The organism is Paracoccaceae bacterium (assembly GCA_012103375.1).
In the GTDB taxonomy this organism is placed as follows: domain Bacteria; phylum Pseudomonadota; class Alphaproteobacteria; order Rhodobacterales; family Rhodobacteraceae; genus WLWX01.
The window spans coordinates 3,929,753-3,986,871 of record WLWX01000001.1 but is presented as its reverse complement, the minus strand read 5'-3'; the positions used below and the strand labels follow the sequence as shown (position 1 = coordinate 3,986,871).

The window sequence follows — 57,119 nt, the reverse complement described above, 5'->3', positions numbered from 1 at the left end:
GGGCGGAAATGACCCGCTGATTATTCTGAATGACCTGAGCGATGCCGATCTGGAAAAGGCGGCGACGATTGCGGTGGCCGGGGCGACAGGGAATTCAGGGCAGCGTTGCACGGCGATCAAACGGATTCTGGTGCAGGAAAGTGTGGCGGACCGGCTGGTTCCGCTGATCGTTGAGAAGGCGAAGAAGATCAAATTCGGCGATCCGCAGGATCCCGACACGCAATTGGGGTGTGTGGTCCACGCGCAGGCAGCCGAGGTGTTTGAAAACCGGGTGCTTGCGGCGGCAAAGGCCGGGGCAAAAGTCCTGTATCACCCGGAACGGCGCGGCGCGCTGCTGCCGCCCATCGTGGTCGACCACGTGCCCCATGATAGTGAGCTGGTGTGGGAAGAAACCTTCGGCCCGATCATCCCGATTGTGCGGGTGCCTGATGACGATGCCGAGGTGATGCGGATCTCCAACGCAACAGATTTCGGCCTGTCTTCAGGGGTTTGCACCAACGACCTGCACCGCGCGACGGCCTATATTCAGGGTCTGGACGTGGGCACGGTCAACATCTGGGAACAGCCCGGTTACCGGATCGAGATGTCGCCCTTCGGCGGCATCAAAGACAGCGGCAACGGCGTGAAAGAAGGCGTGCTGGAGGCGATGAAGTTCTTCACGAATGTGAAGACCTACTCGATGCCCTGGCCGGGGTGAGGGGGGCGCTGGTGGTGCGCTTGCCAGCCCGGGGGTGGCGATCTGACGGTAGTGCGGTGCACTTGGACGGTTGCGTGTTTCAGTCAAATCTGAAGAAGGCGGGACCTTCGCCAATCGCCAACCCGCTCGGACGGGCTGGCGAGCGCACCGTTTTTTTTGTTGCATAGGATTGGTGGGCGCGAACATCCACTTTTACGCAGTCTGCGAATTTTGCGACGACCCTTTCACAGGAAGGGTTTTCCACCGGTTTTCCTCAACCAAGTGCATCAAGCCCAGCAGGGAAGGTTCAACACCTTCGGTCCATTTAACCGAAATATTGAGCGGGATTTTCGGAGTAATGCTGTTCATTGACCCAAGCACAAACGCGTTCACTTCAAGGCCACTGTCCAGCTTCACTCCTTCCGAGAATCCAGTATTGCAAATGCCCGCACCAACTTCAGAGCATTTTATCTCGCTTCTCGAATTGTTTGTTAGTATTAAAAATTTCGCGACTGGTTCAAAATAGTGAGATGCTTCAACACGCAATCGAATCTCTTGATTTGAAATATTCTCAACCGAATAACTAAAGCGTTTCGACATTAACCTGAGACATATCCGGCGGCCTTAAAGTAGTTCCAGCATTCTACTGGGTCGTAGAGATCGCAGATTGCTCCGATTGCTTCGAAGACCTGGGTAAAGGACCTGGCCCCGATCCGTCGCAAATGGGCTTTCAGTTTAGAGAAGGCCTGCTCGATGGGATTCAGGTCGGGCGAGTACGGTGGCAGGTAAAGGAACCAGCAGCCGTGATTGCGTAAAGCCTGCGTCGCCTCCTTATTCCGGTGGGTTGCCAGGTTGTCGAGAATGACGACAGTGCCGGGGTTGATCTCGGGGACCAGCACTTCGCGGATGTAGGCCGCGAAGGCGGGGCCATCTATCGCTCCCTTGATGACCCAAGGTGCGATCAGCGCGCCTTGGGTCAGGCCCGCGATCAAGGTTTGGGTTCCCCAGCTTCCGAAGGGCGCATCCATCGTCAGGCGCTTACCGCGCTTGGCTCTGCCGCGTAGGCGCGTGAGGTTTGTCTTCACTGCGGTTTCGTCAATAAAGACAACGCGCTCAGGAAAGGTCGCAATGGCTGGCGAGCGGTATCTGAACCAGTCGGCCCGTTGCTGCCTTACCTTGGCGCGGCGGCGCTCGGTTGCGACCAGCGACTTTTTTTGTACGTGAAGCCGAGCCGGGACAGAAGGTTGGCGATGGAGGAGTGATGCACCCGCACACCCTCTGCATCGGCCAGCGCATTACGCAACTCAAAGAGCGTGATGTCAGGGTCTTGTGCGATCAACTCCTCAAAGAATTCCCGATGCGGAGCCAGCTTTCCCTTGCCGCGCGGCGGTCCCTGCCGGGCAGGTTCCGCATGACCCTTCATCCTCACCTGACGCGCCCACCGCGCGCCTGTGGCAGGCGACAGCTTCAACCGCAACGCCGCCGCGCGCCCGCTCAACCCTTCTTCAATGTATCTCTGAAACCGTATCCGAAGCGCAGATGGCAAAGGTGCTGACATGATCCATCCTCCCAAACAGGATGAATCACAGATCAGGTCTCAAGGGAATCCCTCGCGATTCAGGTTCAAGCCGAAACGCTTTAAGGTTTGAAAACCCAAGATGCTGTGGAGTGAAGGTGCTATTGCCCTGCGCAACGTTGACAACTTGAGAGATTGCCACTTCTAGCCCATGACTAAACAAATCGACATAAAGGTTCTGACTCATGATCGGCGGAATTGCAGAATCGTCAACACGTATCGGGATTATTTTGCATTGTCCATTTGTAGCTTTGAACAGCGCGTTCTGCCACTCAAGCTTAACCATATTGCTGTCTAAACTCCTATTTGAGACAAAAAAGAAAACGAAATCGGGAACCGTCAACCCGTCATTCATCTTGGCGATTATTCCATCACCAGGTTGAATTGACCAAGAATCGTAGAAGACATTTTCTCGCCCGAATATTTCGGCGAGTCTGAGCGCGATTGGCTCTACGATCGGTTTATCAGCAGAGGTGTGACTGAGAAAAACGGTAGTAGCCGATTGTGTTGAAAAACTCCGTTTTAGGGCCTGAACGATGATTTTTCTTTCCATGCAGCCCGATCCTAAATTTTTGGCGCGGGGGTCGGCCCAAATCGCCTACATGCGCTCACGCGCAGCCATGCGCTGTCTCGTGGTCAAAGCTTTCCGACTATTTCGCTTCATAGGTTTTCGCAAGAAATCCGCGACGCTCTGATTTCGGAGTTTTTCAACACAATCAGCCATTACCGTCCCCTCCGCCTAACATTCCCATCCCTTTGACCCGGCCTCCCCGCCGTGCTCCGCCCCTTGCCCTTCGTCGCAGCCTCACTCGCCGCTTCCACCGCTGCCTGTCTCGCCAGCGGATCATCTGCTACGGCCAGTTCCACCGCCTCCAACCGTTTCACCTCATCGCGCAGGCGCGCGGCTTCCTCAAATTCAAGGTTCTCGGCGGCTTTGCGCATGTCTGTCCTCAAACCCTCCAGCACGGTCGCCAGGTTCCCGCCCGCCATCGCCTTGTCGACCTTCACCGTCACGCGGCTTTGATCCGTGTCGCCTTTGTAAAGGCCCGCCAAAACATCCTCGACGTTCTTCTTCACGGTCATCGGCGTGATGCCGTGCGCCTCGTTATAGGCGATCTGTTTTTCGCGCCGTCGGTCGGTTTCGCGCAGGGCGCGCTCCATGGATCCGGTGATCCGGTCGGCGTACATGATGACCCGCCCGTCGACGTTGCGCGCCGCCCGTCCGATGGTCTGCACCAGCGAGGTTTCGGAGCGCAAAAACCCCTCCTTATCCGCATCAAGAATGGCGACCAGCCCGCATTCGGGGATGTCGAGGCCTTCGCGCAGCAGGTTGATCCCGATAAGAACATCGAACGCGCCAAGGCGTAAATCACGCAGGATTTCAATGCGTTTCAGCGTATCGATGTCGCTGTGCATGTAACGGACTTTGATGCCCTGTTCGTGCATGTATTCGGTCAGGTCTTCGGCCATGCGTTTGGTCAGCGTGGTGACAAGCGTGCGCATGCCGGCCTCGGTCACGCGGCGCACTTCGTCCAGCAGGTCGTCAACCTGCATGCCGACGGGGCGGATTTCGACCATCGGGTCCAGCAGGCCGGTGGGGCGGATGACCTGTTCGGTGAAGACGCCGCCGGATTGTTCCAGCTCCCACGCTTGCGGGGTGGCCGAAACGAAGACCGATTGCGGGCGCATGGCGTCCCATTCCTCGAACTTCAGGGGGCGGTTGTCCATGCAGGAGGGCAGGCGGAAGCCATGTTCGGCCAGCGTGAATTTGCGCCGATAGTCGCCTTTGTACATGCCGCCGATCTGGGGCACCGAGACGTGGGATTCATCGGCAAAGACAATCGCATTGTCGGGGATGAATTCAAACAGGGTAGGGGGCGGTTCGCCCGGCGCGCGGCCAGTCAGATAGCGCGAGTAATTCTCGATCCCGTTGCAGACGCCGGTCGCCTCCAGCATTTCCAGATCGAAATTTGTGCGCTGTTCCAGGCGCTGCGCTTCCAGCAGTTTGCCTTCGTCAACCAATTGCGCCAGACGGGTTTTCAATTCCGCTTTAATTGATTTGATCGCCTGTTGCATTGTCGATTTTGGCGTCACGTAATGCGAATTGGCATAGACGCGGATTTTTTCGAAGGTATCGGTTTTTTCGCCCGTCAGCGGATCGAATTCGGTGATGGATTCCAACTCCTCGCCAAAGAATGACAACTTCCATGCCCGGTCTTCCAGGTGTGCGGGGAAGATCTCCAGCGAGTCTCCACGCACCCGGAATGACCCACGTTGAAACGCCTGATCGTTGCGCTTGTATTGCTGGGCGACCAGATCGGCCATCACGGTCCGTTGGTCATAGGAATTGCCTACAACCAGATCCTGGGTCATCGCGCCATATGTCTCGACCGAGCCAATGCCGTAAATACAACTGACTGAGGCGACGATCACCACGTCATCGCGTTCCAGCAACGCCCGCGTTGCCGAATGGCGCATGCGGTCGATCTGATCGTTAATCTGGCTTTCTTTTTCGATGTAGGTGTCGGATCGGGCGACGTAGGCCTCGGGCTGGTAGTAATCATAGAAACTGACGAAATATTCGACGGCGTTGTCGGGGAAGAGGCCCTTCATCTCTCCGTACAGCTGGGCGGCCAGTGTCTTGTTCGGGGCCAGAATGATGGCGGGGCGCTGGGTCTGCTCGATCACCTTGGCCATGGTATAGGTCTTGCCGGTGCCGGTTGCGCCCAGCAGTACCTGGTTCTGTTCACCCTCTTTCACGCCCGCTGCCAGTTCGGCAATTGCCGTCGGCTGGTCACCCGCGGGTTCGAATTCTGAATGCATGACCAGCGGGATGCCACCCATCAGCTTGCCGCGTTCGTGCACGTCCGCGGACGGCGCGTTGGCAAGGACCGGCATGTTTTCGGGCGATGTGTTCGACATGGTTTCCCCCCTGACAGACCCCTACAGGTGTTCCCTTTTCGCCCTCAGATCAAGGGTGCCGGGGTTTTCAACTGACATGGCGGCGTTAGGGTCGGAGGGATGAGGGTGCTTTGGATCATTCTGGCCGCGATTTTTGCGGCAAATGTGGCGCATGCAGATGTCAGCCCGCCGCGGCCCGTCGCGCCGGACCATGGCGGTACGGCGGTTGTCGTAACCGGCCCGGTCGAGGTTGTGTTCGATTGGTCCGAAGACAATTGCTATGTCGCGCAGATCCCGGATCTGCCCGTGCGCGCCTTCCGGGATGGTGACGATCAAGTGAACCTGATCCTGTCGCACACGGCGGCCCACCGGATGCGGGGGCCGGATTTCGGGTCGCTGGTGCTGGACTGCGCGCCGGTGTCCGGGTCGCGCAAATTGCCGGACCCGGAAAGCTATGCGGATCAGGAATGGATCGCCGCGGTTTATTCCGAAGATGGTCAGACCGTGCACGCACTGATCCACAATGAATTTCAGGGGAACTGGAAAAGTCATGAGGTTTGCGCGACGCGCGACTATTTCAAATGCTGGATGAACAGTATCACCTATGCGCGGTCTGACGACGGCGGCGCGACCTATGTCGCCCTGGATCCGCCGGATCACCTGGTGGCCAGCCTGCCGGACCGGTATCACCCGGATGAAGGCATCTATGGCCTGTTTTCCCCGTCGAATATCATCAAGCGCGACGGGTATTATTATGCCTATCTCAAGGCGCAGACCTATCCGCTGGAATTGCAGCACGTTTGCCTGATGCGCACGCAGGCGCTGGACGACCCGAAAAGTTGGCGTTTCTGGGATGGGCGCGCCTTTGAGGGCGTGTTTGTCGACCCCTATCGCGACGACCCGAACGTGGTCGAGCGGACCCCGAATTGTGCGCCAATCGCGCTGCCCCAGATCGCCGAGATGTACGAAGGTATCACGTGGAATACCCATCTTGGGAAATTCGTGCTGGTCGGGACCAGCAGCGATCCGACGCAAGAGCCGAACCTGTTCGGGTTCTATTATGCGTTTTCTGACGACCTGATCACCTGGAGCCATCGCCAGCCGCTGCTGCATGCGCGCCTTCCGTGGCGGTCGGATGGAAGCCAGACCAACTATGCCTATCCCACACTCATCGATCACCAAAGCCCTAGCCGGAACTTCGAAACGACCGGCGCGACTGGTTATCTTTATCTAACGCGCAACAACGCAGGGCATGGATCGCTGGACCGCGACCTGCTACGATTTCCCGTGGAATTTCGCCAACCCAACAGAGGTGAGGCTTGCGAAGCCCCCCCGAATTGCCGATATATCGCGCATTCCATCGGAGGTCGCCATGCGCGCACGCATCTACCAACCCGCCCGCACCGCCATGTCGTCGGGCACGGCCCGGACCCGCCACTGGGTCCTTGAATTCTCGGCCGATCAGGCGCGCCGGGTTGATCCGCTGATGGGGTGGACGTCGTCCGACGACACACAGACGCAGGTGAAGCTTACGTTCGAAACCAAGGCCATGGCCGTCGATTATGCTGAAGCCCACGGGATCGACGCTGTGGTCAGCGAACCCAAAATGCGCAAACCCAATATTCGCCCGGGCGGTTATGGCGACAATTTCGCCACCAACCGGCGCGGGGCGTGGACGCATTGACGCCCTGCCAGCTTCCCCTGCCGCACGACACCGAAGATTTCCAATTTTTCATTGAATGGAGGACGCCATGCGTCTGCTGACCGGAACGATTATTGCCCTTACACTCACCGCCCAGTCGGGCCTGGCCGCGCCTGCAACGCAGGCCGAGGCCGATCGCCTGACCGATCTGTTTCAGACCTATCTTGGGGAGTTGCCCGGGGCCGTCACTGTGACGCCGCAGGGTAAATCCTATGCGCTGTCCGTCGACCCAAACGCCTATGTATCGCTGATCCCGGATGACGATATTGCCGATTTCCTGAATTCGATCGAGGTGGATGCGTTCGACATGCATTTGACCGATCTGGGCGATGGCAAATGGCGCGTCACGGAAGATGAATCCTGGCGACTGGCCTTTGAGATTGCCGATATGATGGACTTCAGTGTCACCATGGACCGTGTGGTGTTCGATGGTATCTGGGATCAGGACCTGCTGGCGTTTCAAAGCTTCACCAGTTCGATTGACGGGCTAACGACCGCAAATCGGATGGTGGGCCCCGATGGCGAAGTGATGCAGGATGATGTGCAATCCTATGCCTCCATTCGCTATGCAGGTACGTCGCAGCGTGGCGCAAACGGCGGCGTCGATGCCAACTACTCCAGCGAGGTTTCCGGAATGCGGCAAACCACGTTGGTCCAAGAGTTCGGGGAACCGATCTCGATCGTCATCTCGGCCGAGAAATACGCCACCGACTCGACCACAACCGGCTTTCAGATAGCGCCGCTATTGGCGATGGTCGCGCAAGGGGTCGAGGTGATTGAATCTGGCGATCCCACCGCGCTGGACCTGGTTGGCCTGCAAGAGGACGCGCGCGGACACCTTCGGGACTTCCTGCCAATATTCGAGAACGTCGAGGCGACGTTCGACCTGGACAACCTGGCTGTAGAGTCGCCCTTCGGCGGTGGTTCGATTGATGGGATGTCGGGGACGATTGATGTCAACGGATTGGTGGATGAAGGCAAATACAACATTGCTTTGGCGCTGTCGGGGCTGGCTGTCAGCAGCGATGCGATTCCGCCGTTCTTTGAACCGCTTATCCCCAGTGACCTGTCGCTGGACCTGCGCGCAAATCGGTTCAATCTGAACGCGCCGGCCCGGACGCTGATCGACAATTTCGACTTTTTGACGGCGGATGTGATCGACCAGATGGTGCTGTTCCAGACCATCCCGCAGCTGTTGCCAACCGGATTGGTCGGTATTGATGTCGGACCCAGCAATGTCACCGCGCCGGCCTATACGCTCGACATGGAGGGGGGCGGCACTGTGGGCCTGACCGGCATGTCGCAGGGCACGGCCCGCTTTAGTCTGGAAGGGATCGACCGGCTGATTCAGGCGATCAACGCGATGCCGCCTGAAATGTCCGGTCAGGCGCTTGGCCCATTGGGTCTGGCGCAGGGGCTGGCCCGGCAGGGTGACGCCGGTGCCCTGTTCTGGGATATCGAATTCAACATGCCTAGATCGCTGAAGGTCAACGGAAACGAGATGATGCCGCAATAGGCGACGGGTCTTGCGCGCCAGACATCTTGGCTATTTGCTCGGATCACCAGATGCCCACGCGACCCCGTCTCCACGATCCATGGTTGCCATTTGAGCCATATCCGCATCGTCGATGGCGAAGGAAAACAAATCGATGTTCTGGCGCATTCGGTCAGGGTTCAGGCTTTTGGGGAGTACCGCGTATCCATTTTGCACACCCCAGCGGAGCAATAGTTGAGCCTCTGACACGTTGTATTTTGCGGCCATATCCTGAAACGCTGCACCATCAGCCTTCATTTCATCGGTCTTTGCGCTGTCCTGACCTTCCTCAACTCGCCACGTCGAAAGCGGTACAAGGCTGCTGTAGGCAATCGGTGCGATGCCGTTTTTGAACATGTAAGCAATCAGGTCCGGCTTTTGTGACCATGGGTGCAGTTCGATCTGGTTTGCGTCGGGCATCGGCAGCCCGGCTGCCTTGATCTCGTCCAGATGCTGTTGGTTGAAGTTGCTGACCCCAACGGATCGGGCTTTGCCGCTTTTCTGGATTTCCAGCAAGGCACGCCACTGTTCAACCCTCATGTCGCCGCCGTATGGGGCGTGGATCAAATAGAGATCAACGTAGTCCAATCCCAACCGAGCAAGACTTGCGTCGCATTCTGCGATTGTTTGCGCGCCTGTCTTGGGCGCATCACCCCAAGCCGGATTGCCCGGCCAAAGTTTGGCGGTCACAAACAGGTCTTCCCGACCAATGCCCGCGCTTTGCAGTCCCTTGTTGATGCCTGAACCGACTGCCACCTCATTTTGATACCCTGAGGCCGTATCGATATGCCGATACCCGGCTTCGATGGCGGCGCTGATCGCCGTTTCGGCCTCTTCGTTGGAAATAAGGTATGTGCGGATTGTGTTGAAAAACTCCGAAATCAGAGCGTCGCGGATTTCTTGCGAAAACCTATGAAGCGAAATAGTCGGAAAGCTTTGACCACGAGACAGCGCATGGCTGCGCGTGAGCGCATGTAGGCGATTTGGGCCGACCCCCGCGCCAAAAATTTAGGATCGGGCTGCATGGAAAGAAAAATCATCGTTCAGGCCCTAAAACGGAGTTTTTCAACACAATCGGCCGAACCCAACTGCCGGGATTACGGTGGTGGCATTCAGGGCGAAGGTGGGTTGCGTGGCTGACATAAGGGCACTCCGATCGGTGACTTGGCTGGGAGGAACCTAGGCATTTGGGTATGCAAGGTCCTGCCAATTTCTCCGACAGATTTGTCAATTCCTCCGAATGGCGCGTTTTTTGCGTGATTACTGGTTCTGGCTTCGTTAGGCATGAAACCCAAGGAGGGCATCATGTCATTCGAGCGATTGCAAAGCCTGGCGGAACGCTACATCGAGCAAATTGCTGATGTTACGGCAAAACCTCTGCCTTCCTTGCATGTGCTTCGCCAGGAGGATGTCAGTGCGTTCGAGGCCGTGATCTATAATCCTGTGATTTGTCTGATCCTACGGGGACGCAAAGAAACACGCATTGGCACACAATCCGTGTCGCTTGGTCAGGGCGACGCCCTATTGGTCAGCCATGATCTGCCTGTGGTCGCCAAAATCACCGAGGCCAGCCCGCAAGCGCCCTATCTCGCGCTTATCCTCGCCTTGGATATTGGCATCATTCGCAGCCTCTATGAACAAGTCGGCGAGGCCGTTTCAGAAGTCGCGAGCGCGAAGTCGCTTGCGGCCAGTGTGGCCGACCCAACTTGGCTGGCGCCCTTGGAACGATACCTCAAGTTGATGGATAATCCGCTGGAAGCGCAAGTCCTCGGGCCGCTGATCTTGAAGGAAATCCACTTTCAGCTGCTGATGTCCCCAATCGGCGGCATGCTCAGAAATCTCCTCTCGGTTGACAGCCATGCCAGCCGGATTGCCAAGGCTATCTTGCGGATCAGGGCAAGTTTCCGCGAACCGTTGATCGTGGCGGACCTGGCTGAGCTTGCGGGCATGAGCCAATCTTCGTTTCACGAGCATTTCAAATCGGTCACCGGCACCACGCCGCTTCAATACCAAAAGGACTTGCGGATGATCGAAGCGCGAAATCTTCTGGCGAGTGGTGCGCGCTCGGTTTCTGTCGCGGGTTTTGAAGTCGGATACGAAAGCCCCACGCATTTCAGTCGCGACTATTCCCGCAAATTTGGTTGCTCGCCAAAGCATCACCTCGCGCGGGCCCAATAGGCCACCGCCCCCCCGAAAAAAGGATCACCCTATGACCGCGGAATTTCTGTTTATCACGTTCACTCTGTTTCTGGCGGGCATGATCGCCGTTCCGCTGGCCTCACGCTTTGGGCTTGGGTCGGTGCTTGGATATCTGATCGCCGGCATCGCGATCGGGCCAGTGCTGCACTGGGCCGGGGTCGATGTTGTGGCGTTGCAGCATTTCACCGAATTTGGCGTGGTGATGATGCTGTTCCTAATCGGGCTGGAGATGCAGCCCAAGGTGCTGTGGGCCATGCGCGCGCGGATCTTTGTCATGGGTGGATTGCAGGTCGGGCTGACGACTGTTGGCGTGATGGCGGTGGCGATGTTGTTTGGGCAAGTCTGGACGGTTGCCCTTGCGATTGGTCTCATTTTTGCGCTGTCTTCAACAGCAATCGTGACGCAGACGCTGAACGAAAAAGGGTTGATGCGCAGCGATGGCGGGCAAGCCAGCTTTTCGGTCCTGCTGTTTCAGGATATTGCGGTGATCCCCATGCTGGCGCTTATCCCGCTGTTGGCGTTGCCTGAGCTGACCGAGGTGCTGCATCACGGCGATGATCACGGAGGCGGACACGGTGACACCGGCTTGAACCTGAGCCTTGTTGAAGGGCTGTCGGGCTGGCAAACCGCCTTGGTGACGCTGGCAGCCGTGGGGCTGGTCATTGTGGTCGGGCGCTATCTGACCGGTCCGGTGTTCCGCTATGTCGCCGCCGCGCGCCTGCGTGAACTGTTTGTCAGCACTGCCTTGATGATGGTGGTCGGCATTGCGCTTTTGATGACTATCGTGGGGCTGTCTCCTGCGCTTGGGACGTTTCTGGCCGGTGTGGTGATGGCCAACAGCGAATACCGGCATGAGCTTGAGAGCGATATTGCTCCGTTCAAGGGGATTTTCCTGGGCGTATTTTTTATCACCGTTGGCGCCAGCATCGATTTCGCCCTGCTTGGCGAAAATCTTGCGTTGATTGTCGCGCTGACCCTTGGGCTGATCGCGCTCAAAGCTGCCGTGATGTTTGGGCTTGGCCATGTCTTCAAGCTGAGTGGGGGGGATAAGTGGCTATTTGCCCTTGGCCTGGCCCAAGCGGGTGAGTTTGGCTTTGTTTTGGTGTCCTTCACCGTTGCCAACGCAGTCGTTCCCGGGCCGATTGCGGACCTCTTGCTGCTGGTTGTCGCGCTTTCCATGTTGCTCACACCTGCGCTTTTCATTTGCTACGACAAGCTTATCGCGCCGCGATATTCACGTCAGCAGGCGCAGGATGCCGATGAAATCACGTCTGACGCAAAGATCATTATTGCGGGGCACGGTCGTTTTGGCGGCATTGTGAACCGTGCGCTTCAAGCGGCTGACTATGAAACCACGGTGATCGACTACAGCAACGAACAGCTTGCCATGCTTCGTCGGTTCGGTCTCAGCGCCTATTACGGCGATGCAACCCGTCCTGATCTGCTGCACGCCGCGGGGATCGACGACGCCAAGGTTCTGGTCATCGCCATCGACAACAAGGAGGCCGCAACCGAACTCGCCCGCTACATGCATGAACATCACCCAAAGGTGCATGTCGTTGCCCGCGCTATTGACCGCTGGCATGTTTATGATCTTTGGGCTGCGGGATGTCGTGATATCATTCGGGAAACCTACGACAGTTCGATCCGCGCGGCGCGCTCGGTTTTCGAAGCTATTGGCCATCCGCGCAGTCAGGCCGAGAAACTGATCGGCGTCTTCGAAGAATATGATCGCAAGACGATGGTGGAAACGGCACAGGCGTTCATCCAAAGTGACGATCCCCACAGCGAAAATAGCGCATACTCCCAATTGGTCCGTGACAACCTGGAATTATGGGAGGCTGATCTGAAAGTAAAAATGCAGGATGCACGCGGAGGAGAGTGAATGTCAGGAATGTTGCGAAGTGGGGTGACTTGTCTTGCGGACACGAACGTCTGAACTGAACAGCGTTTGAGACCCTGGATGGTTCGAGATTCTGCAGGACTGTTCAATGCCCGCTTCGACCGGCGTTTCGCACACTTACACCTTGATCGCTATGCAACCGAAGATCGCAGCTGCCATACCAAAACCGATCCGAAAGTAATGGATTGTTAGCCATTGGTTCAGCTTGGCCGCGCCCGCCGCTTCATCCATGGTCCCACTTGCAAAAGCAGTGTTCGTCGGAACGAAGAATGCGAACGTCAGGATTGCGACAACCACGATGCAAGCTGTGCTCAGCAGCCAATAAATCAAACTCGGGCTGCCCCACGATAACCAGACTGAGCCAATCACGCCAATCAAGGTCGGCATAAAAATCAGGGGGATTGATCTGGATACGAACTGGTTGTTTGCAGCGAACCAATCGAGGAACTCTTTGGTTGGAAGGCTGCGCCAGTATCCTCCGAGCGTTACGCCAATGCTCAGCATGACGCCCGCAAAGCCTGCGGCGCCACAGATGGCGAGAATTTTGAACGCTGCCTTGATCATGATCCGGCCCCCTTGTCTTTCGTGCTGAACCACATCCGCCAGATCAGCCCGTCTTTCTTGATGAAGTGGTGATAAAGCGCGGCCCCCGCGTGAAGCGCGAACAGCGCCAACATCAGTCTTGCCCCCAGGCCGTGTGGCCCGCGCGGAAGAAACGCGGAAAAATCAGGCAAAGGCCCTGCCTCTGCACCAAACAGAATGCCGATCGCACCCGAAATCGCGAGGGTTCCGATCCCGCTCGCCACCATTCCAAGGATGACAACATAGAACAGCACGTGGATCGCCTTGGCAGTAAAGGTCTGCCAGGCTGGATCACCGGCCACAGGTTTCGGTTTCTGATCGACCTGCCACCACCAAAACAGCCGCAACAGCGTCAACAGCAGGATCACGACACCAAGCGGGACGTGAAACATCAAGATGGCTTCCTTGGCGGCGCTGTCGGTCATCGATGCTGCCCTGAAACCGGACCCCAGCATGGCAAGGATGAAGATGGCGCTGAGCCAATGAATGGTGACCGCAACGGACCCATATTTGGTTTGCGTGCTTTTCATGTGAAATTTCTCCGCTTATAACGTGCCTACTTGCCCGTAAGTGCCGCGCGATAAGCAACGTTGATGAGGTAGCCGCCGAGAAATTCGTCGCGCGTCAGAAACGCATCGTCATCCGTGTCGGCGCGGCGGAAATCCGAAACCATCGATTTGTGATATTCACGCCGCGTGATGTCGCCGTCGCCGTCATGATCCCACACCGCAAAGACGATCTTCTGCGCAGTTTCATAGGCGCGCTGCTGGCCCACATCTTCCGCGATGAAGTTGAATCCAAAGTCCCAATCAGTGAATTCTTTCAGGTCAACTGAGCCGTTGTTGTCCTCGTCCATGGACACGAAGATTTCATTTCCGAAACTGACAAATTCGCCCATATCGGCGCCGCCGGTCGGGCTGATTTCCATTGATCCGAATATGATTTCTGCAAGTTCGCGCCCCGGTGTCATCTCGTCCGATCTGGCCATGGTCGTGGCTGAGCACGCAAGAATTAGCGCGCAGGTTGTTGCTAGCTTTTTCATTTCTACGCTCCATCCGGTTCTTTTTGCATAGCATGCTATGTACTATTACATAGTAAGCTATGCAATGCTAGAATTCACCATGGATTTTGATCGCAAGACCTCGGCGGGATACCTCGTGAACTATATGGCCCGGCTCTTTGCCGAAGGGTTGCGTAAGCGTATCGCGCCGCTTGGCATCGTTCCCGGCCAGTTCCCCGCGCTTTTGGCGCTGTGGGAGCGTGATGGGCTGACCCAGAAAGAACTCCTCGAACAAGTGGCTATCGAGCAGGCGACGCTTGCGAATACGCTTGCACGGATGGAGCGTGACGATCTGATTGTCCGCAAGGAACATCCCGCTGACGCAAGGGCGCGCACAATCCACCTGACTGAAAAGGCGCGGTCAATTCGTGATGCGGCATATGAGGCGGCTGAGAAGACAAATGCGGAAGCGCTGGACGGGCTTACTGCTGCCGAGCGTCAAGAATTTCTGAATCTCATGCAAAGGACCATCAGATCCCTGCAAGCGGATGATAGTTCCTGAATTCTGCTGGCTAAAGCGTTTCGGCTTGAACCTGAATCGCGAGGGATTCCCTTGAGACCTGATCTGTGATTCATCCTGTTTGGGAGGATGGATCATGTCAGCACCTTTGCCATCTGCGCTTCGGATACGGTTTCAGAGATACATTGAAGAAGGGTTGAGCGGGCGCGCGGCGGCGTTGCGGTTGAAGCTGTCGCCTGCCACAGGCGCGCGGTGGGCGCGTCAGGTGAGGATGAAGGGTCATGCGGAACCTGCCCGGCAGGGACCGCCGCGCGGCAAGGGAAAGCTGGCTCCGCATCGGGAATTCTTTGAGGAGTTGATCGCACAAGACCCTGACATCACGCTCTTTGAGTTGCGTAATGCGCTGGCCGATGCAGAGGGTGTGCGGGTGCATCACTCCTCCATCGCCAACCTTCTGTCCCGGCTCGGCTTCACGTACAAAAAAAGTCGCTGGTCGCAACCGAGCGCCGCCGCGCCAAGGTAAGGCAGCAACGGGCCGACTGGTTCAGATACCGCTCGCCAGCCATTGCGACCTTTCCTGAGCGCGTTGTCTTTATTGACGAAACCGCAGTGAAGACAAACCTCACGCGCCTACGCGGCAGAGCCAAGCGCGGTAAGCGCCTGACGATGGATGCGCCCTTCGGAAGCTGGGGAACCCAAACCTTGATCGCGGGCCTGACCCAAGGCGCGCTGATCGCACCTTGGGTCATCAAGGGAGCGATAGATGGCCCCGCCTTCGCGGCCTACATCCGCGAAGTGCTGGTCCCCGAGATCAACCCCGGCACTGTCGTCATTCTCGACAACCTGGCAACCCACCGGAATAAGGAGGCGACGCAGGCTTTACGCAATCACGGCTGCTGGTTCCTTTACCTGCCACCGTACTCGCCCGACCTGAATCCCATCGAGCAGGCCTTCTCTAAACTGAAAGCCCATTTGCGACGGATCGGGGCCAGGTCCTTTACCCAGGTCTTCGAAGCAATCGGAGCAATCTGCGATCTCTACGACCCAGTAGAATGCTGGAACTACTTTAAGGCCGCCGGATATGTCTCAGGTTAATGTCGAAACGCTTTAGGACGAGCGACCAGCGCCTAGGCGGCCACAGACTCGCCCGGTGGTTCCTTGGCCCCTGTCATAAATGCGACGGCGTCTGACATTGAGTATTCCTTGGGATCAATAATGCAGAGCCTTTTGCCGAGACGGTGAATGTGTATCCTGTCGGCAACCTCAAAGACGTGCGGCATGTTGTGACTGATCAGAATGATCGGAATACCGCGCGATCTGACATCCTGGATCAACTCCAGAACCCGCCGGCTTTCTTTCACGCCAAGGGCAGCAGTTGGTTCGTCGAGGATGATCACGCGTGAGCCGAACGCGGCGGCGCGGGCCACTGCCACACCCTGACGCTGACCGCCCGATAAGGTTTCGACGGTCTGATTAATGTTCTGGATTGTCATCAGGCCGAGTTCGGAGAGTTTTTCGCGGGCAAATTTCTCCATCGCCGAGCGGTCAAGCTGACGAAGCACCTTGCCCATGAAACCGGATTTGCGGATCTCGCGCCCCATGAACATATTGTCGGCAATGCTGAGGGCCGGGCTGACCGCCAAGGTCTGATAAACAGTCTCGATACCGACTTCGCGCGCGTCGATCGGCGATGAAAAATTTACCTGCTCACCGTTCAGATAAACCTGCCCTTCGTCGGGTGTCACGGCCCCGCAGAGCGCCTTGATCAGGGTAGACTTGCCGGCCCCGTTGTCCCCAATGACGGCGAGGATTTCATCAGGTCGAAGTTCAAAGTCACAATGATCAAGCGCGACCACACGGCCATAGCGTTTGACAAGATTGCGCGCCGATAGAATGGGCTCTGTGCTCATGCCGAAACCTTTCTGATCCACTGATCGACTGTTACCGCGCCAATGATCAGCACCCCGATAAGCAGGAACGTCCACTGCGCATCAGCGCCAGCCATGCGTAGCCCCATCTCGAACACACCAACGATCAGCGCCCCAAGGAACATGCCGATAATCGATCCGCGGCCACCGAAGAGAGAGATTCCGCCAATCACAACGGCGGTAATGGATTGGATATTGCCTTGCACCCCGGTTGACGCCCCCGGAGAAATCGCACCGAACCGACCGATCGCAACCCAGGCAGCAACGCCGCAGAGCAATCCGGCGATGGTGTAAACCTGTAGAATTGTATTCTTGGTGTTCACACCTGCGAGTTCTGCGGCCTCTGGATCGTCACCCACCGCGTAAACATGGCGCCCCCAGGCCGTATTGCTCAGGATGTAGGAAAAGACCAAAACGAGCGCCAGAAAAGCAATCACGCCATAGGTTACTCGGGCGTCGCCAATCCTGAAAATCTGTCCCCAGAAATGGAGTGCAGGCGCCTGTTCGGCGATGTCCTGACTGCGGATCGTTTCATTTCGTGAATAGATGAAGTTTGCCGCCAGAATGATCTGCCAGGTTCCCAGCGTCACAATGAAGGGCGGCAGTCGCAGGCGCGATACCATCCAGCCATTGCAAAACCCCATGAACGCGCCAGCAGCCAGGCCGATGACGATGGTGAATTCTGCCGGAATTCCATAACGGAAACTGAACTGCCCCATGATGACAGACGTGAAAACCAGCATCGCGCCAACAGACAGGTCGATGCCGGCTGTCAGGATTATCAGCCCCTGCGCAATCCCCAATATCCCCACAATACCAACCTGTTGGAGGATCACCGACAGTGTATTGACCCGGTAGAAATTCGGGTTGATCAGGCCGAAAACGATGATTGCGACAATCATGACGACAAGCGGGACCAGGAAGGGGTACTTGTGCAGGCTGTCGTGCAGGAACTTGACCGGACCTTTTTCATGATCGTCAAAATCGGCGACCTGCTCTGGCGTTTCAGATTTCACGGCCTGTTCGAAATCGTCTTTGTCGGCTACCACTGTCATCCCCCCGGAGTCTCCCGCGCGAAATTGCGGGTGAAAAAAAGGGGGCGGGCCCAATGCTCGCCCCCTTCAATGTCAGTGTTGTTTTAGACGTGTCCGCAGGTCAACCCCAGCAGAGCTCAAGTCCCTCAGCGACACTAATCGACGGCACGCCATCTACGGGCTTGTCCGTAATCAGCGCCACGCCGGTGTCAAAGAAGTTCTTGCCCGGCGTTGCTTCTGGCAGGGTGCCGTCTTCGGCGAACTTGGCAATCGCCTCGACGCCGAGTGCGGCCATCAACAGCGGATACTGCTGCGAAGTCGCATCAATGATGCCAGCAGCAACATCCTGAACACCCGGGCAACCACCATCGACACCTGTGATGATGACATCATCGGGATCGGTGCCCATCGCCTTCATTGCTTCCCAGGCGCCCGAAGCGGCAGGTTCATTGATTGCGTAGACCACGTTGATATCGGGGTCGATCGCAAGAAGGTTTTCCATGGCTTTGCGGCCACCTTCAGGGTTGCCCTCGCTGACGTCGTTGCCAACGATCCGAGGATCGTCTTCGTCGCCCCAGCGGTTTGGATCGTTCAGCTCAATACCAAAGCCATCCATGAAGCCCTGGTTGCGCAGCACGCCGACCGTTGGTTGTGCCGGGTTGATGTTCAGCCCGGCAATTTTGGCGTTCGCTGCGGCTTCTTCGCCCATCGTCGCACGCGCCCAGGCACCTGCCAGTCGACCGGCCTCAAAATTGTCGGTGGCAAAGGTCATGTCTGCGGTGTCAATCGGATCGAATGGCGTGTCGAGTGCGATGACCAGCAATCCTGCTTCGCGCGCACTCTCTACGGCCGAGATGAGTGAGTCCGGGATGGACGGTGTGATCAGAATTCCGCCCGCACCGTTGGCCACGCAGGTTTCGATCGCCGCAATCTGAGCTTCGAAATCGGTGTCGAATGCACCCGAAAACGTTGACAGTTCAACGCCAAGTTCTTCGGCCTTGGCCTGAGCACCTTCGCGCATCTTCACGAAGAATGGATTGGTCTCCGTCTTTGTGATCAGGCAAGCGCCCGTTGAATGGCTTGCCGCAAATGCGGCACTGGACGCCGAGATCGCCATGGCTGCAAGTGACGCTCCTACAAGTAACTTCTTCATGAAGTCTCCTCCCATTAACTTCGTTTCCAATCGTTTCCGGACATCATTTCCGATCCAGAACTTTCCCACGGTAGGGTGCAGCAGATTGGGATGTCAATAAGTAAACAAAGTTGACTAATAAATTGACAAGTGCCGAGGGCCTAGTCATTTTTGGTGAGATGACCTTGCAGGAACATTCAGATCGTCGTTCAGACATCGCCGTTCGCGACCCCGAGGGCGGCGCAAACCAGACCGGTCTGCGTGATCAGAATGCGCGGCTGATCCTGTCCTACATCCGCCGCCATGGGGAAATGGCCAGCGCTGAGATTGCGCGCCGGTCTGGTCTTTCGGCGCAGACCGTTTCGAATATTGTCAGATCGCTGGAGGCCGATGACCTTGTCCTGCGCGGTAAATCTGTGAAGGGCGGGGTTGGCAAACCTTCGACGCCGGTCGCGCTGAACCCTTCCGGCGTCTATGCACTGGGTCTGAGTATTGGGCGACGCTCAATGGAAGCGGTTTTGATTGATTTTCGTGGCGAAGTTGTCGAGCGCCGCCGCCAGGCATACTCTTTCCCGACACCGAAAAATGTTCGCAAATTCCTGAGGCGCTCGATGACGTACTTTCAGGAAACGCATCCAGATGCCTGGAAAAAGGTGACCGACATTGGTGTCGCCTCTCCCTATTGGCTGTGGGATTGGTCCGACGTTTCCAATGCGCCGACCGAACGAATGCTTCAGTGGAAAGATGTCAGTGTCGCCGACATTGTGGCCGAGGAGTCAAAGCGCCGTGTCGTCTTCGAAAACGATGCGACGTCTGCGTGTGTCGCCGAGCATATGATCGGAAAGGGCGGCCAGTTCTCCGAATTCCTGTACATTTTTGTGGGTTCGTTTGTCGGGGGCGGCGTGGTGCTTGGCGGAAAAGTCTTCACCGGCAGATCGGGGAATTCCGGTGCGCTGGGACCATTGCCCGTTCCAGACGGCCAAGGTGGCGTGACGCAGCTGTTGAATGTTGCATCACTGAACGTTCTGGAAGGGCAATTGACGGCAGCGGGCTGGCCGGCCGATGTACTTCGTTCAGATCCAAAAGATTGGTCGGGGTTCGAGCCGCACCTGACAACCTGGATCGACAAGGCCGCCGACGCATTGGCCACCGCCATAACCGCTGCGGCGTCGGTCATCGACATCGAAGCGGCAATCATGGATGGCGCGTTTCCACAGGGCGTTCGGCAGCGGCTTGTCGAACGAACGTCCGCACGGCTTGAAGAAAGCGATCTGGCCGGGTTGGCACCGCTTGTGGTCCTGGAAGCATCCATTGGCAGATCTGCACGTTCGATGGGGGCCGCGCTGCTTCCGATCCGGGCGAACTACTTCCTTGCTTAAACCAACAAATGAAAACGAAGCCGGAGATTGAAATGCAAGCGGGCACTGACAGATTGAACCAGAAACTGGATCGCATTCGCAGCGGAGATTATCAGCCGCAGGACTTTGTGATTGCGGACGCCAAAGATGGGGACATGGGCGGCGGTGCCGGTGCAACCGGGATCGACCCCGTTACGGGCATGGCGTTCCCGGCCTCGGTCTACCGCAGCGCAATGAAAGATATGGTTGCCTCAGGACTGGTGGATATCATGCTGATGTCGCTGTCGTCTGCCGAGGCGCTCACCTCGGACGGAGTGTTTTCTGCAAGCGATGTGACGCCGGCGGTGCGGTTGAACGAAGGCACGGATATCTGGGGCCATCGAGGTGCGAATTACCGCAATGAACAGGCCCGGCCGTTTCGCACCGCCCGTATCGACCGCGCGCGCGCGTTGTGTGACCTGGGCCTATATGCGGTGACGTTTTACAATGACGTTGACCGGGATATTGCCGCCCTCGACGTCTATGGTGCGTTTCGCGATCAAGCCAGCGAAGCCGGAATGCGGCATTTCCTGGAGGTGTTTAACCCGGCAATGCCGATCGACACCGCTGGCGAAGAAATCGGGATTTACATCAATGATGCCATCGTGCGCTGTCTTGCCGGTGTGGCGAAATCCGAACGACCGTTGTTCCTGAAAATCCAGTATAACGGCGCGCGCGCCATGGCCGAACTTGCGGCGTTCGACCCCGAAAACCTGACCGTTGGCATTCTGGGCGGCGGCGCCGGAACAACCCGCGATACCTTCGAACTGATCAGCCAGGCCGAGCGGTTCGGCGCGCGTGTGGCCCTGTTTGGGCGCAAGATCTACTTTGCCGAGGATTCGGTCGAAATCGTCCGCTCGATGCGGCGGGTGGTCGAGGGCGAACAGTCGAGCACCGATGCGGTCAAAGCCTATCACGACCACCTTCAGAAGACCGGAGTATCCCCGGCCCGAACGCTTGAAGACGATCTTCAGATCACTGACCCGGTCTTGCTGCCCGAAGCGCAATGATCGTCGGGTCGCCCGATCGCAAAGGTATTGTCACCGGCGGAACATGGTGCGCAGACCACAACAAATTCGTGTCGCACTGGCCGGGCGAAGAAGAGGTGGTCGAGATTCTGACCAACGAGGTCCGCGGTGGCGGATCGGCCTGCAACCTCGGCATTGATCTGAAGCGACTGGACAATGATATTCCGGTCTCGACAATCGGATTAATCGGCGATGATGAGGATGGGCGCATCCTGATTGCAGAAGCCGATGCTGCAGGTATCGAAAGATCCGGTCTTGTGATCGCCAAGGCTGCCAATACTGCGCATACCGACGCGTTTACGGCAGCAGACACCGGAAGACGCACGCATCTTTATTTGCCGGGAACCGCCGCACAGCTTTGCCCTGATCACTTCGAATTCTCGGAAACCCAGGCCCGTTTCCTGCACCTCGGCTTGCCAGGGGTTCACCCCAAATTGGATCGCGCGTGGGATAATGATGAGAACGGCTGGGTCACGGTGCTGAAAAAGGCGCAAGCCGCGGGCCTAGCGACAAATCTGGAGCTGTGTTCGATACCGGCGTCGCGCATCGCTGAGCTTGTCCGGCCGTGCCTGGCCCATCTCGATCTGCTGATCGTCAATGACTTCGAAATCGCGGCGATATCCGGACATGAAACCAGCCCCGGGACCGAAGTGGATGTCCAGCAATGCCTGACGGCGGCACGCAAGGTACTGGCCATCGGGTCGATGCAGATGGTCGTCGCGCATTTCCCAGCTGGAGCGGTCGCTGTCAGTTCAGGCGGGGCAGAGATCCTGTTGCCATCGGTCAATATTCCGCCGGGGGAGATCAAGGGAACCAACGGTGCGGGCGATGCATTCGCAGCCGGCGTGCTTTATGGCCTTCATCAAGACTGGGGCATGGAAGAAGCCGTCAGGCTTGGTCATGCCTCAGCAGCGGCATCGGTTCGAGGGCTGGGTACGACAGATACTGTCGTTGCGTGGCGTGATTGCCTAACCCTGGCATCCAACTGGGGATGGCGGAAGGAACTTTGAGCAAAGTCGCGCTGCGCAGACATCGGGTCAATCGAAGCGAGTGACGGCATTGTCCGGATTAAGGTGCGCCAAGATTTGCAGACGCTATTGGGGCTACTGGTCTAAAGGTCAGCCGTCTTTTCTGGCGCGCTTCATGAAGAGCCTTTCATCTATCAAAAACAGGCCGAGGAATATCACGGCCATACCCACAACATGCGCAAGTTGCAGCCTTTCATTCAGCAGCCAAGAACCGAGGATCAGGGCTGTGATTGGCGCGATAAACGTGAGTGTCGACGTTTTGGTTGCACCCGCTCGCGGAAGCATAATGAAAGCAATCTGGAACAAAAGCCCAGTTAGAATGACTCCCGAAAACGCAATTGCGGCCCATGTTGAGGGGCGAACCATGGTTGGAGCATCCTCGAAGAAGAAAGCAGTTATCAACATGAAGGCGGCGGCACAGGTGAAGGCCCAAGTGATCATGACAATTGGATCAAGATCCGTAATTCGCCTTACCCAGTTTAGGCCAATTGCGAATCCCAAAGGCGCCAGAAGGGTGATCAATATGCCAAATAACCGGGTGTCCTCGCCACTGCCAAGCGAAGGCAGGGTTAGTAAGAATATTCCGCAAAACCCCGTCAGGACACCCAGGAACTTCAATGGGGTCGCCCGTTCCCCGCCCGGCCAAACGTGAGATATCAACACTGTAAAGACGGGCGTCATCGCATTGATAATTCCTGCCAAACCCGACTCGATATATTGCTGCCCGACAGGAAATGCGGTCATTGGCATCCAGAAAAAGAGCACGCCCAGCATCGCCAACGCCCCTAGCTGTGGGATCCCAGCCTGCCAGTCACGCCCACTGACGATCAGGAACACCCAACTCACCAAGGCTGCCGGGCCCACGCGACTCAGGGCGGCAAAAAATGGACCCATGTCGCGCAGCATTATTTCGTTAAAGAAAAGCGTAGAACCAAAGGCCATGCCCAGAAGCACGATAATTATCCAGTCGCGATCCATGGTAAGCAGCCTCTAGCTTGCCGGCTCGACCACGGTTACAACCATCGACTGGCGCACCGTATAGCCGAGCTTTTGATAGACATGCTTTGCGGCCTCATTCGCGCTTGCCACATGGAGATAGGCCATTGCCCCGCGCGCCAGAATGCGCTGGGTGAGTTTCAGGCATAGGGCCAGCGCCATGCCCCGACCGACGAAGTCTGGATGGGTGCAAACTCCGCTGACTTCAACAAATCGCCCTTGCTTTAATCGTTCGCCAGCTATGGAAACGATCGTCCCTTCAGATCGAATGCCCCAATATTCGCCAAGCACGGGCGTGCGCAAAGAAAACGGCCCCGGCTTGGTGAGCTGTGCCAATGCTAACATCCCTTCGGCGTCTTGCGCATTGAGGCGCTCCAAAGTGTGGTCGGCAATTGTTGGGTTTAACATAGTTTCGGCGCGCATCTGGCAAAAATTCAACACAGCGGCCAATTGCGCCCCAGGTGGGCAATCAATCGGCGTGCTCTGGCCGGTAACGACCGGTCCGTGTTCCGCTACCAGATCACACAGTTCGGCCAAGCTCTCATCGCTATCGTCAATTGTTGCGCCGAGTGCGCTGATCTCCGGATCAAAGCGCATCGCGCGCATTGTGCCAACGGCGAAAGGTCTGTGGTCCGTGGAAAGTGAGGTCCAGATTGGCCGTTCCAACGCAGTGCTATTCAATTTGGTTCTCCTCTGGTTCGATGAAAAGTTGCCGATCAGAGATTTGGTCTTCGAGTCGATCCAATAGGGACAAGAAGTGTTCGGACTGATCGCCCAGAAGGGTCACCAACCGGCGCTCAATCAAAGGCCAAAAGTGCTCTTCCGCATAATCGAGGAGGTCAGTGCCGCTATCGGTAATGCTGATCAGACGGATCCTTTTGTCCTTTGATCCGTGTTCAATGCGTACGAACCCTTGTTTGGAGAGCTGGTTCACACTTCTGGTGACCCCCGGCTGACTAACGCTGAGGCTGCCTGCCAACTCACTGATCGGGAGCGCGCCATTTTCGCGGAGCACTGTCAGAAGTGGATAATGGTGAACCGGTATGGGCACGCCATGGGCTTCCATCAGGTCCTGCGTGTGGCTGCGCAGCCGTTCGCCAATTCGGATTAGCCTGGAACCAAGGATTGGCATCCCGCGCTGGCGAATGACGTCTATTTTCATGACAGTTCCTCGCATTTATATAATCAGTAATATAACTGGTTATTGAAATCAAAATCATTGTTAGTGATGGCCGAATGAGTCCTTAATCTGCCGCTGGTTATCGGCACCAATGACCGGTCGCCGAACAATGCCTTATCAATGAAACGCAACATGGTTAGGGCGCTGGCCACGGCTGTGATCCGAAGCAGGCCATATGAAAATGCAGACACTCGAGCGGCATTGATGGTGACGTCAGATCGATCACGACCTGCGACGCGCCTGCCATTCAGTTTTCGGTCATATTCCCGTCGAACAACAAAGCGCCCAGAAGCGGGCCGCGCGCTCCCAATTTGGCCGTCACAATCTCGGATTGGAAATGTTCAGGCAACTTTGAATGATGTTTCCGCAGCCTTTCCAAATAGCCCCCGGCCAGTCCGATACTGCCGCCAATCGCAACCCGATCGATGCCGAGCAACACGGAAAGGTCGCAAGCCAGATCAGATATTGCGCAGGCCGATGCATCAATCAGGGTGTTGGCCCATTTGGCCCCAGATTGGGCTTCGATGAAAACGGCACGCGCGTCCATCTTAGGGTGCCCCAAAGCGCGCGCCGCACCTGCAATGGGCAAACCGCTTGCGATGCTTTCGACAGTTCCAAACCTGCCGCTGCCGCAAGATCGCGTTTCTCCTACACCGGATGCAAAGCCAAAATGACCAGCCAGGCCGTTCGGACTTTGGTGAAGCTGACCATTCAGGATTAACCCGCCGCCAACACCGGTGGACACGGTGACATAGACGAAGTTCCTGTGCCCGCGCCCGGACCCTAAACGATGTTCGGCAAGTGCTGCGGCCGCCGCGTCGTTGATGATCGAGGCGGGACCGATCATTTCTTCGATGCTCGTCGCCAAGGGATAACCCTTGATATCAGAAAGCGTCTCGGAATTAACCGCGTGCCAACGGCCCCCGTTGTCCACCCGCCCGGTCACTGCAACACCAAGGCGGTCACCGCGTCGGTAACACAGTTGTCTCAGTTGAACGCACATTTGCCGGACCAGCGTGCCTGGGTCAGTCGTACCGTCGGTCTGATACTGCGTCTGTCCCATGATCTGGCCGTTCTCGAAACGGGCGATGGCGGTTTTCGTACTTCCAATCGCCCAGCAACGGGTCATTGGTCTTCGTCAGAAACGCGCCGAGTTCTGCGTGCATGGACTGCTTTGTCGCGGCGTGCGACGGGCGATCTGAAAGGTTTGTCACCTCTCCGGGGTCGGCGTCCATATCAAACAACTCCTCGGCCATGCCGCGATGCCAGACGTATTTGAACCCACCCTGTTTGATCATCCGCCAATCCGTCACCTTCATCCAATCCCCGAGGGGTTGGTGCATGGCAAATTGTGCTGGCGGGGCCTTCGAGGCGACAAACAGATCGCGCCCCGCCCAATCCGCACGCGCAGCCAAGTCGCATAGCGCTGAGAGTGTCGGCGCTATGTCCACAAGGCTGGCAGGCGTGTCGCTGGCACAGGCCTTTCGTCCTGGCGCGTTGATGATCAGCGGCACGCGGATCGATTCCTCGAACGGAACCATCTTCTGCCACAACCCGTGCGCCCCGAGGGTCTCTCCGTGGTCCGAAGCGAAGACGACGATGGTACTGTCATCCAGGCCCTCGTCGCGAAGCGTGCCCAGAACCTGCCCGACGAAATCGTCGATCATGGTCACGAATCCCCAATAGACAGCGTAAGACGCACTCCAAAGTTCGAAATCTGTGCCGTGGTCGTTGAACAGATCGCGATAGTAACTTGTTGCGTGCGCCGGATGTTCACCCGGTTGCGGGCCGAAATTGGTGGGCCTGGGCACGTCGGCGGGGTCATACATGCTGAAATAAGGCTCTGGGATCATGAAGGGTGGATGCGGGCCGTTATAGGAACAGACCTGAAAGAAAGGCCGATCCAGGTCGCGGGTACGGATCTGGTTGATGGCGAAATCGGTGATGTAGGCCTCGTTCGTCTTGTTCACGGCCAAGTTCTGGCGGTGCACCTTGGGGATCGACATCGATGGGGTGCGTGTCGTGCGGGTCGCCGGATCGTTGAACATCCAGCCGTCGATCAGCCCCTGATCACGGCACCATTGGCTGTATTCGGGCGTGCTGTCCCCGGCGTGCCGGTCGGTGAAGTCGGTGATGTTGCCCTCACCCATGTGCCATTTGCCAGCATAGTTGACCTGATACCCCGAGGTGCGGAAGTGATCGAGCATCCCGCAGCTTCGCAGATGCCCGGTCTGGTTCGACATCATGTCGTTCTGCGTCGGATACAGCCCAGTGAACAAGGCGGCGCGCGATGGCAGGCAAAGCGGGCAGGGGGTGATCGTGTTGTTGAAGGACGTCCCCGCCGCAGCGATACTGTCGATGTTGGGCGTGCGACAGGGCGTTAGCCCGCGATAGCCCAACGTGTCGGGGCGCTGCTGGTCGGTGAGTATCAAAAGGATATTTGGCCGGCTCATTGTGCCGTCGCGCCCTGATAGGCCGTCGTCGCATCAAACTGCCCCGATCCGGTACGCCACTGGCCGTTGAATTTGGCCACGCAGTCGCGCAGCGGGTCGTCAACGCTGGCGGTTTGCGCCATCAAAGCGGCGCGCATCTCGGCCAGTTTCGCCTGTGCCTGCGGGCTGCAGACCAGGTTTCGCATCTCGCCCGGATCAACACTCAGGTCATAAAGCTCGTCATAATCCCCCGGAGAGAACACCAGCTTCCACCCGTCATCCGACACCAGAATGCGCTGAGAATAGAGGAAGCGCAGGCCGTGGTATTCTGCCAGAAGATAGTCGCGCCGAACGTCGGTATCACCGCAGACCGCAGCTGACAGATCGCGCGCGTGGCGCGCGCCGCAGTCAATTCCCATCAGGCCCAGGGCGGTCGGCAGAATATCCATGTTCAGCGCCAGATTGTCGCGTCGCGCGGGCGGCAGGCTTGGGTGGCTGAATACCATTGGCACGCGCATCGCTTCCTCATACGGCAGGCCCTTGTCGATCAAACCACCGTGCGCCCCGGTCATATCGCCGTGGTCCGAAGTGAAGACGATCAGCGTATCTTCGATCCGCCCCGTGGTACGCAGATGATCCAGCAGCCGCCCGATCTGGCTGTCGAGCAGCGCCACATGGTCGCAATAGAGGCCGATGTAGTCGACAAGGTCAGCCTCCGTCTTTGGGTGGGCGCGGTAGAAGTCATCGCGTTCGCGTTTCACCCGCGCGGGTTTGTCAGACAGGTCGTCGTGGAAGTTGGTCCAGGGTTGCAGTGCATCCCGGTCAGTGTGCTGCCAGAAGTCGTCCGGGATCAAATGCGGGCCGTGCGGGTCCCAGCGCGTGGTACATGTCGCAATTCGTACCCATGCCGTGGCGGAACGCATAATCGCCAGTGAACATTGAAGCGCGTGACGGCGTGCACAGCGGGCTGGTCGCATAGCTGCGCGCGAAGCTGACGCCACCTGCGATCAGCGTGTCGATGTGCGGCGTGCACGCGGGCACTGTTTTGTCAGGGCCGACGACATCGTGGCGCAGCTGATCCACCCCGATGAACAGCAGGTTCTTCATGGCGCGTCGTCGTCCACCAGATGGCAGGCGGCGAAGTGGTCACGGCCATTTCGGGTATGGCGCTTCAACTCAGGCACGTCGGTGCTGCACCGCGCCACTGCTTTTGGACAGCGCGGATGAAACGGGCAGCCGCTGGGCGGATTCACCGGGCTTGGCACGTCGCCTTCCAGCACAATGCGCTTGGATTTGCGGTCCAGATCGGCCACCGGGATCGCCGACAACAATGCCTCGGTATAGGGGTGCAGCGTGTCGGCATAGATGTCAGCGGTGTCGCAGAGTTCGACAATCCGGCCCAAATACATCACGGCGATCCGGTCACACAAATATTCCGTCACCGACAGGTCGTGGGTGATGAATACATAAGTCAGATTACGTTCGACCTTCAGGTCCATCAGCAGCTTCAACACCTGCGCCTGGACCGAGACATCCAGCGCGCTGACGGCTTCGTCACAGACCACGAGCTCTGGCCCGACGCACAGCGCCCGCGCGATGCCGATCCGCTGACGCTGACCGCCCGAGAACTCATGCGGATACCGGTCCATGTATTCGCGCCGCATATTCACGGCTTCCAACAGATCACCGATGATGCGGCGACGCTCGGCCTTGGATTTAACGCCGTATTGTTTCAACGGATCCTCAAGCGAGCCGAAGATCGTGAACGACGGGTTGAGCGAGGAATGCGGGTCCTGAAATACGATCTGGAGCTGTTTGCGATAGGGCACCAGTTGATCGTCGGACAGGCCGCGCAGTTCGACCTCGGCGCCGTTGTTATCGTAGATCACCTCGCCATCCGTCGGACGCACCAGTTGCAGGATGGACTTGCCCAGCGTGGTCTTGCCACAGCCGCTTTCGCCGACGAGCCCCAGAACCTCACCGCGAAGCACGTCAAGATCGACGCCATCGACCGCTTTGACGTGGCCGACGACGGTTTTGAACACGCCCGCGCGCACCGGGAAATAGGTTTTCAGATCACGCAGTTTCAGGATCGGCTCAGGCATCCTCGGCCACCTTTCTGACATGGTGGCAGCGAACGCGGTGGGTTTCTGACAGGGTGTCCTCATCCGGCATGACCTTGCAGGCGTCGGTCGCGAAATCACAACGCGGTGCAAACTGGCAACCGGTGGGGCGGTCATAGGCGTCCGGCGTTGCGCCCCGGATCGACTTGATCTCCTTATCGCGGCCACGCCCCAGCACCGGGATCGAATCCAGCAATCCGCGGGTATAGGGGTGGCGCGGGCGGCGCAGGACGTCATCGACGGTGCCCGCCTCGACAATATTGCCCATATACATCACCGCCACATCATCGGCGAGTTCGGCAATCACGCCCATGTCGTGCGTGATCAGCATGATCGCGGTGCCGTTTTCTTCCTTCAGCTTGTTCATCAACGTGAAGATCTGCGCCTGAATGGTGACATCCAGTGCGGTTGTCGGCTCATCCGCGATCAGAATCTTTGGATTGCACGACATCGCCATGGCGATCATCGCGCGTTGGCGCATGCCGCCGGAAAACTGGTGCGGAAATTCGTCCGCGCGCTTTTCAGGCAGCGGGATACCCATATCGGACAACAATTCAACAACCCGCGCGCGCCGCGCGGGCGCGTCGAGGTCGGTGTGATAGCGCAGCGCCTCTCCGATCTGATAGCCGACGGTGTAAACCGGGTTCAGCGCGGTCATCGGATCCTGAAAGATCATCGCGATTTCTTCACCGCGAATGGCACGCATCTGGGCCCCGTCGCGATCAAGCTGGTCGATGCGGATGTCGCCACGGTCGGAATGATAAGTGATCGCGCCGCCCTCGATCCGCGACAGGCGCGGCAGCAGTTGCATGATGCTAGAGGCCATCGCCGATTTGCCGCAGCCGCTTTCGCCGACGATGCCCAGGGTCTTGCCTTTGCGGATCTCGAAAGAAACGCCGTTCACCGCTTTGTTGCAGCGCCGATTGGTGTAGAAAAACGTCTGTAGATCATCAACGCTGAGGGCCAAATCGCTCATCCCGTCACCCTTGCAATGTCGGATCGGTGGAATCGCGTAACCCATCCCCGATGAAATTCACACTCAGCACGAACAACGAAATCACGGTGCCAACCGGAAGCCACATCCACCAGTTGTTTTCCAGCACCCGGATGTCCTTGGCGACGTTCAGGATGTTGCCCCATGTCGGGATCGACAATGGCACGCCAAGGCCGAGGAAGCTGAGGCCCGCCTCAGCCAGGATGAACATCGCGGTGGTCAGCGTGATGTTGACCATGATCGGCCCCATGGCATTGGGAAGGATGTGTTTGTAGCAGATTTTCAGGGTCGGGATGCCGAAGCTTTGCAGGGCCTGAACGTATTCTTCTTCGCGCAAGCTCAGCATCCGGGCGCGTGACATCCGGTACATCCCGCCCCAGCCTGTCAGAACGAATATCACGATCAGGTTCAGCAGGCTCTGCCCGACAATCGCGACCAGCAGCAGAACCAGAATGATCTGCGGGAAGGACATGAAAACCTCGGAAACACGCATGGCCACCGCATCCACCCAGCCGCCGCGATAGCCGGTGTAGGCCCCTATGCCGACACCGATGACGGCGGCGATCAATGCGCTGCCCAGCCCGACCAGGATCGACACCCGCCCGCCGTAGAGGATACGCGCAAACACATCGCGCCCGGTGCGATCCGTGCCGAACCAATGCTCTGCCGAGGGTGATTGCAGCATGGCGCGCAGGTCGATTTTCTGTGGATCGTGCGGTGTGAGCAAAGGCGCAAAAATCGAGGCCAGCAGGATGATCGTGAAGATCACCAGCCCCGCCACAGCCAACGGATTGCTGAGCAGCTTGCGCATCGCCCGCCCGCCGCTGCGGGTGGTGTTCTGGCCGGCTTCCTCGCGTGCCCGGATGCGGTCGAATTTGCGGTTCAGTGCTGCGTTTGCCATGCCCGTTCCCCCCCTCAGCTTAGCCGCACGCGCGGGTCGATCAGCGCGGTCAGAACATCGACAATCAGACTGGCCATGAGCACGGCAAAGACCGACAGAAGGGCGATTAGCATGACCAGCGGATAGTCGGCGCCGCGCACCGCCTCGATGAATTCACTGCCGATGCCAGGCCATTGGAAGACCTCTTCAATGATCACGGACCCACCGATCAAAGTCGGCAGACGAAACCCGATCAGTACAACAACAGGCGTCAGCGCCACCCGGAATCCGTGGATCAGATTGATCCGCCATTCCGGCAGACCCTTGGATCGGGCAGTGCGGATGAACTCGCGGCTGAGGCTGTCCAGCATCGCTGAGCGGGAATAGCGCATCACGCCCGCCGTCATCATCATCGACAGGACCAGTCCGGGCAGAATGATGTTGGGCAGGTGGTCGAAATAGCTGTCATAGCTGGGCAGCAACCGGCCGCCAACGGGCAGCCAGTCGAAGTGCAAAGCGAAAATCAGGATCGAGACGAGGCCAAAGAAAAATTCAGGAATCGACACGCCGATCATGCCGAACACGGTGAGGGAGCTGTCGGCGAGTGACCCACGCCGCAAAGCACTGATCGTGCCAAGGATGCAGCCGAATAATGTCGAGAATACCAGCGCGAATACCGACAATTCCAACGTTGCTGGCAGCCGGTCCAGTACGATGGTCGAAATCGCAACCCCTCCGGAAAGTGAGTGTCCAAAGTCGCCCTGCACCACGTTGCCCAGCCAAAAAAGATAACGCTCGATAAAGGTTTTGTTCAGTTCCAGCGCCTCTCGCAGTTCCTCGAACTGTTCGTCGGTCATCCGGCTGGCGGTTTCGGGGTCGATCATGTGCGACACGGCGTCGCCAGGGGTCAGTTCCAGCCCCAGATAGACCAGAAAGCTGATTACAAGCAGCATCGGTATCGTGACCAGAAGGCGGCGGATAACGAAGGTCAGCATGTCGGGGGTTCCTCGGGCAAGTGATTGCCGGATGGTGCGGCCCCGCAGGCCCGCACCGCTTTCTTAGGGAGGATTATTCCGCGATCTTCGCGAATTTGTTGATCCGCAGTGACCGGGTGTAGGGGATATCGGCGGGGATCACGTTCATGTGGTCCATCGCCTCCAGCGCCTGCACATCGCCGACCGATTTGGTGAAGCCGTAGTCCAGACGACCAGCCTCGGCGTTTTGGATGACGTTGCCGTCGTTCTCGCCACTGGGGAAGGCCACGATCTCTTGGATCTTGGCGACACCGCCGTGGTAGTTTTCGAACGGAACGAAGCGCACGAAGTCGTTCATCTGCACTTCTTCGATCCGGAACGGGCCGGACCCGACCGGGTTCTGCCAGAACGGATGCTGCTGGAATTCTGCCGGGTTCACGCCTTCAAGCAGGTGCTTGGGAAGGGGGGCGAACTGGCTGAAGGTCAACAGCATGTTCGGATCAAGCGTGCCAAAGCTGATGGTGATCTTGTCGCCATCGACACTCATGTCCGATATCGCGTCGAAGGTGCTAGAGAATACCGCGTTGATCCCCGGAACCGTTTTGGCGGTTTCGATGGACCACACGACATCATCTGCCGTCAACGCCGTGCCATCGTGCCACGTGATGCCGTCTTTCAGGTCGAAGGTCACCGACATGCCATCCTCGGCCACATCGACACTTTCGGCCAGTTGCCCCTCGGTCGGGGCCAGCGCGCCATCCGCTGTCATCAGGCGATCCAGCCCGACTTTCGAGAAGATGTAGATGCCCGGGTTCAGCCACGGATGGTCAAAGAACGTGCTTGGCGCGGTGTTGGTGTACATCACGGATTTGCCGTTCTCGTCCGGCTCTACCGTCCAGTTGGTGATGCCCCAGTCATAGACGAACTGGTCATTTCCGTACTGCCCGCCGTTGCGATCCAGGCGGTTGCTTTCATAGATGAACAGCTGCTGATAATAGAGCGCGATGTCCGACAGGGCCGAGTTTTCGAACTCGGTAAAGGCCTTGAACGCCTCCTGCTGTGCGCCCACATCAACCGTTCCGTTGATTGCGTCGATCAGCGCGTCGCGTGCTGGGTCACCGGGCGTATAGGAGTTTTTGCCCGACTGGTAGCCGTTGTAATATTCCTGCAACGCCAAAGCGGCCTTGGCGCCATAGGCGATATCCCAGGTCACTGCGCTGGTGTCTGATCCATCTTCGGGCAGCGCATTCAATTGCCCACCGACGTCGCCTTCCAGCTTGCGATAGGTCATCTGAACGCCGACATCCGCCAATTGCGCCTGCAATGCGACCATCAGGTCAGCGGTCAGTTGGTCACCGTAGTAATAGACCACGTCCAGAACCTGGCTGTCATCCCAACCCGCCTCTTCCAGAAGGGCGCGCGCCTTGTCCGGATCATATGCATAACGCTCCAGCCCGTCAGCCTTGTAGGGGCCGTTCGGGATCATCGAGTCTGCGACGATGGCTTTGCCCTCGAACAAGGTCTCGACAATCGTGTCCATGTCGATGGCATAGGCAATCGCGGCGCGGACGCGTTCGTCGGACAGCTGATTTTCGCGTTCCGCAAACGCGGTCGAGGCCATCAAGGCCATCACGGACGCGGCGGTTAGCCCGAGTATCTTGTTCATGAGGAAGACTCCCTTTTGTTGAGGTGGTTTTGTTGTGTTGCAGCACCGGATTCCATCGCCAGGCGGAAATAGGTGCCGAAGTTGCGGGTCAAATGCCCGGTGAGAATGTCAACCGCGCGGTCGGAATCCCGGTCGAGGATCGCGGCGACAATCTCGCGGTGTTCCTGGTTGCTCAGCGCATTGCGTTTTTCGAATTCCGGCAACAGCGCTCGGTTCTTCATCAGGCGCTCGACGAAAGTGTCGTGGAGGGCGACGAAGATCGGGTTGCCGGGGATTTCGGCCAGCACCCGGTGGAATTGCACGTCTGCGTCGCGAAACCCCTCGATCTCGGTCAGGTTCGCTTCGCAGGTTTCGATCGCCTCGACCAACTTGCCGATCTGCGCGTTGGTGGCGTGTTCGGTGGCATAGCGCAGCAGGCTGGTTTCCAGAAACAGGCGCGCCTGTTCCAGATGGGCCAGACCTTCGCTGCCCGAAAAGAAGAACTGTGCGGCGGTGCCGACACCCTCCATCACCTTGGAGAGTGTAGGAGAGACGACGCGCGGACGTTTGCCCTTGGCATGATCGACCAGCCCCATGCCGTGGAGGATGGTGATCGCCTCGCGCACGACGTTGCGGCCAACCGAGAAGGCATCACAAAGACCGCGTTCACTCGGCAGCATGTCAGACGGCTGATAGCGGCCCGAATGAATGTCGGCCGCCAGAGCGCGCGCAATGCTTGAGGCTGAATGTTCTGTAGCCATTGACCCCTCCCAGTTGCTCAAAGCAAACCATGATTCCCTTTTGGTGTCCACTTTTTTGTTTTTGGTTGACCAAAGCAAATATCACGCATACCAATCGAGATCGTGCAGGTGAGGTCATTGCGCCCACCGTGGGTGACATTGGAAAGGCCGGGGATGAAAGTTTCAGGATCAATTTTCGCAGCCCTTCTGACGCCTTTCAAAGACGATGGCAGCATCAGTCCCGAAGGCATTCCGCCGCTGGTCGACTATATCTTGTCGAAAGGCGTTCACGGCCTCTATGCAGGTGGATCAACGGGTGAGAGCATTCTGCAAAGCCGTGAAGAACGTGTCGAACATCTGATAGCGCTTGCCGAATACGCCTGCGGGAAATGCACGCTGATCGCCCATGTCGGGGCCGCAGCGACAGGCGATGCCGAGGCATTGGCCGCAACTGCCAAATCGCTGGGCTATGATGCGGTTTCCGCCGTTCCGCCGTATTACTACAAGCACGGGTCAGACGATATTCATGCTTATTATCAGGCAATTGCCGATGCCGCCGGGCTGCCGGTGATCATCTACAACATCCCGGCGCTGTCGGGCACTGATCTGTCCACACAAAGCCTGCTGAAGCTGATGGCCGACCCGCGCATCATCGGCGCCAAGTTCACCGCGCAGGATCTTTTCCAGTTTCAGCAACTGCGAACCCGCGCACCTGACAAGAAATTCTATTTCGGCACGGACGAGATGTTTCTTGGGGCCGCCGCGATGGGGTCAGACGGCGGGATCGGTTCGACTTACAACCTGATTGGCGACGTCTATCTTGGGATCGAAACTGCTGTGAATGCGGGTGACATTGATCAGGCGCGCAGCCTGCAAGCCAAGGCCAACGCGCTGATTGCGATCCTGTTGCAAACCGGCGTGATGCCAGGTCTGAAACACGCGATGAACCGCATGGGCATCCCGGTCGGCCCGTGTCGCGCGCCATTTCGCGCTGCGAATCCCGACGCGCTGCCCGCGCTGAATGCCTGGCTGGACGATAACGGCTACGGCGGATGAGTCAGCCTCCGAACATCCTTTATGTGATGTTCGATCAGGCCAAAGCCTCGGCCATGTCGTTCATGGGCAACTCGGAAATCTCGATGCCCCATTGCGACCGACTGGCCGAGAGGGGCTGGGTGTTCGAGGATGCCTATGCCGCCGCGCCGATCTGTACGCCGTCGCGCACGTCGGCCCACACCGGGTTGTTTCCACAGGTTCACGGCGTCACCTGCCACCAGAACCGCGCGCCGTTCAATGCGCCGCAACTGGCCGAGCTGCTTCAGCGCGCAGGCTATTACACCTGCGCCGCTGGCCATTACGAGCCCGAGCGCAACCTGTCGCGTGGCTGGCACGAACAGACGCCGATGCATGAACGCGGGCCACTGTTCAATTCCTGGCTCGATCACATTCGATCCGGGCGCAAGGACGTCGCCTGGTCCAGCGGCGCGATTGACCGCGACGCACACGAAGGGAACTCGGCCCTGTTGACAGACCGCGCGATCCGAATGGTCGATCAGGTGCAGGCCAGCGGCCGCCCATTCTTCATGCATATATGCTACGACGATCCGCACCCGCCGTATTTCGTGCCACGACCCTACGACACGATGTTCGAACCCGCGGCGCTGACACTGCCAGAAGCGGGCGATCTTGCCGACCTGCCAGCGTGGCATGCCAAAGCACGGGCCGAGGTTGGCACCGATGCCGCGACCGAGGATGATTTCCGCCGCGTTTTGGCGATCTATTACGGTATGATCCGCTACATTGACGACGAAATGGCCCGCCTGCACGCAGCTTTGAAGGCGCGCGGGATGCTTGAGAATACGTGGATCATCATCGGCTCGGACCATGGCGACTACATGGGCGAAAAGGGTTTGTTCAACAAATCGGAATCGCTTTATAAATGCCTGCTGCATGTCCCGCTGATCATTGTGCCGCCCAAGGTTGCAGAGGAACCGGAAGCGCAGCGGATCGCAGGTTTGGTCAGCACGGTTGATCTGTTCCCGACGCTTCTAAACATCGCCGGAGTTGACCCGCCAGAAAACCAGGGGCGGGACATTCTTGCTTGGGTCCGGTCAGGTCACGAAACCCCATTGCGCGACGAAATTTTCGCCCAGATCGGCGACTATCACGGTTTCATCGGCACTAGTTGGCCCAGCGGGATGCCGAAATCCGGTCGCCACGCCAGCCTGACCCACGCGATCCGGACGCGCGAACGTGCCTATATCCGTGATCCCGACAATGGGGACGAGGCCTATGATCTGTGCGATGACCCGAACGAGCTTCGCAACCTCCTCAACCAGGGTCAGCCTGCGTTGCCTGATGAATTCACCGCCATGAAAACTCGCCTTGAGGCGTTCATTTCACAGTGTGATAACTTGCGATCCGACCTTGGGATCATCGCAGGCGATCGCGGTTTTGTTGAGGGCTGGGAATAACCCGCTCATGCGAAACGTTTGCACCATCGCCGATAGTCGCCCGGAGTTTGGCCCCGTGACCGCTTGAACGCCGCCGCCAACGTTTCAGCATGCGCGTAGCCGACGCGCGATGCGATCTCGGCCAACCCAAAGCCGGTGGTAGCCAGATATTTTTCAGCCTGCGCCAGCCGCAATTTCTGCAAGTGTTTGCCAGCAGAGCCGCCGAGTTGCGCACGGTGCGCCGACCGAAATGAACTCTCCGCCAGCCCTGCAAACGCCGCAACGTCCGCCACGCCGCGCACCTCGGCCAGTTTCGCGGTCGTTTCGCGCCAGGTCCGGTCCAGCCGGGTCACGCGCGTTTCGGCGTCGGCGGCGGGCGTGGCAAAGCAATCGAGGATCGCCATCAGCAGCCGGATACGCCGTTCCATCGGCTCACCGCGCAGCGCATAGTCCAGCGACAGTTGGATCAATGCCATGGCGTGCATCCGGTCACGCACGGGCACTTGCAGGACGTTGTCGCCCATCTCTGGGCTAATGAAATGTGCGATCGACGCACTTGCCGCCCCGTTGACCGCTGTGCCGCGAAATGGCGTGCCGGGCGGGATCAGAACGCCACCGGGCGCGGTAATGTCCAGCCGTTGCCCTTCGCCGGTCAATTTCAGCGACAAATGCCCCTCGTGCAGCCAAAGCAAATCCCAAAACGCCCACTGCGCCGGACCAACCTTGAAGCGATGGTCAAATCGACCAGTCTCTTGTCGCAGGATATCGCTCACCTGGATCATGTCGGAATCCATATCACTTTTAAGCATCAGGAGGCAATTTCAATCGGATTACCTAATATTTGCTCAGTTTCGTCAATTCCCGTTCTACTGCCTTGGCGCATAGGGTGGTCGCAGTTTTGCCAAGGAACAGGGAAACGAGATGACCACTTCATTGGACCCGCAGAAAATACGCGATGATTTCGATCGCGACGGATATGTCGCGATCAAGCCGCTGTATTCATTCGACGAAATCGACACATTGAACGCCGAGATTGCGCGCTTTATCCGCGACGTCGTGCCCCGGATGCCCGACACACAGGTTTATTACGAGGACACGTCTGACAAAAGCACGCTGAAGCAGTTGCAGCGCATGTTCGAACATGACGCGTATTTCAACGACCTCATGCTGGATGGCCCCGTTCGCCGGATTGCCGAGGCGGTACTGCAGGAAGACGTGGTGCCCGCCAACATGCAGTATTTCAATAAACCGGCAGGCGTTGGGCAAGCCACCCCGCCGCATCAGGACGGATATTATTTTCACCTCACCCCATGCAACGCGGTGACCGGCTGGCTGGCGCTTGAGGATGTGGACGCGGAAAACGGTTGCATCCACTATGTGCGTGGATCGCACAAGTCCGCGGCCTTTCGGCCCCACGGTCGGACCGGAACACTCGGCTTTTCACAAGGCATTACTGATTTTGGAACCGACCAGGACAAGACCAACACAGTGGCATTTCCGGGCGGCCCAGGCACGTTTCTGATGCATGACGCCAGAACGATCCATTGGGCAGGGGCCAACAAGTCGCCGACGCGGTCACGTCGTGCGTTGGGGTTCATCTATTACGGCGAGAGTGCGCGGGTAGATGACGCAACCGCCAAAGCGTATCAGGCGCGGCTGGATGCGCAGTTGAAAGACAGCGCCAAGCTGTGATTTGCGCCAAGTCGTTCGTAGCGCGGTTTTGATCTAGGTGGGTTGGTCCGTCTCGCTATTCAGCGCGTGGTCGGCCTTTGGTCCATTGGGATGGTGGCTTCCGGCGCGGGTAGGTGTTGCTGGCTTGATGAATCGCGCATTGCCCGAAAGGGGTGCGTCATGGGTTTCTGGTTTCACGAAGCACGCCTGCCGGGGCCAATTGCTGCCCATGAACACTTGCCGGTTTGCATCCATAGTTGAAGTATATTCGTTCGGATGACGTATCACGGCACCGCACGCCTTTAGGCATCGCTTCAACAGGCAGGCCGGCACGCGTTGCGGCTGCTTTTATAACGTGCCGTAATCCGACCTCATCAAGCCAGCCACCCAGATAGGCGAAACCAGCCGACCCCATCAGCACAGGTGAACCATCTGTCAGGTGAAACGTGACATCTGCGTCGCCCTCCAGGACCTCGCGAAAGCCACAAACCATCCCGCCACCTTCCAGCGATAGCTCCAATCCTGACCGAAAGCTTTCGACCCGTTCAACGGTTACGTCGAGATCGGGAATTGCCGGAGGCAGCGGCACAGGCGTGCTCATGTCAGCTGTGCGTGCCCCGAACCGGGGCCCCACTATGACTTCGGCGTCGCACTGTACCAGCGCGGCCTTGAACGCTGGATCGGGGGTCAGAAGCCCGGGCGCGAGGATCAGTTTGTACTTTTCGAGTGCCGTCGCCGATGGCGAAATGATGTCGATTGAAAACCCAAGTTTGCGGAGCGTCCGATAGGCCTCGAACACCAACTGGAAGTAAGAAAGCGTCTCTCCGTGAGGCTGGATTTGCCATCCCCATTCAGAGGCATAATCATAGACCAGCGCGACCGGGGCATTTGCAAGTTCGATTGCGGGCGAAGCTGCGATTTCGCGTGCGACCTTGGAGACTTCGGAAAAGGCGGGTGCTTCCTTGCTGTCAGGGCGTAACAGTCCGGCGTGCATCTGTTCCTGCGCCATCGGGGCCTGCCGCCAGCGGAAGTAATTCACCGCTTCTGCGCCGTGGGCGAAGGCTTCCCATGACCAAAGCCGCACCATGCCGGCAAGCGGTTCCGGGTTCCAGGGCGCCCAGTTCACCGGGCCAGGTTGCTGTTCCATGATCCAAAGCCGACCATTTCCGACCGTTCGGAACAGGTCATGGTGGAAGGCCTGAAAATCAGGGTCGCCTTGCCGCGCGTAAGCGACTTTCCGAGCATCGTCTGCGCCCACACGATCTTCAAGGAACCCAAGGGGATAGCTGTCCCAACTGGCGATATCGAGGTCGGATCCGATGTCATAGTGATCGAAGTCCGTGATCCTGCCCATGTAGTTGTGACTGATTGGTGCCTCTGAATGCGCGCGGATGATTTCGACTTGCAGAGCGTTGAATGCGACGACCTGATCGGAGCTGAATTGCCGGAATGCCATTGAGTGCGCCGGGTTGGGTTGCCGTCGGCGTCCCCAACACGACTTTTAGGCCCGCGTCTTTCAGAACGTCTATCGCGTCGTCCAACCAGTCAAACTGCAGGTCCCCACTTACAGGTTCCAATCGTTTCCAGGCAAATTCACCGATCCGCACCCAGGTCAGGCCAAGCTCCGCCATGCGGCGCGCGTCGTCTTCCCAGACCCCGCGTGACCAGTGTTCCGGGTAATAGCACGTGCCCAACGTCCGTTTCACAGGCGCTTTCCCTCGATAACCCACATTCTTTCGGGGAAACTCCACGGAAGAATCAAACCCTGTGTCATGAGGTAGGCGCCGCTTACGCGGATTGAGCCGTACTTCAGCGCCGGTGTGCCACGCGACAAGTGATCGACATCCTCACGGTTCTTAAGCTCGATTTCATACATCACGTCTTGCGAAACTCTCGTAAGTCGAAGCGGGCGCGGGGCAATCTGTGCGCTTGTCCCGGCCTTCCCGGCAAAGACGACAAAACGCGATCCGTCCGCAGCCAGATGCTGTTCCGCGATTACACTGGGGTCGGGGCTGTCAAGCCGCAGGATGTCGGCCGTCATCAACCAGTTACGGTTGGCTTTCCACCAGCCTGTGACCTGTCGCAACACGTCGGCTTCATCATCCGTCAATTCTCGGGGGTCCATTTCAAAGCCCATGTGGCGTTGCGCAGCGACCCATGCGCGGAAACGGATATCAAGTATGCGCCCCGAGGTATGGCAGACGCGCGGTCCGACATGGCTGCCTGTTACTGCCATCGGCAGGAAGACCGAGGAATTATGCTGAATGCGCAGCCGCTCCAGCGCGTCGTTGGAATCTGACAGCCAGACCCGATGCGTCCGCGACAGAATGCCAAAATCAATCCGTCCTCCGCCCGAGGCGCAGCTTTCGATTTCGACCTTGGGGTGCGCGGCGCGCAGTCGGTCAAGAAGCGCATAGGTGCCGCGTGTCTGGTCTGCGTCGGGCATAGGCAAGACGCGGTTGTGATCCCATTTGATGTATTCGATTGCATGGGACGACAGGATACTGCTGATGCGGCTGAACAGGTGGTCGCGGACGTCCGGATTGGCCATATCGACGGCGCGCTGCTGGCGCCCTGGAATCTGGTCTTCGGCCCCAAGCGCCCAATCGGGGTGAGCGCGAAAGGTGTCTGAGTTCGGGTTGATCATTTCAGGTTCGAACCAAAGGCCGAACGTCATGCCCAACGCGTGGATATGCGCGATCAATGGGTCGAGGCCATCAGGGTATTTCCGCGCGTCGACTTCCCAATCGGCAAGGGCCGAGGTGTCATCGTCGCGCTGCCCGAACCAACCGTCATCAAGCACGAAACGCTCGGCCCCAAGATCGGCAGCGCGGTTTGCGATGTCTTTCAGCTCGTCGATGTTGTGGCGGAAATAGACCGCCTCCCAGCAGTTGTAGTGGACAGGGCGGGGGCGTGACGGGTTGGGGAAACGAACGATGCGGTCCCGCAAGTGGCGCTGAAATGAAACAGAGCATCCGTTCAGCCCGTCATCGGAATAGACCGCATAAAGTTTGCCGGTCTGGAAGTGCGTCTTGGGCTTGCCTTCAACCCGGGCGGCATGGCCGAACTGGATCTGGCGGCGGCCGTCGGGAAGTTCTTCGGCGACCATTCGATGCCCACCGGACCAACCGTAGTGAAAGGCGTATGCCTCGCCCCGCGCGTTGGTTGCGCCACGGCAGGGAATGATGAGGCCGGGAAAATGTTCATGCCCGGTACGCCCGGTTCGGTTCTCGCGATACCGAATACCTGCGGACCAAGGAGTGCGATTGAACTGAAACTCGCCGCACCAACGCCCGGCGACATCTATCATCTCGTCTGAAAGCTGAGGGCCGGGAAAGACCGGGGCTGCAAGCCAATGGAGGTGGACGGGACGTGCCGCTTTCAGTTCGGCCCAAGCCTCGATCAGATGTGTCGTTGGATCGATGGTAAAGTAGGCCTGATAGGTAAGCCGCCCCTCCTGATCGCTGTAGCCTAGTGTCAGCCGGTCCTGGCCAGCCTTGACATTTTCCAGGCAAAACTTTTTCCAGGCAAAACTTTGGCAAATAGGGGGTGCCGTCGCTGTCGCGCAGGATCAGTCCGGGTTGGCCGGGGAAGGTGCGTGTCGCCTCTGGGCAGATTGACAGCTCGGGGTTGGCATCAAGCATCCCACCCGTCACATCGAGGGTGTGGGATTCGTAAATTGTGGTCAGGTCCTCGTCGTCAGGCAGCCGTGCGCCCCAGTAGATCACCTCGGCAAGTCGGTCGCGGGTGCATCCCAGAACAAGGCTCTGACGACTGTCATCCAGCCGCCAGCATTGGATCATTTCACGGCACCTAGCGTTAGTCCTGCGATAAAGTGCTTTTGCATCAGGAAGAACATCGCAACCGGAGGAAGCGCCGCCATCAGCGATGCCGCCGAGACGAGATGCCAGTTGTTCACGAACTGGCCGTTGAGCGAGCGGACGCCCGCCGTAATCGGTTTGGCGCTTTCGCCTTGTGTCAGCACGTTGGCCCAGAAGAAGTCATTCCAGACAAAAGTGAAGATCAGAACCGCCAGGGCCGCAATGGCCGGACGCACCAGCGGCAGGACGACGAACCAAAAGATACGCCATTCCGCGACACCTTCGATCCGCGCGCTTTCAATCAAATCGAAGGGCAGAGCCTTGATGAAATTTCGCATGAACAGCGTGCAAAACCCGGTCTGGAAAGCGGCGTGGAACAGGAACTGCCCAGCGATCGTGTCATAGAGGCCGGTCTGAACGCTCATGTCCCGGACAGGCACCATCAGGATCTGAAACGGGATGAAATTGCCTGCGACGAACAGAAAGAACAGCGGTACGGCAACCCGGAACCGATAGATCGCCAGCGCATAGCCCGCAAGACAGGCCAGAGCGACCGAGATGATCACCGACGGCACCGTGATCAGAACCGAATTCAGCATGTACTGCGCCGCTGCTGATTGGGTGAAGACGGCGGTATAGTTATCGATCAGGGCAAACTCGCTTGGCCAGCCAAAGATATTGCCCGAATTGATGTCAGCCGCCCCCCGGATCGACGTGACGAAGATGGCCAGAAGCGGCAACAGCCAGATGAAAAGTGCCACCGGCAGGAAGGCCTGGTAAGTTGTGCGGGTGACCGGGCCGGATTTTTCAATTGGGCGTGGAAACATCTTATCGGGTCCCTTTCTCGTCCTGATACATCCGCCACAAGAAGTAACTGATGTAGATCAGCATGATCATGAACAGAACGGTCGCCACCGCGGAACCATAGCCATAGCGTTCGCCATATTCAGAGATTGCGACTTCGTACATGTAGTGTGCCAGCACGTTGGTCGACCCGAAGGGCCCACCCTGGGTCATGATGGCGATCATATCAAAACTTCGAAGGGCACCGATAACCGTTACAACCACAGCGATGAAGGTGGCCGGACGAAGCTGCGGCAGTACGACGTACCAAAGCATCTTCCAGCCCTTGGCGCCGTCCAGACGTGCCGCTTCGATCTGATCAGCCGCGACATTGTTGAGGCCCGTTAGATATAGGATCATGCAATAGGCGACCTGCGGCCAAAGCCCTGCAAAGATGATCCCGTATGTTGCCCATTCCGGGCTGGACAGGATATCGGGCGCTGGGCGCGTGCAGTTGAAAGTCACATTGCCAAGAATGTTGGTGGTTTCTTCGCAATAAATGGCCTTCCAGATCGATCCGACAACGCCGAAATCGGGATTGTAGAACCAGCCGAAGATCAGGCCGACAACGACCTGGCTAATGACAAAAGGGAAGAAGAACATCGACTTGTAGAACCGCATGCCGGGCACGGTCTGATTGAGGAACAAAGCAATGAACAAACCGACAGGCACCGCAAGCATGTAAAGTATCAGCCATGCGATGTTGTTCTTAAGCGACATCCAGAAATTCGGATCGTCCCATAGTTTGATATAATTGCCAAAACCAACCCAAACAGCAGTGGATTCGCCGTCTGCGGTGTACAGCCCATTCCATTCATAGAAGCTGAGGGCGAGGCTTTCGAATATCGGGATCACGACATAGATCGCGAAAAAGAACAGTGCAGGTGCCAGAAAGAACCAAGGCGCAACGGAAAGCTTATGACGAGAGAGCCAGCTGTTTTGTTGTCCAGTTGTGTCGCTCATGACGCTTTCACCCTGTTGCTTAAGGTTTTGCGCCGCCTTTGGCGTCGCGATCCTGGGGGCGCTGCCTCTCCGACCAGTCGGGAATTCTTGCGGTCACTGAGGATCTGGCCGGATAATGAACGGGGCCCACCGTTTTGGCGGGCCCCGCTTGGGTCTCGACTTACTTGTAAACCTCGGCGGCGACTTCATCCAGGCGCTCAAGGACTTCCATCTTGGTCGATGGATCCAGCATGAACTTCTGGAAGCCTTCCATACCAGCCTTGGCCATTTCTGCCGGAGCGTCACGGTCGTAGAACTGGGCAATGCCGGTGGCTGCGTTCAACAGGTCAAAGCCTTCCTGAATGAACTTGTCATCCGCGATCTCGGCCTTGGCGTTGATCGGAAGTTGTCCGATGGTCTTGTTCCATTCGGACTGCACATCCGCGCGCGCAACGAAGGCAAGCCACTTCTTGGCGTCTTCGACGTTCTTGGCGTTGGTCGGAATGAAGAAGGCATCTGCCGGTGCTTCCTCGGCCAGTGGAATGCTTGCGTCGATTGTCGGGAAGGGCATGAAGTCAATCTGGTCTTCGGTCAGGCCAGCGTTCTTGTAGCCATCGACCGAAAAGTTGCCCATCACGTACATAGCCGCATCGCCATTGGCGAAGGGTGCGATTGCGTCCTGCCAGCTCATCGAGGCGTGGTTGTCGACAAAGCCGCATTCGCTGATCAGCGTTTCCCAGTTGTCCATCGTCGCAACGATGCGCGGGTCAGTGTACTTGATCTCGCCGGCGGTCAGCGCGTTGTGCACATCATAGCCGTTGGTACGCAGGTTCAAGTAGTCGAAAACACCGGCGGCGGTCCACAGGAACTTGGTTCCAATGGTGAACGGGGTGACGCCGTTTTCCTTCATCTTCGCACAGCCAGCCAGCATGTCGTCCCAGGTTGCGAATTCTTCCAGCTCCAACAGGTCAAAGACGTCTTTGCGATAGTAAATGCCCCACTGGTAGTAGGTGTAAGGCACGCCCCAGATTTTGCCGTCACGCGACATGGTTGCCTTGATGGCAGCCAGGTCTTCGTTGAATCCGTTGTCAGCCCAGACGTCGTCAACCGGCTGAAACAGGCCAGCGTCCACAAAGGGGGCCATGCGGTTGCCCGGATACCACGATGTCACGTCGGGCGCGTCAGCCGTCAGGAAGTTCCGGATCGCGGTCTTGTGCGCTTCACGGTCATTGTTGTTGGCAATGACGTTGATGTCAGGATTTTCTGTCTTGAACAGCTCGATTGCATTTTCGAAGGCTGCTTTCGGGCCTGGGTTCAGGTCGTCAAAGTTGATGACCAAATCGCGGGCAAGTGCCGTGGATGCCATCAGAGCGGTCGCCGCGGCTGCGACAACTGTCAAGTTGAGTGTACGAAACATGTGTGTCCTCCCTAGGTTCACTTATGGCGATTTCCATTATTTGGAACTAAATACCATATATTGAAATTGGTGACGCCATCCGCTAAGAAAGTCAAGACTCTCGTGTGCCAAAGGCGGCGAGAAAAGGGAGGTAATCTGCGCGTGAACGCATCAGGCATGCCGATTGAGAAGGCTGACGGGACAGTCGGAAAGGCGCTGGAAGTACTTGATTCGGTCGCTGCTTTTGAGCGCCCCGTGAAGTTTACCGAGCTCCTTGAGAACTCGGTCTATCCCAAGGCCACGCTGTACCGGCTTCTTCAGACACTGGTGAACCAATCTGTGCTTGTGCACGACACCGACACTGGCACCTATTCGCTTGGACTCAGGCTCATCCGATTGGCGCATAACGCCTGGGAGCATGCCTCACTTGCTCCAATCGCCCGCCCTTTCATCGAACGGTTGGCGGCAACGGCCGGGGAAAGTGTGCATCTTGCTCAATTGGACAACGGTCAAGTTGTTTTTGTCGACAAGCTGAAAGCCTCGGATCGTTTCGAAACTTTGGCCCAGGTTGGCAAAGTGGCCCCGGCGTATTGCACGGGCGTAGGCAAGGCGATGCTGGCGTTTATCGCACCGAAGCGACTTGATATCGTGGTTCGACAGCAGTCATTCTTTCAATATACGTCGCGGACCCATGTTTCCGCAGACAGCCTATTGGCTGAGTTGCCACATATCCGGAACGACGGAATCGCATTTGACCGCGAAGAGCACGAAGATGGAATTATCTCGATCGCGGCGCCGATTTTTCTGGCGAACGGGCGGGTAATCGGGGCGCTTTCGGTGGCAACGTCGACGGCGCGATACGATCTTGAAACGCTTAAGACGTTTCGTGATGACTTGGTGTCCATGGCTGGCGAGATCGGTGATCATGCCACGTCCTGGCATTTTCCGGGATAATTGAGGGAGAGATAGATGTCGGGTGTTACGCTAAACAAAACCGTCAAACGGTATGGGCCAGTCCAGGTCATCCACGGGGTCGATCTTGAAATCGAGGATGGAGAGTTCTGTGTCTTTGTCGGTCCATCCGGCTGCGGGAAGTCGACACTTCTCAGGATGATTGCGGGGCTGGAGGAAACCTCGGACGGGCAGATTAACATTGGCCAGCGCGAAGTGACCCACATTGACCCTGCCGAGCGTGGCGTGGCGATGGTGTTTCAGACCTATGCACTTTACCCGCATATGACGGTTCAGGAAAACATGAGCTTCGGTCTGAAGATGACAGGCCATGCGAAAGAAGAAATCGACCGTAAAGTCAGCGCCGCATCCAAGGTGCTTAAGCTCGACGAATATCTGTCCCGCAAGCCCGCTGCACTTTCAGGTGGGCAGCGTCAGCGGGTGGCCATCGGTCGCGCGATTGTTCGCGGACCCGAGGTGTTTCTTTTCGACGAGCCGTTGTCGAACCTTGACGCGGAATTGCGCGTGGACATGCGCGTAGAGATTGCGCGCCTGCACAAGGAATTGGGCACGACGATGATCTATGTCACCCACGATCAGGTCGAGGCGATGACGCTTGCCGACAAGATCGTTGTTCTGCGTGATGGTCGGATCGAACAGGTCGGCGCGCCAATGGATCTGTATCGTGATCCCGACAACCGCTTCGTTGCCGGTTTCATCGGCTCTCCTTCGATGAATTTCCTGAAAGGCGAGGTAAGCGACGGCGGCGTGAAAGTTGCGGCGCTTGGGGGTGAGATTATTCCGGCCACTGTGGCATTGCCCGCGGATGGCAGCGGCGTAATCGTTGGAATTCGCCCGCAAGAAGCATCGCTGATCCCGGAACCTTCGTCAGTCACCGTGGATATTACCGAACAACTCGGCGGCGTCGCTTACGAGTACCTCAAGACGCCAACCGGAGAGGCTTTGGTGGTTGAAAGCAAGGGCGAAGACGCCGTGGCTTCGAGAACCGCGGTGCGGGTGGCATTTGATCCGGCACGCGTCATGTTCTTTGATGCCGAAACAGAAGCACGTTTGCGGTAATTTGGGGCGAAGTCAGCTCGGCCCTATGACCCAAGGCCATGCGCACCCATGCCGAGGGCCTTGGTGTCCTTCCCCCCTAAAACTGGGCCACTACATTGGTCTTGAGAGGGGAATATGTAATGGCACGGAAACGGCATTCGGACGAAGATGTATTGAAGCTGCTGCGTGAGATTGAGCTGAAGCTGACGGGAGGAAGTGACGTTGCATCGGCGTGTCGTAGCGTCGGCATCAGCGATGCGACATATTACAACTGGCGGAAACGGTTTGGTGGTATGGGACGGTCGCAGTTGTCGGAGATGCGCAGCCTGGAAAAGGAGAATGGGCGTCTCAAGAAGATCGTCGCTGAGCTTGAATTGGACAAGCTGATCCTCAAAGAAAGCCTGAACTACTTAAAGCCCAGGGCCTGACGACTGGGGAGCTCCGTCAGGCCGTTATTCATACGCGCCAAAAGCTCGCGACCTCGGAGCGGAGGACCTGCCGGGTCGTCGGTATGGCGCGAAGCTCTCTGCAATATCGACCCGCGCCAAAAGACGATGATGCTCTACGGCTCGCTTTGATCCGCCTGGCCAAGCAATATGGGCGCTACGGCTATCGTAAAGTTTCGGAACTCCTGCGCATCGAGGGCTGGCGGGTCAATCATAAGAAGGTTGAGCGTCTCTGGCAGGAAGAAGGACTGCAACTCCCGCAGCGGCACAGGAAGCGCAGACGGCTTTATCACAAGGACAGCTCGATCATTCGCCTCAGGCCGACGCATCCGAACCACATCTGGAGCATCGACTTCGTTCACGACAAGCTCAGCAATGGCCGGAGCTACAAGATGCTGACCGTTCTGGATGAGTACACCCGGCAGGCCCTGGCCGTGGAAGTTCGCAGCAGGATGGGCGCCGAAGATGTTCTGGAGGCGCTATATCCGCTGCTCCTCTGCCATGGCACGCCGGAGTATATCCGCTCCGACAACGGCCCAGAGTTCGTAGCCAAGGCGATGCAGGAGTGGTTGGTTCGCGTTGGTGTTCGACCAATTAGAATCTATCCGGGGTCCCCTTGGGAAAACGGATACAACGAGAGGTTCAACGGCACTCTCCGGCACGAGATCCTCAACGCTGAATGGTTCACAACAACGAAACAGGCACAGATCGTCATCAATCATTGGCTTAAGCAGTACAACCACACACGTCCGCACCAGGCTCTGAACATGCGACCACCAATGCCAGAAACTCTAATCAGAAATGGCCCAGAACTTGGGGGCTAGACACAATCATATGCCGCAGCCATCACCGCCGCGACCGCCACGGTCGGTCCTATCATCCCGCCGTCGCTGCCGATGGTGATGTACGCCATCGTCTCGGACGCCTCTGTCGGGTACCTCTTCGCTGCGGGTATCCTGCCGGGGTTGCTGATGGGGCTTAGCATGGCAGGCACCAACGCCTATATCGCGCGAAAACGTAACTTTCCGGTGGAAGACCCGACGCCCTTGCGGGAACTGCCGCGCCTGACGTGGCAGGCCTTCCCGGCGCTTATGCTGCCGGTGATCCTGCTGGGCGGCATCTATGGCGGCGTGATGACCCCGACTGAGGCCGCCGCCGTCGCCGCGTTTTATGCCTTGCTGATCTCGGTGCTATTCTATCGCTCGGTCAGCTTTGCGGATTTCTTCGGCGGCTGTGGGTGTGCTGATCATGGGCGCCATCGCTTTCAACTATGTCATCACCCGCGAAAACATACCCGACAGCCTTGCAATGTTCATGGCGCAATTCGATCTGTCCCCGCTGGAATTCCTTATTGCGATCAACATCCTGTTCCTGTTGCTGGGCTGCGTGCTGGAACCCGGACCGATCCTGCTGATCATCGTGCCGATCTTCATTCCGACCGTCATCGGCCTTGGTATCGACCTGGTGCATTTCGGCGTCATCGTCGTTGTCAACGCGATGATCGGGCTGGTCACGCCCCCGGTCGGCATGCTGCTGTTCATCGTGGCCAATATAACCAAAGCCAAGACACAGGACATCATCAGGGATGTCTGGCCCTTCCCCTTCATCCTTATCTGTGCACTGTTGGTGATCACGATCTGGGAGGATTTCGTGCTCTTCGTGCCTCGAATGCTCGGCTATACAGGATGACGGCGACGGACCGTCCGAACGTTCTGCTGGTCTGCACCGACCATTGGCCGGCGGAACTGTTGGGGGTGGCTGGTCATCCGGTGATCAGGACGCCGGGGCTGGATCAGATTGCCCTGGCGGGCACGCGCTTCACGAACTGCTATTCCGAATGCCCCGTCTGCATCCCGGCCCGGCGCAGCCTGATGACCGGGCTAAGCCCGCGCAGCCACGGCGACCGCAGCTTTACCGAGAACCTGGCGATGCCGGACGCCACAACCCTTCCTCAGGCCTTCCGCGACGCCGGTTACCAGGCTGACGCCGTGGGCAAGCTGCATGTCCATCCGCAGCGCGATCGGATCGGGTTCGACAGCGTGCTGCTGGACGAGGAAGGCCGCACGCAATTCGGCATGGTCGATGACTACGACACCTATCTTGGTGATCGCGGTTTCGCCGGGCGCCAATACGACCACGGCATGTCGACCAACCAATACGATTGGCGGCCATGGCATCTGGATGATGACCTGCATGTGACCAACTGGGCGACCCGGGCCATGGCGCGCACAATCAAGCGGCGCGACCCGACGAGGCCGGCATTCTGGTACCTCGGCTACCGGCACCCGCATCCGCCGCTGGTACCGCTGCAAACCTATGTCGACCTTTACCGCGATATCGAGATGGACGCGCCATACGTGGCCGATTGGGCGCAAGGCGGCAACTTGCCTTACCCGATTGCCGCAATGCAGGGCAGGGCCCGGCTGCATTCAGACAGTGCGATTCTTGAGGCACGCCGCGCCTTCTATGCGCTCTGCACCCATATCGACCACCAGATCCGCTGGCTGATCGGAACGCTTCGGCAGGAAAAGATCCTCGACAACACGATTGTGGTGTTCATGTCAGATCACGGCGACATGCTGGGCAATCATGGCACGGTCGCGAAACGACTGTTCTATGAATGCTCGGCCAATGTGCCGATGATCGTCATGGGTACGAAGGACAATCCGCGCCTTCAGAACCGCGACACCGACGACCGACTGATGGGTCTTCGGGACGTCATGCCGACGCTTCTGGATATGTGTGGCATCGACGCGCCGGGCAGCATCGACGGCATGTCGATGGCGGACTCCCAACAGCGGGAATACATATACGGCGAATGGGGCGAAGACGACAGCGCCTGCCGCATGATCCGCGACCAACGCTATAAGCTGATCTATTATCCGGTCGGCAATCTCTTCCAACTCTTCGACCTCAACGACGATCCGCGAGAGATGACAAACCTGTCAGCCGATACCGCCCATGCGGATGTTCTGACGCGGATGCAAGAAGCTCTGAGACGCGAGTTGTACGGAGCCGATCTGAATTGGCTGGATGGCGATACATTCGTGGGTCTGCCGGACAAGACCTATTCCTGGCGAGCGGACCGGGGTCTCCATTTCCAGCGCGGCGAAGGTTGGCCACGCTGACGAGCCCGCCAAGGCAATATACCCATTGCCAATGATTTCAGGCCGTTCCGCAAGGCGCCGTGTTGATGTTTCCTTCATCGTGGAATTCGGTCATTTTTTCTTAAATGCACGTTGCACCGGAAATTGCGCGATTCAACATGAGTTTGCGCAATGGAAACGCGAACTAGCGTTGCAAGCCGCACCACGCAAACCCCTGAAACATAGATGTAATCGCCACCACCCATCAACTCGACAGTCTCGGTAGCCGGTTCAAACGGCGGCTTAAGCCTGTATCGCGAACACCGGAGCGGACCGAAGCATCGGATAACTTTGGGCGCACAGCGGTCACGCGGTAGCGCAGAGAGAAACCCGGTTCCAAACCTGTATGTATGTCGGCTTCCGACCTCTTGGCGTTGTTGGCTCGCACTTGCGGCGTTTAACTGAAATCAGCTGCCTGGCACCACGGCGGACAAGGCAAAACGTCGAGTCTTCGCAACGCCATTCCGGTCAATTGTGAAATGGGCATTTTCCGACCAGCTCGCCAGGATTGTTGCCGTAGATATGTGCCACCCGCGTATTGCTGTGCGCGGCATGCGCGTGTTCTCTTAGGCGGAACAATTGCCCGAGCGGTCGCATTGATTGCAACGTATTCCACGCGTTGAACTGCAGTTTCCCCCACATTTCAGCAGTGTTCATTGACGCATCCGCCTTCAAGGTCAGCGTGCCCACATCGATATAGGGCGATACCGTCTCGTCCCATTGAATGTCGCAGTATTCTGCCGCCATGACGGCTTTCGGTGGGTCATCGGCGGTCGGATCTGGAATGCAGTCGGGTGTGGCAGGTTGAATTCCCAACCGGAACTTCGCGTCCTCTCCGGCCTCGATCCAGGCATCCATATTGTCTTTGTAGACAGCGGTAACATCCCGCCTCAGCGGATCATTTTCGGCCACATCGTGCCGGGTTTCGGGGACGAGGCGAAACTTCATGGCGCCGTCACCCAATGCGAACGGTCCAAGCGAGTAATAGGGTTTGCCGGCCCACCCCTTCGTGCTTTCTGGCGGACGCCGATAAGTTGCCATTATTTTTTTCACCCGGCCGCGGACGCCCAGCAAAAGCGCGACATTGCGCCAGTTGGCCAACGTTCTGAGTGTTTCCAGAGACGGTGGCTTGAGGCCCGCTGCAACATTCATCTGACGTGCATCACGCACGAAGAACGTGTGGTCTGGCGCATTCGTTTCGGACGTGCCGGCGACAAGCAGCAAATCGAGCTCGTTCGATTTTCCATCCGATGCGTACACATTAGGAACTGCTTCCGGGTATTTCAGCTTCACCGCTAGCCGGTTGATCGCAAATCCAATATCGCGGTCCACGGCCATTCCGCTGCGCGCAACCACCGCGTAGTCGCGATCCGCCGCGAAGAGCCCGACGCGGAACGCATTGGGCAGGTTTTCGGTTCGGTCAATACATAGCGTTCCGTGCAAGATGCCGTTGGTATGCCCCCAATGAGGCTCATGAAACGCCGGATCGTCCTTGCCGATGTTCTTTTGGTGCTTCAGGGTTTGGGCAGTGAAAGCATCGCTTACCCGTTTCGCGATGGCATCTTCGTCCGGATCAACGATTTCGCGCGGTGAAAGGTAGCCGTCACTGATCGCATCTTCGGGCAAGCCTTTAGAAAACTTGCGCCGATGTGGGTGTGGAACCACGAGGCCATAAGTCACGTATGCAGCAGCCAAAAAGAGAATAATCCAAACGAACGTCATCGGTTCCCCCTTATCTGCGGGGCAGTCTGCATTAGCGGTGGTACCAACGCAACAATTCAGAGCCGCTGCCGCTGCGCAGCCGGCATTCTGATGAGCTGCAATATCGGTCATTGAAGGCTCTGTGCTGACGTCGTATGCGGTGCAGCATCCGCAGGGTCTGGGATCGCATGGTCGGCTCTCGGCCCCCAACCGTCATTTTTCAATCGATGCCTTGTCGCGCTTGTCTGACGTTGCTGCCACAATCGGGCTGATCACGCCGCGCGCTTTGACGTTGATGCAGGCCATCCTGCCCGAGGCGATGGCGCTTTCCAGGGCGCCCGGCAGAACGGCGCGTTTGGTGACCAATTCGCCATAACCGCCCAGACCTTCGAACATTGCGTGGAACGGGATGTCGCGGAAGCATAGTGCTGGCCGCTGGCGAACATTGCCTGACGTCAGCACCTGTGGGTCCAAATGGCGCCACAATGAACGACCCCAGACCTGATCGCGCTGAGAGGCATGGAACTTCTGGTTTAGCTTGTTCTCGGACCCGACAGCAGGCTGGCCGCCATAGCGCCCCGGACGGCGACTGTAGCCGATCTGTGCGGCGATCCCGGCCAATGACGACAGCCGCGCAACCCGGTTCTCGGAAACCCGTTCTCCTTGATCGCGCAAATCTTCTGTTAACTTTCGGTAGCTATAAACCTTGCCACTGTCGGCCCAAGCCCGGCGGATCAGTTCGGTTTGCCGCACAACTTCCTGCGCTCGGTGGCTTAACGGTTCCGTAAGACATGCGTAGAAGCCCGAGAAATGAACCCGCAGCACCCGGCACATGGCCCGGACACCGAACTCGCCACGATGCCCCGCCTTCTCGTCGATTGCTGCGCAATCAACTGCCAGGCAGTGGATGAAGGCGTACTTCATTGGGACTCGCGCGCGAAGTACGCGCTCGACCATTGCCCTCGGACCAATGGCGGAAATTGGCCTGACCCATTTTTAGGATGTCACGCTCCTCGGTAACCCGTGTCAGCTCTCGCTTCAGACGCCGGTTCTCGGCTTCGTGGTCCACGCCTGGCTTCGGCGATGGTTCCCCGAATAGCTTCATCCACTTGTACAAAGAGTGCGTGCTGACGCCCAACCGTCGGGACACCTCTCGTACAGGATAGCCCCGCACCGTGATCTGGTGCACAGCATCCCGCTTAAAATCATCGCTGTAATTGCTTGTCCCCATGTCGACCTACTGACCGCAAAACTAGGGGGCAATGCGTCTACAAATCTAGGGGCACCTCAGAGCATCTAAGTGATCTTTTGGCTTCAGAACGGCTCAATCTTCTCTGCCGAAAGTGCATAACCAATCTGCGCCAGATGAGTGGTCATTGAGGATACTCCGAACATACCCGTCACATTAACTGGGGCGTAGAGGCCCTCGGTCTCGTAAGGCTTAGGGGTCGTTACGAAGACCAACTGGTTTGCCGGGGGTGGCGGAACATGGACGCAGGCGCCGACAAAGGGCACCAGGATGAACGCTGTGACGGCGGCACCCAATGTGTCGATCGGGACGATGAAACCCGGCAGCCGCACGATCATTCCATTCCAGTCAGACCGAACCCCGGTCGAGGCGGGCTGCTGGCTGGACAGGCTGTGTGCATCATGCTCGATGAGGCTGTTCAGGACGGGTGGAATTGCTGACTGATTTTTGGGCAGCAGGTCTTCCCAATCCAGATCAACGACCGCATCCGCAAGCACGGCACGTGGAAGAATGGTTGCGCCGGCCAGCAGTGCGATGGCATTGCGCCGAGACAGAGACGTTACCATTCGTAGGTTTCCATCGTATCGACCGATAGCGCATAACCGGTTTGCGCAATCGCAGTGGATTGCAGCCGCGTACGCAAAGTACCGCTAACCCAGACAGCATCCCAAAGTTGATCTCCCGGCCAGGGCTTCGTTGCCTTTGCGAACACCAGCTGGTTGGGTGGTGGTGGCGGCGTATGGATGCAAGCGCCGATATAGGGTACAAGGATAAATTCGGTGATGCCTTCCGAACCAATCTCTAGCGGAAGAATGTAGCCCGGCATCCGGATGTAGGCCCCATCCAGGCCCTCATTCAACTTGGTTGCATTGGCATCGAAGATGGGACTCCAAGTGTCGTTGGCTTCGTCCAGGTCGCCTTCGCCAATGATCTCGGAATAGGGCACGCCCGGTGGGATCAAGTCTTCCCAGCCAATTTCAAGCGGCGACAGTGCCAGCGATGGTCGTGCGGATGCCGTAGCGGCAAATCCACTTGCAATGATATGTCTGCGCGAAAACTTCATGTGCGCACCGTCATACCATCGGCCAGCGAAAGACGATAGGCTCTGAAAGCTGGAACCATGCTCACAATTGCGCCAGCAGGGGTATCAAGCGGAAGACCCGCAAACACTATTCAGCAGAAGAGAAGATCAGGGTCGTGCTGGCCGGCCTGCGCGGCGAGGAGAGCATTGCCGCATTGTGCCGCCGCGAGGGCATCGCTGAGAGCCTATGTTTCCAGCCAGCGCCATGAGGGCTGGGTGCTGCTGAAGGATCGCTATGACGATGGCGGCATATCGGGCGGGCATCTGGATCGGCCCGGATTGCAACAGCTGATGCAAGACATCGACGACGGCCGGGTCGATCAGATCGTTGTCTACAAGATCGACCGGTTGACCCGGTCCCTGCCGGACTTTGCCAAGCTGGTGGAACGGCTGGATGCAGTCAATGCGAACACGTCAACGTCCATGCAGGCGGCCAGGCCGTCGTTGGCAATGTCGAGCGACCGGGGGAGGGGATCAATGCAAAATGGAGCAACAACCCCATGCAAAGCAAATTACCCATGCACCTGAGCCTGCGATGCGGCGCGAAGGCGAGGTCCGGAAACCCTTACCAATCTCCGGCAATGGCTAACGGTCGCTGCCGGATGCATGGCGGCGAGTCACCCGGAGCGCCAACCGGCAACGCCAATGCCCTGAAGTATGGCCTTTATTCTGCTGATGTCGTGGTCCGGCGGCGTGAGTTGGCCGCACTGATCCGATCAATGCGGGGGCTTGTTGAGGAGGTCTGAAAGTCGAGCGTCCGACGAACCCCGCCTAATGGCATAATGCGTGCAAACATTCTAAGTGGATGCGTTGGTTTAGTATCCTTTATTCAATCTCTACCGGTCCGCATCGCCTTCCGAGCAGACAAGAGACTTAAAGCATCGAGACATTGCGGCGATCCAGATCATCAAGCATGACCCACACACCGCTAGGCCACAAAATGCCTTGGTCAGCGGAATTGGAAACAATGTCCCTCAAACGCGCGGTGCTTATTGGGCCTTCACCATTCAGTTCCGTAAAAATCGACGCGGCAAAAGCGGGTTTTTGCACGAATGCATTGGTAAGTTCGACGCCATTCCTCAATAGTATTGATCGAGATTTCAACATCGCAATGAAGCTAACCAACGTGGATATACAGTAGAGAGCGACCACGCTGCCCAGCAGCGAGATTGTGACCCAATCGGCGACCCGGTTGTCAACGATGAGCGCGATTGCCAGAACGAACGCCAATGAAAGCGCCCCACCAACTAACCGTCCTTTGAACCAAGAAGACAAGAGTGACGACATAGCAATGTAATCGTCAATTTGAGACCGTCGGGTTATCGGGTCTCTCCAGTGCACTTCCTTGAGAAAAGCTGTCACCTCCATATCGATCAGTGTTTTCAAAAGAATTCGGTCGACCCACACGTCTCGGAAGGGGCTAACAAGATAGTCACCGATAGCAGACTCGAAGCTCTGGCGGTCAATATCTAAGCGGTACCCGTGCTCTGCTTCTCGGATGAGGTCGCGGGGATCAACAGTGGACGTAAGCCTGCAAGAGGTCTGAACGTCATCAATGCCCCCTGAAAATGCCTTAGAGTTGAACGACGGATAGACTAGCGGATTGTGTTGAAAAACTCCGAAATCAGAGCGTCGCGGATTTCTTGCGAAAACCTATGAAGCGAAATAGTCGGAAAGCTTTGACCACGAGACAGCGCATGGCTGCGCGTGAGCGCATGTAGGCGATTTGGGCCGACCCCCGCGCCAAAAATTTAGGATCGGGCTGCATGGAAAGAAAAATCATCGTTCAGGCCCTAAAACGGAGTTTTTCAACACAATCAGCGATTTGCCGACATCTGCAGCGTGCTCAATTTGTTCAACCTTTGCGTCAAAAACATTCTTATTGTCGGTTGCACTAACTTTCTGAACTGCGCTGTCTATAAGGCGTCTCCGCAGTTCCCAAGATTGGGACCTGCTCTCCGCCCTGAATTTTTCGGGTTCTTCGTCTTTGCCAAAGAACGCCGAATTTTGCAGGCAATCGATTGCCACCTCTCGGAGCGCACGTATCTCGTCGTTCAGCATCGGAAAAATTTCCATTGGGTGCAGCCGAGATATTAGCCATTTGAATGCTGGCATGTCCATTGGGTGCCAGCACCCAATAGAAACTACCACGACACAAAGAACTCGCCCGGTGCTATTCAGTCCGGGTTTTAAATGTCATCGCGACTAGGGTGAGAGTGTTGTTTGGGGGCTGGAATGGGGGGGTGGATTTGCATG

General features: G+C 57.6%; 53 protein-coding genes and 6 pseudogenes (1 of these 59 cut by a window edge). 21 read left to right on the top strand and 38 right to left on the bottom strand.

What is annotated here, in order from left to right; translation table 11 throughout:
• A protein-coding gene (phnY, locus tag GKR99_20360; protein NKB29773.1) for a phosphonoacetaldehyde dehydrogenase crosses the window boundary here: on the top strand, positions 1-697 show its 3' end. Its footprint begins 758 nt before the window's first position; only the last 697 of its 1,455 coding nucleotides appear in the window; its start codon lies off the left edge, out of view; its stop codon occupies positions 695-697.
• A gap of 192 nt (positions 698-889) precedes the next feature.
• On the opposite strand, the gene GKR99_20355 is transcribed toward phnY, so the two are convergent.
• The 4 genes from GKR99_20355 to uvrB all read right to left on the bottom strand — a co-directional run bounded on the left by GKR99_20355 (position 890) and on the right by uvrB (position 5,174).
• Positions 890-1,276 carry a hypothetical protein gene (locus GKR99_20355; protein ID NKB29772.1) on the bottom strand — a complete coding sequence of 129 codons (387 nt, stop codon included), beginning with the start codon at positions 1,274-1,276 and terminating at the stop codon, positions 890-892.
• Positions 1,276-2,234 (bottom strand): IS630 family transposase gene (locus tag GKR99_20350; GenBank protein NKB29771.1). Its coding sequence is split into 2 segments (ribosomal slippage): positions 1,276-1,890 and positions 1,893-2,234, totalling 957 coding nucleotides; the frame shifts between segments, so codons are not numbered across the junction. The genes GKR99_20355 and GKR99_20350 overlap by 1 nt, the downstream gene beginning before the upstream one ends.
• Positions 2,235-2,259: 25 nt before the next feature.
• On the bottom strand, positions 2,260-2,805 hold the full coding sequence (locus GKR99_20345; protein NKB29770.1) for a TIR domain-containing protein: 546 nt from the start codon (positions 2,803-2,805) through the stop codon (positions 2,260-2,262).
• Positions 2,806-2,975: 170 nt separating this feature from the next.
• Positions 2,976-5,174, bottom strand: a complete 2,199-nt coding sequence (uvrB, locus tag GKR99_20340; protein NKB29769.1) for an excinuclease ABC subunit UvrB — start codon at positions 5,172-5,174, stop codon at positions 2,976-2,978.
• 105 nt (positions 5,175-5,279) lie between these two features.
• Here uvrB and GKR99_20335 point away from each other — a divergent pair, with 105 nt between their 5' ends.
• From GKR99_20335 to GKR99_20325, 3 genes are all read left to right on the top strand, one after another.
• On the top strand, positions 5,280-6,602 hold the full coding sequence (locus tag GKR99_20335; GenBank protein NKB29768.1) for a hypothetical protein: 1,323 nt from the start codon (positions 5,280-5,282) through the stop codon (positions 6,600-6,602).
• The gene (locus tag GKR99_20330) at positions 6,526-6,837 is read left to right on the top strand and encodes an ETC complex I subunit (protein ID NKB29767.1); all 312 of its coding nucleotides are present in this window, start codon (positions 6,526-6,528) and stop codon (positions 6,835-6,837) included. The genes GKR99_20335 and GKR99_20330 overlap by 77 nt, the downstream gene beginning before the upstream one ends.
• Before the next feature lie 67 nt (positions 6,838-6,904).
• The gene (locus GKR99_20325; protein ID NKB29766.1) at positions 6,905-8,371 is read left to right on the top strand and encodes a hypothetical protein; all 1,467 of its coding nucleotides are present in this window, start codon (positions 6,905-6,907) and stop codon (positions 8,369-8,371) included.
• A gap of 30 nt (positions 8,372-8,401) precedes the next feature.
• On the opposite strand, the gene GKR99_20320 is transcribed toward GKR99_20325, so the two are convergent.
• Positions 8,402-9,313 (bottom strand): aldo/keto reductase, encoded by a 912-nt coding sequence (locus GKR99_20320; GenBank protein ID NKB29765.1) that lies wholly within the window; start codon positions 9,311-9,313, stop codon positions 8,402-8,404.
• A 381-nt stretch (positions 9,314-9,694) separates the two neighbouring features.
• On the opposite strand from GKR99_20320, the gene GKR99_20315 reads away from it, so the two are divergent.
• Positions 9,695-10,567, top strand: coding sequence for a helix-turn-helix domain-containing protein (locus tag GKR99_20315; GenBank protein ID NKB29764.1), 873 nt, complete (start codon positions 9,695-9,697; stop codon positions 10,565-10,567).
• A gap of 31 nt (positions 10,568-10,598) precedes the next feature.
• Positions 10,599-12,473, top strand: a complete 1,875-nt coding sequence (locus GKR99_20310; GenBank protein ID NKB29763.1) for a potassium transporter — start codon at positions 10,599-10,601, stop codon at positions 12,471-12,473.
• Between the two features lie 135 nt (positions 12,474-12,608).
• Here GKR99_20310 and GKR99_20305 read toward each other — a convergent pair whose 3' ends face one another.
• Genes GKR99_20305 through GKR99_20295 form a run of 3 tightly spaced genes read right to left on the bottom strand, consistent with a single transcriptional unit; the run spans position 12,609 to position 14,115 of the window.
• Positions 12,609-13,055, bottom strand: a complete 447-nt coding sequence (locus GKR99_20305; protein ID NKB29762.1) for a DUF1772 domain-containing protein — start codon at positions 13,053-13,055, stop codon at positions 12,609-12,611.
• Positions 13,052-13,603: a cytochrome B gene (locus GKR99_20300; GenBank protein NKB29761.1), complete on the bottom strand. Its 552-nt coding sequence runs from the start codon at positions 13,601-13,603 to the stop codon at positions 13,052-13,054. Before GKR99_20300 ends, GKR99_20305 begins: the two co-directional genes overlap by 4 nt.
• 26 nt (positions 13,604-13,629) lie before the next feature.
• Complete coding sequence (locus tag GKR99_20295; GenBank protein NKB29760.1) at positions 13,630-14,115, bottom strand: signal transduction protein; 486 nt, start codon at positions 14,113-14,115, stop codon at positions 13,630-13,632.
• A gap of 79 nt (positions 14,116-14,194) precedes the next feature.
• Between GKR99_20295 and GKR99_20290 the strand changes: the two genes are divergently transcribed.
• Both GKR99_20290 and GKR99_20285 read left to right on the top strand, forming a co-directional pair.
• Positions 14,195-14,635 (top strand): MarR family transcriptional regulator, encoded by a 441-nt coding sequence (locus GKR99_20290; GenBank protein ID NKB29759.1) that lies wholly within the window; start codon positions 14,195-14,197, stop codon positions 14,633-14,635.
• Positions 14,636-14,729: 94 nt separating this feature from the next.
• A pseudogene (locus tag GKR99_20285) lies at positions 14,730-15,688 on the top strand (IS630 family transposase).
• Between the two features lie 32 nt (positions 15,689-15,720).
• On the opposite strand, the gene GKR99_20280 reads toward GKR99_20285, so the two are convergent.
• The 3 genes from GKR99_20280 to GKR99_20270 form a co-directional block, all read right to left on the bottom strand.
• On the bottom strand, positions 15,721-16,503 hold the full coding sequence (locus tag GKR99_20280) for an ATP-binding cassette domain-containing protein (GenBank protein ID NKB29758.1): 783 nt from the start codon (positions 16,501-16,503) through the stop codon (positions 15,721-15,723).
• A complete protein-coding gene (locus GKR99_20275) occupies positions 16,500-17,576 on the bottom strand; it encodes an ABC transporter permease (protein ID NKB29757.1) in 1,077 nt (358 codons plus the stop codon). Before GKR99_20275 ends, GKR99_20280 begins: the two co-directional genes overlap by 4 nt.
• A gap of 100 nt (positions 17,577-17,676) precedes the next feature.
• A complete protein-coding gene (locus GKR99_20270; GenBank protein NKB29756.1) occupies positions 17,677-18,708 on the bottom strand; it encodes a substrate-binding domain-containing protein in 1,032 nt (343 codons plus the stop codon).
• 110 nt (positions 18,709-18,818) lie between these two features.
• Between GKR99_20270 and GKR99_20265 the strand changes: the two genes are divergently transcribed.
• The 3 genes from GKR99_20265 to GKR99_20255 are packed head-to-tail and all read left to right on the top strand — an operon-like array spanning position 18,819 to position 22,122.
• Positions 18,819-20,066: an ROK family protein gene (locus tag GKR99_20265; protein ID NKB29755.1), complete on the top strand. Its 1,248-nt coding sequence runs from the start codon at positions 18,819-18,821 to the stop codon at positions 20,064-20,066.
• 32 nt (positions 20,067-20,098) lie between these two features.
• Complete coding sequence (locus GKR99_20260; protein NKB29754.1) at positions 20,099-21,094, top strand: hypothetical protein; 996 nt, start codon at positions 20,099-20,101, stop codon at positions 21,092-21,094.
• Complete coding sequence (locus tag GKR99_20255; protein NKB29753.1) at positions 21,091-22,122, top strand: carbohydrate kinase family protein; 1,032 nt, start codon at positions 21,091-21,093, stop codon at positions 22,120-22,122. Before GKR99_20260 ends, GKR99_20255 begins: the two co-directional genes overlap by 4 nt.
• Positions 22,123-22,230: 108 nt before the next feature.
• Here the strand turns inward: GKR99_20255 and GKR99_20250 are convergent, their stop codons facing one another.
• The 13 genes from GKR99_20250 to GKR99_20190 all read right to left on the bottom strand — a co-directional run bounded on the left by GKR99_20250 (position 22,231) and on the right by GKR99_20190 (position 34,125).
• Positions 22,231-23,118 (bottom strand): EamA family transporter, encoded by an 888-nt coding sequence (locus tag GKR99_20250; GenBank protein ID NKB29752.1) that lies wholly within the window; start codon positions 23,116-23,118, stop codon positions 22,231-22,233.
• 12 nt (positions 23,119-23,130) lie between these two features.
• Positions 23,131-23,802, bottom strand: a complete 672-nt coding sequence (locus tag GKR99_20245) for a GNAT family N-acetyltransferase (protein ID NKB29751.1) — start codon at positions 23,800-23,802, stop codon at positions 23,131-23,133.
• A gap of 7 nt (positions 23,803-23,809) precedes the next feature.
• Complete coding sequence (locus tag GKR99_20240; protein NKB29750.1) at positions 23,810-24,313, bottom strand: MarR family transcriptional regulator; 504 nt, start codon at positions 24,311-24,313, stop codon at positions 23,810-23,812.
• Positions 24,314-24,563: 250 nt separating this feature from the next.
• Positions 24,564-25,445, bottom strand: coding sequence for an ROK family protein (locus GKR99_20235; protein NKB29749.1), 882 nt, complete (start codon positions 25,443-25,445; stop codon positions 24,564-24,566).
• Positions 25,342-26,769, bottom strand: a complete 1,428-nt coding sequence (locus GKR99_20230) for a sulfatase-like hydrolase/transferase (protein NKB29748.1) — start codon at positions 26,767-26,769, stop codon at positions 25,342-25,344. Before GKR99_20230 ends, GKR99_20235 begins: the two co-directional genes overlap by 104 nt.
• The gene (locus GKR99_20225; GenBank protein NKB29747.1) at positions 26,766-27,725 is read right to left on the bottom strand and encodes a sulfatase-like hydrolase/transferase; all 960 of its coding nucleotides are present in this window, start codon (positions 27,723-27,725) and stop codon (positions 26,766-26,768) included. The genes GKR99_20230 and GKR99_20225 overlap by 4 nt, the downstream gene beginning before the upstream one ends.
• Complete coding sequence (locus GKR99_20220) at positions 27,571-27,855, bottom strand: sulfatase-like hydrolase/transferase (GenBank protein ID NKB29746.1); 285 nt, start codon at positions 27,853-27,855, stop codon at positions 27,571-27,573. The genes GKR99_20225 and GKR99_20220 overlap by 155 nt, the downstream gene beginning before the upstream one ends.
• Complete coding sequence (locus GKR99_20215; protein ID NKB29745.1) at positions 27,852-28,853, bottom strand: ATP-binding cassette domain-containing protein; 1,002 nt, start codon at positions 28,851-28,853, stop codon at positions 27,852-27,854. The genes GKR99_20220 and GKR99_20215 overlap by 4 nt, the downstream gene beginning before the upstream one ends.
• Entirely contained in the window at positions 28,846-29,847 is a 1,002-nt protein-coding gene (locus tag GKR99_20210; protein ID NKB29744.1) for an ATP-binding cassette domain-containing protein, read from the bottom strand. Before GKR99_20210 ends, GKR99_20215 begins: the two co-directional genes overlap by 8 nt.
• 4 nt (positions 29,848-29,851) lie before the next feature.
• Entirely contained in the window at positions 29,852-30,766 is a 915-nt protein-coding gene (locus GKR99_20205; protein NKB29743.1) for an ABC transporter permease subunit, read from the bottom strand.
• 14 nt (positions 30,767-30,780) lie between these two features.
• Complete coding sequence (locus tag GKR99_20200) at positions 30,781-31,740, bottom strand: ABC transporter permease subunit (protein ID NKB29742.1); 960 nt, start codon at positions 31,738-31,740, stop codon at positions 30,781-30,783.
• 73 nt (positions 31,741-31,813) lie between these two features.
• Positions 31,814-33,385 (bottom strand): peptide ABC transporter substrate-binding protein, encoded by a 1,572-nt coding sequence (locus GKR99_20195; GenBank protein ID NKB29741.1) that lies wholly within the window; start codon positions 33,383-33,385, stop codon positions 31,814-31,816.
• The gene (locus GKR99_20190; GenBank protein NKB29740.1) at positions 33,382-34,125 is read right to left on the bottom strand and encodes an FCD domain-containing protein; all 744 of its coding nucleotides are present in this window, start codon (positions 34,123-34,125) and stop codon (positions 33,382-33,384) included. Before GKR99_20190 ends, GKR99_20195 begins: the two co-directional genes overlap by 4 nt.
• A 153-nt stretch (positions 34,126-34,278) precedes the next feature.
• On the opposite strand from GKR99_20190, the gene GKR99_20185 reads away from it, so the two are divergent.
• Both GKR99_20185 and GKR99_20180 read left to right on the top strand, forming a co-directional pair.
• Complete coding sequence (locus GKR99_20185; GenBank protein NKB29739.1) at positions 34,279-35,160, top strand: N-acetylneuraminate lyase; 882 nt, start codon at positions 34,279-34,281, stop codon at positions 35,158-35,160.
• Positions 35,157-36,578, top strand: a complete 1,422-nt coding sequence (locus GKR99_20180) for a sulfatase-like hydrolase/transferase (GenBank protein NKB29738.1) — start codon at positions 35,157-35,159, stop codon at positions 36,576-36,578. The genes GKR99_20185 and GKR99_20180 overlap by 4 nt, the downstream gene beginning before the upstream one ends.
• A gap of 5 nt (positions 36,579-36,583) precedes the next feature.
• On the opposite strand, the gene GKR99_20175 is transcribed toward GKR99_20180, so the two are convergent.
• Positions 36,584-37,366 carry a helix-turn-helix domain-containing protein gene (locus GKR99_20175; protein ID NKB29737.1) on the bottom strand — a complete coding sequence of 261 codons (783 nt, stop codon included), beginning with the start codon at positions 37,364-37,366 and terminating at the stop codon, positions 36,584-36,586.
• A 112-nt stretch (positions 37,367-37,478) separates the two neighbouring features.
• On the opposite strand from GKR99_20175, the gene GKR99_20170 reads away from it, so the two are divergent.
• On the top strand, positions 37,479-38,249 hold the full coding sequence (locus tag GKR99_20170; protein NKB29736.1) for a phytanoyl-CoA dioxygenase family protein: 771 nt from the start codon (positions 37,479-37,481) through the stop codon (positions 38,247-38,249).
• Between the two features lie 157 nt (positions 38,250-38,406).
• Here GKR99_20170 and GKR99_20165 read toward each other — a convergent pair.
• From GKR99_20165 to GKR99_20145, 5 genes and pseudogenes are all read right to left on the bottom strand, one after another.
• Positions 38,407-39,934: pseudogene (locus GKR99_20165) on the bottom strand (hypothetical protein).
• Positions 39,931-42,031: pseudogene (locus GKR99_20160) on the bottom strand (alpha-galactosidase). Before GKR99_20160 ends, GKR99_20165 begins: the two co-directional pseudogenes overlap by 4 nt.
• The gene (locus GKR99_20155) at positions 42,028-42,876 is read right to left on the bottom strand and encodes an ABC transporter permease subunit (protein ID NKB29735.1); all 849 of its coding nucleotides are present in this window, start codon (positions 42,874-42,876) and stop codon (positions 42,028-42,030) included. Before GKR99_20155 ends, GKR99_20160 begins: the two are co-directional and overlap by 4 nt.
• A 1-nt stretch (position 42,877) precedes the next feature.
• Positions 42,878-43,855: an ABC transporter permease subunit gene (locus GKR99_20150; GenBank protein ID NKB29734.1), complete on the bottom strand. Its 978-nt coding sequence runs from the start codon at positions 43,853-43,855 to the stop codon at positions 42,878-42,880.
• 160 nt (positions 43,856-44,015) lie between these two features.
• On the bottom strand, positions 44,016-45,251 hold the full coding sequence (locus GKR99_20145) for an extracellular solute-binding protein (GenBank protein NKB29733.1): 1,236 nt from the start codon (positions 45,249-45,251) through the stop codon (positions 44,016-44,018).
• Between the two features lie 156 nt (positions 45,252-45,407).
• Here GKR99_20145 and GKR99_20140 point away from each other — a divergent pair, with 156 nt between their 5' ends.
• The 6 genes and pseudogenes from GKR99_20140 to GKR99_20115 all read left to right on the top strand — a co-directional run bounded on the left by GKR99_20140 (position 45,408) and on the right by GKR99_20115 (position 50,814).
• The gene (locus GKR99_20140) at positions 45,408-46,184 is read left to right on the top strand and encodes a helix-turn-helix domain-containing protein (GenBank protein ID NKB29732.1); all 777 of its coding nucleotides are present in this window, start codon (positions 45,408-45,410) and stop codon (positions 46,182-46,184) included.
• A gap of 15 nt (positions 46,185-46,199) precedes the next feature.
• Entirely contained in the window at positions 46,200-47,261 is a 1,062-nt protein-coding gene (gene ugpC, locus GKR99_20135; GenBank protein ID NKB29731.1) for a sn-glycerol-3-phosphate ABC transporter ATP-binding protein UgpC, read from the top strand.
• Between the two features lie 119 nt (positions 47,262-47,380).
• Entirely contained in the window at positions 47,381-47,668 is a 288-nt protein-coding gene (locus tag GKR99_20130) for a transposase (protein ID NKB29730.1), read from the top strand.
• Complete coding sequence (locus tag GKR99_20125; protein ID NKB29729.1) at positions 47,614-48,510, top strand: IS3 family transposase; 897 nt, start codon at positions 47,614-47,616, stop codon at positions 48,508-48,510. The genes GKR99_20130 and GKR99_20125 overlap by 55 nt, the downstream gene beginning before the upstream one ends.
• Before the next feature lie 72 nt (positions 48,511-48,582).
• Positions 48,583-49,375, top strand: a pseudogene (locus GKR99_20120) (TRAP transporter large permease subunit).
• Positions 49,372-50,814, top strand: a complete 1,443-nt coding sequence (locus GKR99_20115; GenBank protein NKB29728.1) for a sulfatase-like hydrolase/transferase — start codon at positions 49,372-49,374, stop codon at positions 50,812-50,814. The pseudogene GKR99_20120 and the gene GKR99_20115 overlap by 4 nt, the downstream one beginning before the upstream one ends.
• 486 nt (positions 50,815-51,300) lie before the next feature.
• Here GKR99_20115 and GKR99_20110 read toward each other — a convergent pair whose 3' ends face one another.
• The 6 genes and pseudogenes from GKR99_20110 to GKR99_20085 form a co-directional block, all read right to left on the bottom strand.
• On the bottom strand, positions 51,301-52,665 hold the full coding sequence (locus GKR99_20110) for a hypothetical protein (protein ID NKB29727.1): 1,365 nt from the start codon (positions 52,663-52,665) through the stop codon (positions 51,301-51,303).
• A gap of 81 nt (positions 52,666-52,746) precedes the next feature.
• A pseudogene (locus GKR99_20105) lies at positions 52,747-52,979 on the bottom strand (thiamine pyrophosphate-binding protein).
• 154 nt (positions 52,980-53,133) lie between these two features.
• Positions 53,134-53,490, bottom strand: a pseudogene (locus GKR99_20100) (IS3 family transposase).
• Positions 53,423-53,764 carry a transposase gene (locus GKR99_20095; protein ID NKB29726.1) on the bottom strand — a complete coding sequence of 114 codons (342 nt, stop codon included), beginning with the start codon at positions 53,762-53,764 and terminating at the stop codon, positions 53,423-53,425. Before GKR99_20095 ends, GKR99_20100 begins: the two are co-directional and overlap by 68 nt.
• An 83-nt stretch (positions 53,765-53,847) precedes the next feature.
• Positions 53,848-54,348 carry a DUF3299 domain-containing protein gene (locus tag GKR99_20090; protein NKB29725.1) on the bottom strand — a complete coding sequence of 167 codons (501 nt, stop codon included), beginning with the start codon at positions 54,346-54,348 and terminating at the stop codon, positions 53,848-53,850.
• Positions 54,342-54,845: a DUF3299 domain-containing protein gene (locus tag GKR99_20085; protein ID NKB29724.1), complete on the bottom strand. Its 504-nt coding sequence runs from the start codon at positions 54,843-54,845 to the stop codon at positions 54,342-54,344. The genes GKR99_20090 and GKR99_20085 overlap by 7 nt, the downstream gene beginning before the upstream one ends.
• A 57-nt stretch (positions 54,846-54,902) precedes the next feature.
• Between GKR99_20085 and GKR99_20080 the strand changes: the two genes are divergently transcribed.
• Positions 54,903-55,391, top strand: coding sequence for a hypothetical protein (locus GKR99_20080; GenBank protein ID NKB29723.1), 489 nt, complete (start codon positions 54,903-54,905; stop codon positions 55,389-55,391).
• A 345-nt stretch (positions 55,392-55,736) separates the two neighbouring features.
• Here the strand turns inward: GKR99_20080 and GKR99_20075 are convergent, their stop codons facing one another.
• A complete protein-coding gene (locus tag GKR99_20075; protein NKB29722.1) occupies positions 55,737-56,249 on the bottom strand; it encodes a hypothetical protein in 513 nt (170 codons plus the stop codon).
• A 393-nt stretch (positions 56,250-56,642) separates the two neighbouring features.
• Complete coding sequence (locus GKR99_20070; protein ID NKB29721.1) at positions 56,643-56,939, bottom strand: hypothetical protein; 297 nt, start codon at positions 56,937-56,939, stop codon at positions 56,643-56,645.
• Between the last annotated feature and the right edge of the window lie 180 nt (positions 56,940-57,119).

What these genes read in the sequence shown, in the direction of transcription:
- GKR99_20355 (NKB29772.1), bottom strand. Translation starts at nt 1,276, where the DNA reads ATGTCGAAACGCTTTAGTTATTCGGTTGAGAATATTTCAAATCAAGAG.
- GKR99_20345 (NKB29770.1), bottom strand. Translation starts at nt 2,805, where the DNA reads ATGGAAAGAAAAATCATCGTTCAGGCCCTAAAACGGAGTTTTTCAACA.
- uvrB (NKB29769.1), bottom strand. Translation starts at nt 5,174, where the DNA reads ATGTCGAACACATCGCCCGAAAACATGCCGGTCCTTGCCAACGCGCCG.
- GKR99_20330 (NKB29767.1), top strand. Translation starts at nt 6,526, where the DNA reads ATGCGCGCACGCATCTACCAACCCGCCCGCACCGCCATGTCGTCGGGC.
- GKR99_20325 (NKB29766.1), top strand. Translation starts at nt 6,905, where the DNA reads ATGCGTCTGCTGACCGGAACGATTATTGCCCTTACACTCACCGCCCAG.
- GKR99_20315 (NKB29764.1), top strand. Translation starts at nt 9,695, where the DNA reads ATGTCATTCGAGCGATTGCAAAGCCTGGCGGAACGCTACATCGAGCAA.
- GKR99_20310 (NKB29763.1), top strand. Translation starts at nt 10,599, where the DNA reads ATGACCGCGGAATTTCTGTTTATCACGTTCACTCTGTTTCTGGCGGGC.
- GKR99_20305 (NKB29762.1), bottom strand. Translation starts at nt 13,055, where the DNA reads ATGATCAAGGCAGCGTTCAAAATTCTCGCCATCTGTGGCGCCGCAGGC.
- GKR99_20300 (NKB29761.1), bottom strand. Translation starts at nt 13,603, where the DNA reads ATGAAAAGCACGCAAACCAAATATGGGTCCGTTGCGGTCACCATTCAT.
- GKR99_20295 (NKB29760.1), bottom strand. Translation starts at nt 14,115, where the DNA reads ATGAAAAAGCTAGCAACAACCTGCGCGCTAATTCTTGCGTGCTCAGCC.
- GKR99_20290 (NKB29759.1), top strand. Translation starts at nt 14,195, where the DNA reads ATGGATTTTGATCGCAAGACCTCGGCGGGATACCTCGTGAACTATATG.
- GKR99_20280 (NKB29758.1), bottom strand. Translation starts at nt 16,503, where the DNA reads ATGAGCACAGAGCCCATTCTATCGGCGCGCAATCTTGTCAAACGCTAT.
- GKR99_20275 (NKB29757.1), bottom strand. Translation starts at nt 17,576, where the DNA reads ATGACAGTGGTAGCCGACAAAGACGATTTCGAACAGGCCGTGAAATCT.
- GKR99_20270 (NKB29756.1), bottom strand. Translation starts at nt 18,708, where the DNA reads ATGAAGAAGTTACTTGTAGGAGCGTCACTTGCAGCCATGGCGATCTCG.
- GKR99_20260 (NKB29754.1), top strand. Translation starts at nt 20,099, where the DNA reads ATGCAAGCGGGCACTGACAGATTGAACCAGAAACTGGATCGCATTCGC.
- GKR99_20255 (NKB29753.1), top strand. Translation starts at nt 21,091, where the DNA reads ATGATCGTCGGGTCGCCCGATCGCAAAGGTATTGTCACCGGCGGAACA.
- GKR99_20250 (NKB29752.1), bottom strand. Translation starts at nt 23,118, where the DNA reads ATGGATCGCGACTGGATAATTATCGTGCTTCTGGGCATGGCCTTTGGT.
- GKR99_20240 (NKB29750.1), bottom strand. Translation starts at nt 24,313, where the DNA reads ATGCGAGGAACTGTCATGAAAATAGACGTCATTCGCCAGCGCGGGATG.
- GKR99_20235 (NKB29749.1), bottom strand. Translation starts at nt 25,445, where the DNA reads ATGACCCGTTGCTGGGCGATTGGAAGTACGAAAACCGCCATCGCCCGT.
- GKR99_20230 (NKB29748.1), bottom strand. Translation starts at nt 26,769, where the DNA reads ATGAGCCGGCCAAATATCCTTTTGATACTCACCGACCAGCAGCGCCCC.
- GKR99_20225 (NKB29747.1), bottom strand. Translation starts at nt 27,725, where the DNA reads ATGCGACCAGCCCGCTGTGCACGCCGTCACGCGCTTCAATGTTCACTG.
- GKR99_20220 (NKB29746.1), bottom strand. Translation starts at nt 27,855, where the DNA reads ATGAAGAACCTGCTGTTCATCGGGGTGGATCAGCTGCGCCACGATGTC.
- GKR99_20215 (NKB29745.1), bottom strand. Translation starts at nt 28,853, where the DNA reads ATGCCTGAGCCGATCCTGAAACTGCGTGATCTGAAAACCTATTTCCCG.
- GKR99_20210 (NKB29744.1), bottom strand. Translation starts at nt 29,847, where the DNA reads ATGAGCGATTTGGCCCTCAGCGTTGATGATCTACAGACGTTTTTCTAC.
- GKR99_20205 (NKB29743.1), bottom strand. Translation starts at nt 30,766, where the DNA reads ATGGCAAACGCAGCACTGAACCGCAAATTCGACCGCATCCGGGCACGC.
- GKR99_20200 (NKB29742.1), bottom strand. Translation starts at nt 31,740, where the DNA reads ATGCTGACCTTCGTTATCCGCCGCCTTCTGGTCACGATACCGATGCTG.
- GKR99_20195 (NKB29741.1), bottom strand. Translation starts at nt 33,385, where the DNA reads ATGAACAAGATACTCGGGCTAACCGCCGCGTCCGTGATGGCCTTGATG.
- GKR99_20190 (NKB29740.1), bottom strand. Translation starts at nt 34,125, where the DNA reads ATGGCTACAGAACATTCAGCCTCAAGCATTGCGCGCGCTCTGGCGGCC.
- GKR99_20185 (NKB29739.1), top strand. Translation starts at nt 34,279, where the DNA reads ATGAAAGTTTCAGGATCAATTTTCGCAGCCCTTCTGACGCCTTTCAAA.
- GKR99_20180 (NKB29738.1), top strand. Translation starts at nt 35,157, where the DNA reads ATGAGTCAGCCTCCGAACATCCTTTATGTGATGTTCGATCAGGCCAAA.
- GKR99_20175 (NKB29737.1), bottom strand. Translation starts at nt 37,366, where the DNA reads ATGCTTAAAAGTGATATGGATTCCGACATGATCCAGGTGAGCGATATC.
- GKR99_20170 (NKB29736.1), top strand. Translation starts at nt 37,479, where the DNA reads ATGACCACTTCATTGGACCCGCAGAAAATACGCGATGATTTCGATCGC.
- GKR99_20155 (NKB29735.1), bottom strand. Translation starts at nt 42,876, where the DNA reads ATGTTTCCACGCCCAATTGAAAAATCCGGCCCGGTCACCCGCACAACT.
- GKR99_20150 (NKB29734.1), bottom strand. Translation starts at nt 43,855, where the DNA reads ATGAGCGACACAACTGGACAACAAAACAGCTGGCTCTCTCGTCATAAG.
- GKR99_20145 (NKB29733.1), bottom strand. Translation starts at nt 45,251, where the DNA reads ATGTTTCGTACACTCAACTTGACAGTTGTCGCAGCCGCGGCGACCGCT.
- GKR99_20140 (NKB29732.1), top strand. Translation starts at nt 45,408, where the DNA reads ATGCCGATTGAGAAGGCTGACGGGACAGTCGGAAAGGCGCTGGAAGTA.
- ugpC (NKB29731.1), top strand. Translation starts at nt 46,200, where the DNA reads ATGTCGGGTGTTACGCTAAACAAAACCGTCAAACGGTATGGGCCAGTC.
- GKR99_20130 (NKB29730.1), top strand. Translation starts at nt 47,381, where the DNA reads ATGGCACGGAAACGGCATTCGGACGAAGATGTATTGAAGCTGCTGCGT.
- GKR99_20115 (NKB29728.1), top strand. Translation starts at nt 49,372, where the DNA reads ATGACGGCGACGGACCGTCCGAACGTTCTGCTGGTCTGCACCGACCAT.
- GKR99_20110 (NKB29727.1), bottom strand. Translation starts at nt 52,665, where the DNA reads ATGACCGATATTGCAGCTCATCAGAATGCCGGCTGCGCAGCGGCAGCG.
- GKR99_20095 (NKB29726.1), bottom strand. Translation starts at nt 53,764, where the DNA reads ATGGGGACAAGCAATTACAGCGATGATTTTAAGCGGGATGCTGTGCAC.
- GKR99_20090 (NKB29725.1), bottom strand. Translation starts at nt 54,348, where the DNA reads ATGGTAACGTCTCTGTCTCGGCGCAATGCCATCGCACTGCTGGCCGGC.
- GKR99_20085 (NKB29724.1), bottom strand. Translation starts at nt 54,845, where the DNA reads ATGAAGTTTTCGCGCAGACATATCATTGCAAGTGGATTTGCCGCTACG.
- GKR99_20080 (NKB29723.1), top strand. Translation starts at nt 54,903, where the DNA reads ATGCTCACAATTGCGCCAGCAGGGGTATCAAGCGGAAGACCCGCAAAC.
- GKR99_20070 (NKB29721.1), bottom strand. Translation starts at nt 56,939, where the DNA reads ATGGAAATTTTTCCGATGCTGAACGACGAGATACGTGCGCTCCGAGAG.